Genomic DNA, 42,112 nt, shown 5'->3' with positions numbered 1-42,112 from the left:
CTTTTTGGGTTTTTAGTATCCAAAAATCTCTTCTAGCGATACTTCATGGTAAGTTCCCATTTTAGAAATAGCGTCTATATTTAGGTTTTCTCTTTTACCAATAATAGCGGTATTGAAATGAATCGGTTTTATTTGATGGGCATAAAATTCTTTAATATCTTCAAAGGTCAAACCTTGTATTTGCTTGTATACTTCCTGACGATAATCGAAGTCAACACCCAATTTTTTAAGTTTAAGCGTATTAAAGAAAATATTGGTTCTCGTAATTCTAGTAGATGCAATTTGCTTTAATGCAGAACTCTTAGCATTCTCGAATTGTGCAGGAACTTCCGGCAATTGACCCATCAACTCCGTCAAAGTATCTACCGCAATTTCTAGCTTATCTGGTTGTGTTCCGATGTAAGTAGTAATATAATCGGGATTTCCCAACTCCACATTTGGGGAATACGAAACATAAGCAGAATATGCCAAACTCTTACTTTCTCTCATCTCTTGGAAGACAATAGATGATAATCCTCTACCAAAATATTCATTAAAGACATTGATCTTACCAGAATTTAAAGGATTTACATTTTTACCCTTTCCTACTTTGCTCATTTCCATCTGTACCATATCATAGTTGGTAAAATAGATTTCACCTGTAGTTTCTGGTCTAATGTAAACTTTAGGTTCAGCAATAGTTCTCGTTTCTTGTTCTACAAAATTTTCTAGCTTGGATAGGAAAGTTTTAAAAACTTTTCCATAATAAAACACTTGATAAGGAAAGCTGAATAAGTTTTTCATCCTATCCGTAAACTCTTCTACCTTGGCATTTTGTAGTTCATCTTTAGACATGAAATCCAAAAATCTAGATTCTTTACCCAACTTAGCATAGTTGGTAAGAGCCGTCATAATACGATTTTTATCTTGTTTTGCTGCTTCTCTATTTTCCAAAACGGTATCTACAAACTGAAGATAAATATCCTGATCTGGAAGTGCATTTTGCATCCAATGTTGCAGCAATTCTATCCCTTTGTCTATATTTTCTTCTAGTCCACTTAATGAGATTAAAAGTTGATCTGAGGTAGTTTTGAAATCATTAGTAATTCCTCTTTTGAAAAATTCTTCTTTCAGCTCTTCAGGGGAAAATTGATCAGTACCTAGGTACTGCAATATCTGGGTAGAAAGTCCAAGTTCTCTATCATTATCACTCCCAAAGGGGAAAATAAAAAATACTTGTGCTACATCATTGTATTTATTTTTTACGAAACTTACCTTCTTATCTTTTACATAATCTGTGGTAATTTCTTTTTTATAATCGATATATACAGGAGTAATTTCTGGAGTTTGTTGTGCTTCTATTTCTTGCAAAAACTCAGATTGTGCTTCTCTATTTATTTTAATTGGAGTAATTCCAGGATTATCTACTCTCAGTAATTTTTCATTGACCCCTTTTTCTTTATAGATAATCACGTAGTTATCTTTGAAGAATTCATTGGCAAAGTTGACAACATCTTCTTTGGTGAAAAGTGAATACTGATCCATCTCATTCAGTTCATCTTCCCATGAAATATCTTTAATAAAAGTGTCATAAAGATTGTTTGCAAGACCATCTGCAGTTTCTAGACCTTTCATCCTTTGAAGCTTAAAATCGCTGATAATTGCAGGCAATAACCAATCTGGGAATTCTCCTTTTTTGATGTGCTCTATCTGCTCCATCATCATATCTCTTGCTTCCGCCAAAGTTTGATTTTCTTTAGGAACTGCAACCAAAGAGAAATAACCATAATTTTTCAAACCTAAAGAATAAGCTTGTGCCCAAAGCATTTTTTGAGTTTGATTGATATTAAGATCTAGCAAACCAGCTTCCCCTCTATTGCTAAGAATATTGGCAACAATATCAGCCAACATAGCCTCTCTAGAAGCATAGCAGTCTGTACGCCAAGCCATCTGTACACGAGGTGTAGTAGGACTTTTTACTGTGCGTTCTACAATTCCTGTAAGGGGTAGCTCTATTATCGGTTCTTTTTTGGGTAATTCTCTATACGGAAGATCGCCAAAATATTGATCTACAGCAAGTATAGTTTCCTCAAAATCTAAATCTCCCACCAAAACAATTGCATAATTGTTTGGCACATAATACTCATCAAAATATTTGTGTATTGCCTTCATAGAAGGGTTTTTGAGATGATTTGGATCTCCAAGCGTGGTTTGCTGACCATTTGGATGTGTAGGAAAAAGTGCATCCATCAATTCGTAGTTTACCAGACGAGAATCGTTGTCTTGCGCACGGTTGAACTCTTCATATACAGATTCTAGTTCGGTATGGAAAAGCCTTAAAACCAATTCAGAAAAACGCTCTTTCTCAATCTTTAGCCATTTCTCGAGTTCATTATTCGGAATATTATTTTTATAAACCGTTTCATCAAACCAAGTATGTGCGTTAGTTCCTGTTGCACCTAAAGAAGAAATAATTTTATCATATTCATTAGCGATAGCATATTGGCTTGCTTCCTGAGAAACCTCATCTATTTGCTTGTAAATTTCTTTCTTTTTATCTGAATTTTGCTCCGCTTTATGTTGTTCATAAAGATCTGAAATTTTATCTAAAAGTACTTTCTCGGCACTCCAGTTCAGCGTACCAATTTTAGAAGTTCCTTTGAACATCATGTGTTCTAGATAATGTGCTAAACCTGTATTATCCGAAGGATCGTTATTACTTCCCGTTTTTACAGGAATATAGGTTTGAATTCTAGGTGAATCTAAATTTTGAGCCAAATAGACTTTCAAACCATTTTTCAGGGTGTAGATTCTTACCTTATTTTCATCATGGGTTACAGTGGTATATTGGTAATTGTTGGGATCGGTATGTGTTTGTTCTTTATATCTTTTATCAATCATAATAACGTACATTTTCATCTTGCATAAAGATGGAATACAAATGTAAGGATTAGAAAAGGAAGAAATCGATATTTTACGATCATTACATCTATCAGCACGATTTATAATAACCACTTCGACTACACTCTGGGACTTTCTACCGTATTAACAAATAAAAATCACCAATCCGATGGCTGAGCGGAGCCGAAGCCACATTGTTTAATTTAAATATAAATAAACTACTTCTTTGCGCGGTCACCGTATAAAAACAGATAACGCACGGCAATCATCAATCCAATAAACGTCATACCAACACCTACCAACGAAGGATAGTTGTAAGATAAACCATACAACAATGGGATTCCACCAAGGAAAGCTCCCATAGCATTAGCAATATTAAATGCGGCTTGCATAAAGGATGCTGCCATCATTTCACTTTTCGGGGCAGCCTTCATCATCATAATATTAATAGGAGCAGATACAGCCATAGACAAGGCACCACATACGAAGGTAAGAATAAGAGCAATGATAGTATTTTCAGCAAATAGAAAAACACAACCTAAAGCCAACATCATAGAAGTAATAAGGAAAATACACGTTTTTTCTGGGTTGAAACGATCTGATAAATATCCACCGCCAAGATTTCCTACAAACATTCCGGCGCCAGCCAATATCATTACATATGCCATATATTCGGTGTCTACCTTTGCTACCAATGTCATTAGTGGAGTGATATAACTAAACCAAGTAAATAGTCCTCCAAAACCAATTCCCGTAATAAGAAGCACCATCCATGTTCTTTTTGATTTAAGAATTTTAAGCTCATCCAAAAATGCACCGCCCTCTTTTTGTTCCAAATTTGGCAACCACAATTTTATAGCGCCAAGCGTAAAAAAACCAATAATAGTAACGATTACAAAGTACCATCGCCAATGGAAAACATGCCCAACATACGTCACCAAAGGAACCATTGCCAAGTTGGCAAAAGTAAGCCCTGTAAACATCAGCGAAATATAAAAAGCTTCTTTTCCTTTGCTTGCAAGCCTTGTAGCCACTACAGTTCCCACTCCGAAAAAGGCTCCATGAGGCAGACCTGCCAAAAATCTCACCACCATCATAGAACTATAGTTGGGAGCAATAGCTGATAATCCATTGAAGAGCGTGAATATAATGATTAATACAAATAATACTTTCTTAGGAGGGAATTTTACCGAGTAGCCGATAAGAATTGGTGCTCCTATTACTACTCCCATTGCATAAGCAGAAATAAGATGACCCGCTTCTGGTATGGTAATTTCCAATGTTTTTGCAATATCAGGAAGAAGTCCCATAATGGCAAACTCTGTGGTTCCTATCCCTAATCCTCCTATTGCTAGAGGCAACATTCTTTTGTCAATCTTCATTGTTTGGTTCTAATTTAAAAGAAAAATCTTAGATTTAAAATAATTTAAATCTAAGATCTTTATAAGGTTTATCGTCTGAATTTTAGTGTATATGCTTTTCTGCATGGTAAGAACTTCTTACAAGCGGAGAACTTTCAACATGACGGAAGCCAAGGCTTCTGGCAAAATCTCCAAGCTCTTCGAACTCTTCAGGACTTACAAATCTTTTTACAGGAAGATGTTTTTTGGTTGGTTGCAAATATTGCCCCATTGTAATGACATCTACATTTGCATTTCTGATATCTTCAATGGTTTGAAAAAGCTCGTCTTTTGTTTCTCCCAACCCAAGCATCAATCCTGTTTTGGTTCTATTTTGTCCTGCTTCTTTTAGATATCTTAAGACTTCCAAGCTTCTTTCGTATTTAGCCTGAATTCTCACTTCTCTTGTCAAACGTTTTACGGTTTCCATATTGTGTGAGATAACTTCTGGCGCTACATCCACCATTCTGTCTAAGTGTTTGGTAATACCTTGAAAATCTGGAATTAGAGTTTCCATCGTAGTTCCGGGAGATATTCTTCTCACCGCATTTACTGTTTCTCCCCAAAGGATAGATCCCATATCTTTCAAATCGTCACGGTCTACAGAAGTAAGTACCGCGTGTTTTATTTTCATTAATTTGATTGATCTAGCTACTTTCTCGGGTTCGTCCCAGTTTACATCCATTGGTTTTCCGGTTTTCACTCCGCAAAATCCGCAGCTACGTGTACATATATTTCCCAAAATCATGAAAGTTGCGGTTCCTTCGCCCCAACATTCTCCCATATTTGGGCAGCTTCCACTTTGGCAAATTGTATTTAATTTATATTTATCCACCAAAGTTCTCAGTTCGCGGTAGTTTTTCCCTGTAGGAAGTTTCACACGAATCCATTTTGGCTTTTGAACGGTAGTATCTTGAACTAAATTCTCCATTTATTTCTAAAATTGACTCCAAAGTTAAGGATTTTTTCATGGAAACCATCTAAGAACAGCATCGATAGAGCTAATAATTACCGATAGTTTCTAACAATTATGAGCAGAGATTATCTATTGTTCCTCAAAATCATTATTCTTAAGCAGCTCTGCCAAAACCTTTTTTGCGCGCATCACTCTTACTTTGGTATTGGCAACAGAAATCCCCAATTCTTCAGCAATTTCTTTAATGCTTTTCTCCTCAAAGAACCTCAACTTTATTATATCCTGATAGTTGGCATCCAAAGACTCTATAATTTTGATGATATTTTTTTGCTCCTCATCCGAAATCATGAGTTCCTCTGGAGATTTGGCAAATTGATTTTTCACTTCCTCTAGATTCTCTGTAGGATCTTGGTTTTCTCTGCTTTTTTTTCGCCAAAAATCAATCATCGTATTCTGTGCGATTGTTAGAATCCAGGTTTTAAACTGAAAATGCGGATCAAACATTTCCAATTTGGATAAAACTTTAGAAAAAACATTCACCGTAATTTCATCAGCATCATTTTCGTCTCTTACTTTCTTCATCACAAAAGAAAACACATCTACCCAATACACATTGATGAGTTTGGTTTGGGCCTTTTGGTCTTTATCTTTGGCCTTTTGGATGAGTAAAAATAGCTGTTCGTCGTTCATGAATAACAAATGTAATTATTTAAATCATACAAATCAAAAATCAGCATTATTCCATTTAAATATAATTAAAAAGCCCAGTTTTATTTCTTGAAAAATAACAATCGTATCTTTGTACTTTAACTATTTAAACCAAATTTGGCGCATCATCCATGAGTAGTCTTCCTTTTGAATCCGATTATATAAAAACTGTAAATTCATTTTCTGAGCTTACCACTACTCTATTCGAAGGTAAAAATAATGCTTTGTGTTGGCAAAGAAATTTGGATGGCGATTTTGAAGAAATTGTTTCTCAACTTATTCTAGAAAACGATATTACGGAGGTTTCTGCAGAAGATTTGGAATTTCTAAACCTTTCTGAGAATGGTAATAAAGCAAGGCAAATTATCCTAAATGATATGAAACTTCTTACCGAATTTGGCGCTTTGCCTTCGCTCAACCTTTTGAAATGCTACGAAAGAGATGATGAATTGGGTTTTATCTCTACCGATGTTTATTCTTGGCATGTAGATCGTTCGCCCATAGGCACAGATACGTATTTGTGTACTTATCACGGTGCATCTAGCGATATTTTACCCAACGATGAAGCAGTGCAAAAAATTGTAGTTCCAGAAATCCGTGAAGCCTTAAAAAAACTTCATGTTGGAGCAGAAAACGAATTTGAAACCTTTTTGGTAGATCATTTTTTCGATTTGCATTATCAAGAAAAACCTCATGCAAAATCCATTAATCTAGGAAAACATTCACTTTGGAGATTGGCGGTAGATCATCCAGACCAAGCAGTACTTCCTAGCATTCATCGTGCTCCAAAAGAGAATCAAGGAGAATACAGATTGATGTTAATTTGTTGATATTTAAAATAAAAGAAAATCAGATTCTATTTTATCGATAGCTTTGATAGGAATTTCTTGTTGTTCACCAAGTATTCTAAAGCGTTCTGTAGCTTCTACTACTTCTGAAATAATACCTTTTGGATTTTTGATTGTAAACTGATCGGCAATTTTCAAAAGATCCTCTTTGGTAATTTTATTTCTTTTTCCGTTGATAGAAAGTGCACGCGCCACTCTTGTGTAGTTGATAAAAGCGTCTAAGGGATACGTAAGATCGTAAGCTGGCGCCAAATTCCAATGGTCTTTTTCTTTGTTGTAAATGAATGAGAAATTCTTCAAATGATCATCAATATTAGCAAATACAAGATTGAAAACCATCCTTTTGTACAACTGAATGATCTTTTTGTGAGGAACTTTAAGATCGAGAGCCAGCTTGAATAGATTTTCGTAAGAAGAATGTTCTGGTTTTTTGAAGTCCCAACCTGTCATCCCCGAAGCAGTAAGAATATGTTGTTTCTCGCCCTTTTGTCGATCAAAACGGATGGTTGCAAAATGTTTATCGTCTACCAAATGAGAAGGCATCATTTCTATACCCAATTCGGTAGCAATTTGGTAATAAATAAATTCTACTTTTTCTTTAGAATATCCCTGTGCATCGTCTATAGATAATTTTATAATATAATGGTTGTAGTCTTCCGAAGTTACCAAATCTCCAGGAACAAGATCTTTGGTTTCCTTATGCTCGGAAATAAGGATTTTCGGCCTTGCGCCTCCTGCAGAAGTACCAATTTTAAAAATGTTTAGCAAAGCCATATCCGATAAACCTTTTTCTGCCACCGATTTTTTGAGGTCTAAAACTTTTTTTACCACCTCAGTAATTTCGTTGACATCTACCGAACTATTAGACATAATATCTTTGTGAGGCGAAAATTCTAGCGCGCCCATCCCTCTTCTCCCAACGTAAGTAAGCTGCTCTAATGGAGAAATATTGGTAAAATCTTTATGACTTGCTTCTAGCCATTCTTTGAAAATAACATTCCCAAAATAATCTGGTAAAGAATCTGCAATCATGGGTGGCAAACCACGAAAAGTTTCGCCTTCAAATTCTGAAAAAACTTGTACACTAGAGCTTCTTCTGATGACGTAAGGAAATATTTTTTTGAAAATATCCATCTCCAAAAATGCTGGATTGTATTGAAAAGATGATTTCTTCTGATTTTCATCATATCCAATTTTCCCTATTTCAATCCCTTGAAAATGAACTGATATTATCTGATTTTTAGCCATAATTAGTACATCGTAGATTGATCATCGGTTAGATTTTCTATTTTAGAAGCTACAAACTCGTTTAGAGAAGACAACTCATCAAAGTATTGCAAGACTTTGAGTAAAGTTTCTATCGTAGGGTTTTCGCCCTTTTCCAAATTGGCAATGGTTAGCGGAGACAACGCCAACTCTTCTGCCAACTGCAGCTGAGTAAGCTTTTCAGCCTTGCGAAGTTTTCTGCACCATCTTCCCAACTGATACTTAAGATCCTTAATAGTTGTAAAATCTAACATAAATCTATATTATAATATGCAAAATTAATGAAAATATCTAAAATCTATAGTTTAATAAAGATTTTAACGTATTAAAATTTGATTGTTACATATTCTTGTTGATACCTACTTCTATCCTAGAAATGGAATTTTTTTCTTATTTTAGAGTCAATTAATATTAAAAATTTCTTTAATATTTAATAGATACACCGAACTCACCACTCAAAATATAGAAATAAGAAAAAACACTAATGGGATTATTTGATATTTTAAAGACCAAAAAGAGTCCTGAATGTAAAAATGATTTGGGTACACGACAACCTACAGACAGCAGTGCTCTATTGCTACAACGTCTAGAAGAAAAGATAATCACCGCTGGATATACCGTTACCAAACATCCTCAATATACCTCTTTGATTATTGAAAACGAAATTGAAATAGCAACTTTCATCATAGAAAATCCAGACTATCATCCAAGCCTTATGCATCTGATGATTGTCACCATCCATAACACTTATTTTCCATCTGGGATCGAAGAAAATATTGTGGGAGTTGGGCAAACAATTGACGAAAAAATAGAATCTGTTCTCAACAATTACATCTACACCACTTTCACACCCATCATAGAAAGCTTTACAGAATTTCATCATCCCGAATTAGACTTTCAAAGTGATGATGTTCTTTGGCATCCAAATCTTGGAAATGTAATGATACAAGGAAACTCTGATATTCAAATTGAAATAGATCAATTGTATTTACTGCTAAAAGATGAATTGAAGAAGAAATGCAGTGCGGATAAAAAGTTTCATTGGCTGAAAATTTATATTTCGAAACAAGCAAATAAAGAAAGTATGGGCGAATGCTTATTGGATAATGAACCTTGGGAAGCTGGAATTGATATTTTGTATGATTTTGCTGAAACTTGGCATTACAAAACCGATTTTGTAGGCGTAAAACAATTTATCATGATTAAAAAATGTGATCTTTACGATACAAACCCCCAAGGTTAGGATATTTTCCAATCCTACAATTTGGATTTCAAAATAGAATTAGGTAAGAATAAGTTTTCAAAGTATATTTAAAATAAAAAGATGACATTAAAAGAATTAGAAATAAAAGAAAATACTTCTATTAATAACAAAATCAAAAAAATTCATGCTCAATTTTCTACGTTAATCGCAGAATTAAAAGACAGAAAATTGTCCCAAAACATAGAAAAATTAGCGAAAGAAAGCATCAATACAATTAACGAAACTGCTCTTACTGGCTCTTCTTTGTTTAAACTGATAAAAGAAAAACAAACGCAATTGATAAGGGAGCTTGAAAAAGAAATGAAAATAGTTCCGAAAAATTATTATAGAAATCTCTGGATGCTCTTAGGTATGAGCGGAATTGGGCTTCCTTTGGGTGTTGCGTTCGGGCTAAGCATTGGAAATATAGGACTTTTAGGTTTAGGATTGCCTTTTGGTATGGCTATTGGCGCTGGCATTGGAACTTCTATGGATAAGAAAGCACAGAAGGAAGGGAGACAACTCCAAGTTGAAATAAAAGTTTGATTAGTTTTAATTTAAATAAAAAAGAGAAGCAACTTTCGATGCTTCTCTTTTTTATTCTGAAAGGGTTTCTATTTTAAAACCTTTGCTTTTCACAATTTCTAAGACCTCATTTTCACTGATCCCTTTAGATGAAACTGTTAGAATTTTATCCACGTTATCGGTATCTACATTCCATTCAGCTATGCCTTCTGCGCTGTCGAAAGCGGGTTGTACTTTAGAAACACAATTACCACAATTTAAGTTGGTTTTAAATTTCAATTCTTTATTTTCCATTGTTCTTTATTTAATCTAATTGTTGAATTTAATTCTATTCAAATTTACAAAATAAACACGAAAATGATGGTTTACTTTTTCCATTTTAGTCGCAAACTATTGCTCACCACACTTACGCTACTCAGTGCCATGGCTGCACCTGCCAACATCGGATTGAGTAGAAAACCATTGATAGGATATAAAATTCCTGCTGCTATTGGAATTCCAATAATATTGTAAATAAATGCCCAAAATAAGTTTTGTCTAATGGTAGCTACCGTTTGCTGAGACAACCTTATGGCTTTCGAAATTTTGCTTAAATCTGACGAAATAATGGTCATCTTTGCTACATCCATCGCAATATCAGATCCTTTACCCATCGCAATACTTACATCAGCAGTCGCCAAAGCTGTACTATCATTGATGCCGTCACCCACCATCGCTACTATTTTGCCTTGTTGTTGTAAAGTTTTTACAAAATCAGCTTTATCTTGGGGCAACACATCGGCTTTATAGTTTTTAATTCCTGTTTGTTCTGCAATCGCTTTTGCCGTTTGTTGGTTGTCACCCGTCAGCATATACACCTCGATTCCTTGATCTTGCAATGTTTTTATTGCTTTAATTGATGTAGGTTTTATTTGGTCTGAAATTGCCATCACCGCCAAAGCTTCTTTATTATTTGCAAACCAAACCACAGTCTTACTTTGAGACAACCAAATTTCTGATTTTGATTTTAAATCTTCCGAAATAAAAACATTTTGTTCCAAAAGCCATTTTATATTGCCTACAAAATAGGTTTCGTCTTGGTACTTTGCTTTTGCACCTTTTCCCGTAATGCTTTCGAATTGATCTAATTGAACAGATTTCGTGTCCGACAATAACTTTACCACTGCTTCAGCTAAAGGATGTTCTGATTTTTTTTCTAAACTGAATAATATAGATGGATGCGTTTCATTTTCATTTAACCAAAACAAATCGCTTACTTGTGGGCGACCTTCCGTAATGGTTCCCGTCTTATCGAGGATAATAGCGTTTACTTTTTTTGCTAATTCTAGGCTTTCGGCATCTTTTATTAATATTCCGTTTTCAGCACCTTTTCCAACACCTACCATAATCGCTGTAGGTGTCGCCAATCCTAATGCACACGGACAAGCAATTACCAACACCGTTACCGATGCCATTAGCGCTTGTACCGTTGCGTGTTCGCCGCCAAAAATCGACCATACAATAAAAGTAATAACAGCTATCGCAATCACAGTCGGAACGAAGATACCCGCTATTTTATCTACTAATTTTTGTACGGGCGCTTTGCTTCCTTGCGCATCTTGCACCATTTTGATGATTTGTGAAAGCATCGTTTCCTTCCCTACTTTTAATGCTTGAAATTGGAAACTCCCTTTTTGATTAATGGTTCCTGCAAATACTTTATCGCCTTTTTCTTTATGCAGAGCAATGGGTTCGCCACTCAGCATACTTTCGTCCACATAAGAATCTCCAGCTACTACTACTCCATCTACCGCAATTTTCTCACCAGGCTTCACCAATAGTTGATCGCCAATTTTTACATTTTCTATAGGTAAAACAACTTCAGCTCCGTTTTCCTGAACTACAATTACCGTTTTAGGTTGCAGCCCTATTAGTTTTTTAAGCGCAGTTGAGGTATTTCCTTTGGCTTTTGCTTCTAATAGTTTACCGATTAATATAAAAGTAATAATCACTGATGCTGCCTCAAAATAAACATGAGCATGAATTCCTCTTTTCATCCAAAAATCCATAAAAAACATATTGAAAACACTGAAAACATAAGCAATCCCAGTACTCAACGCCACCAATGTATCCATATTTACCATTTTATTTCTGGCTTGTTTCCATGCACCAAGGAAGAAATCTCGCCCCAACCACACCACTACTGGCGTAGAAAAAACAAACATGATTGGGTTGGCGAAAGGCATATTCATAAAGAACATCCCAATAATCACCACTGGTAACGAAAGGATAACTGCCCAAATGGTTTTAAATTGAAGTTGCTTAAAATAATCCTCCTGAATTGCTTCTAAAGTTTCTTGTTGATGCGATTCATCCTCCAAAAGCAAATCGAAACCCGCCGATTGTAAAGCTTGCTGCAATTTTTCAGTTGAAGTAATTTTGGATTGATAAGTTACGGTCAGATTTCCGGTGCCATAATTCACTGAAGCCTCTTGTACACCTTCTTGTTGCTGAATTATACTTTCGGCGCTTCCCGCACAAGACGCACAAGACATCCCCAATACGGGATAGGTTTCTTTGAAGATATTTTTGTCTTGTTTTGCCATAATTCATTTACATTGTATGTTGCAAAGTTCGTGATTATCGGCGAGTTTTATGGAATTGTGAGGAAAGAATTGTATGGCTTGGATTCGGCTGTGCTCAACCATTGAAAATATACCTTCAGTAAAATTGAAGGGGTGCCACCAAAACTTTATAAAAAAACTAAAGTGCGGACGTTGAGAAGAGTAAAAAGGATATTTATTATACCCCCAACGATTCTCTTAGCATCTGCTGGCAACAACAACTCGTGATTCGCCTAAATAGTTTTCTTTGTTTTTCTAAAGCATAGCAATAATCTATTAATTTATCCAATTTTGAACATTGCGTTCTTAAATTACAAAATGAGAAAGGGGGAATGCCAATAATTCTAATTTATTTTGTGGAAATCTTACTCGACCTTCAACCGGACTTGATGAAAATATTAATGTTGGAAAATATGGTGATAAAAAAATAATAATTGATTGAATTTAGATAAGCTTTTTACACCGCTAATAGTACACACGTGTTGACTAAAATGATGCTGCTAAATCAGCCTAGTCTTATATCAAGTTTTCTTGCTAGCAAAAGATCAACAAATACACGATACCAACATACTCTCATAAATAAAAAGAGAAGATTAACCACTCATTATTTTCAAAATTAGCTCGTTTTCATAATTTGAAAGCAGATATTTTTTTGCTTGCAACTTATTGTTTTAATTTAAAAATCTTTTTATCCATAAAACATAATAAGAAATTATTAACTTTAATCTTGTTATCTTTAAATTTATGAGGATGTAAAATATTGATTTAAATTTTATTACAACCTAATTAGATGTTGCCTATTCAGGATTAAGATAAGTTGGATGAGTTGAATAATGTATACAAATACTAATACTATAAGACGCTCTTTTTCAGACTATTGGAATTAAAAAAAATTGGAACTATGTTATATAATATATACTTTACAGAATCATGACTTCAACTAACAAATCCAAACTTAGCCAAACCTTATTCGGGAGCAGATTTTCCGCATTATTCAGTGTTTTGAGCCTTTATTTGGTATTATCATTTATTTTAAGAATCGCTTTTCTGCTGGTTTCTCACAGCGATGCTGACCTCAACTTTTTATACATCGCGAGAGCATTTTTTACAGGATTTCTGTTTGATCTTTGCTCAGGACTTTTATTTTTATTTTTATACGGACTTTATCTTTGGGTTTTACCGAGAAAATTAATAGGTTCTCTGTTTGATAAATGCTTCACTTATTTTTACATTACGCTTATTCTAATCATAATTTACTTCAGTTTGTTGGCTGAAATTCCTTTTTGGGACGAATTTGGGGTGAGATTTAATTTCATTGCGGTAGATTATCTTATTTACACGTATGAAGTAGTAGAAAACATCAATCAGTCTTATCCTTTACCCTTGATAATTGCTGTTTTGATTGGTCTAATTGTGATTACTTTTTATATTTTAAAAAAGAAAAAAGTATTCAGCAACACGTTTAATTCTAAAATTACTTTTAATAAGCGTACTTTTTATGCAATTCCTACCCTTGGTATTGCGGTATTTTTAGGTTTAGTTTTAAAAAACAAACAAGCAGATTTTAGTAATAATTTGGTTATGAATGAAGTAGGAAAAAACGGAGCATTTGCTTTTATTTCCGCTTTCAAATCTAATGAGCTCGATTATTTGACCTTCTATCCTACAAGACCAGAAAGGGAAGCCTATCAGACTTTAAAAGGCAATTTAATACAAAATAACCAAACGTATGCAACTTCCAATTGGGACAATATTTCTAGAAATACTAGAGGTGATAGTCTACAACAAACCCCAAATATCATACTGATTGTGATAGAAAGCTTCAGTGCAGATTTTCTTGCTGAATTTGGAAACAAAAGCAACATCACTCCAAACTATGACAAACTAGCCAACGAAAGTATTTTCCTTACCAACCTTTATGCTACCGGAACTCGTACGGTAAGAGGGATGGAAGCACTTACCTTGTCTGTACCTCCAACGCCTGGAAACAGTATTGTAAGAAGAGAAAATAACCAGAATTTGTTTTCTGCGGCTACAGTGATTAAGTCTAAACAATACCACCCTTATTTTATCTACGGTGGAGATGGATATTTCGATAATATGAATACTTTTTTTGGTGGACAAGGTTTTGATATTGTAGATAGATATCGTGGAAATCCCTTGTCCGATCATATTAAAACAGAACGTTTCCCGATACAAAATAATGAAGTTAGCTTTGAGAATGCTTGGGGAATTTGCGACGAAGATATTTACAAACAATCTATAAAATACGCGGATAAAAATGATCAGTTGAAAAAGCCATTTTTTCAGTTCGTGATGACGACCTCCAACCACAAACCCTACACTTTCCCCGCTGGTAAAATAGATTTACCACAAGGAGAAAGAGATGCAGCCGTGAAATATACCGACTATGCATTAGGAAAATTCATTAATGATGCTAAGAAAAAACCTTGGTTCAAGAATACTGTTTTTGTGATCGTTGCAGACCATTGTGCGAGCAGTGCTGGAAAATGGGAAATCAATATAGCCAAACATCACATCCCTGCAATCATCTATAACCTCAACCAAAAACCAGAGAAAATAGACCGATTAATGTCTCAGATAGATGTAATGCCTACACTATTTGGTTACCTCAATTGGGATTACAAAACAAGTCTTTATGGTAAAGACATCAACCAAACTGAGGTTGGAAAAGAAAGAGCATTTATTGGAAATTACAGAACTTTGGGTATCCTGAAAGGTAATGTTTTCACTCAGATTGATGATAGAAAAAGAATCAAACAATTTGAAGTATCAGGAGAAGACAAATCTTTGAAAGAATTGACAACAAGTAATAATCCTCTTATTAATGAGACCATTTCTTATTACCAAATAGCAAGTGAAAGATTTAAAAATGGTAAGATGAAAGCACAATAAAATATATTCTTATATCAGATTAAGATGTATCAAATAATAATCTTAACACCTCTATAATATATCCACTAGAAGAAATATCATCCGAATATTTACCAAAAATAAGTATCTTCGCTTCTAAATTTATATTTAAAATGAAAAAAATCTTCTCTGGATTATTTATTTTGGCCACTGTGCTTACTTTAGCACAAGATGAAATAAAGTTTCAAGATATTCCTTTTAAAGATTTAATAGCGAAGGCAAAAAAAGAAAACAAAATAGTGTTTGTAGATGCCTATGCATCTTGGTGTGGACCTTGTAAAATGATGGAAAAAAATATTTTCTCTCAAAAAGCGGTGGGTGATTATTACAACAAAAATTTTGTGAATGCCAGAATTGATATGGAGAAGGGGGAAGGCAGGGAAATTGCCCAAAAATATGGCGTAAGATCTTATCCAACTTATTTATTCTTAAATGGTGATGGCGAACTTATTTCGCAAAATTATGGCTATATGGAAGAGAATATATTTTTGGCAATGGCACAAGATATCAACTCACCAAACAATAAAAAAGGCTCTCTGAAAGATCGTTTTGCTGCAGGAGAAAAAGATCCAGAATTCTTGATAAACATAATGAAGCTTAATGCAAGTTCTGATTACGAACTAGCGAAGAAAGCCTCAGAAAGATATTTTGAAAACATCAAAAAAGATCAACCCTTATCAAAGGATGATGTAGGATTACTCCTTTATTTTGTAAAATCTAGTGAAGATGCCAATTATAAAATTTTTACTACAAGAAAATCTGAGATAATACAATTCTTACCAGAGCAAAATTATAATGACTTTAATAACCAAATTGTGTTATCCAATATTGTTTCAGAATCTATCGATAATAATAAAAAAACGATTGATGATGCTTATTTTCTAGGAAAAGCAACTCCATTAGTGGGTAAAGAAGCGGCTGATGCAAAACTAAATCAGATTAAATTGACCTTTTACGAACAAAATGCCAATTTTGCTGAATATGAGAAAACAGCTCTTGCCTATTATAAAAATGCAGATGCTTTTGAACCCAATGAATTATTAAAAGCGGCTTGGATTTTTGCCGACAATGTGAAGGATAAAACTTCTTTAAAAAAAGCGGCAGAATGGACAGAAAAATCAGTAATGAGAGGTGAAACATCAGAGAATACTTATATTTTAGCTAAAATATATTTTGGGATTGGGAACAAAGATTTGGCTAAAAATTTTGCAGAATTATCACAAAATATAGCTACTCAATCAGGAAAAGATGCTACATTGGCTAAAAATTTATTAATGCAAATCCAATAATGTGAATTATAAAATCCTAATTGCAGCTCTATCGTTAGTCTTTTTTGTAAAAGTAAACGCACAGACTGAAAAAAATCTTGATCATAAGCTTTATGTAAAAGTAAACGCTCTGTTCTTACCAGTTGGTATTATTAATGCGGGATTAGAATATCAAGTCAGTAAAAAATATACTTTACAGGGTGATGTATTTGTTTCTCCTTGGAAATCATTCTCTGGCCACGAATTACAATACTATTCTGCATCAGTAGAAGGTAGATATTACTTTAATGAAGCCTTTAACCATTGGTATGTTGGTGCAAACATTGGCGTATCCTCTTTCGTGCTACAAAAATGGAATTATTGGAAAGATGAACCCTATTTCAACGATAAAAATGAAGAATTTGTAAAGTCCAATCTTTATCAAAAAGGATATTCTATACTGCTTGGTGTTACGCTAGGATATCAGTTTAAACTAGCGGATAGATGGAATATGGATATCTACGGAACATTAGGTACTTCACAGGATTTCTACAAAGGCTACGATCGTAGCACTGGAAAAAGATACGACACGGCATTAGATTATAACAAGAGCGGCGAAATAATGCCTTATAGAGGTGGCGTTATGATTTCTTATCAAATAAAATAAAAAAATGAAACTTTTCGGAAGAAACCACATCATCATTTCAATCATTACTTTTGCAATATTGTTTTTGATGAATTACCTTGGAAATGACCAACCAGACAAACTAGAACGAGCTTTGATGACTGCTTTTGCAGGAATTATCGGATTAACCATAGGACTATTTATTTTGAACAAAGGAAAAAATGATAATAGTCCACCTCAAAATTTTGACTAATTAGGATATATAACATATTTGGATCTAAGGATCTCAAATTGAGCTAAGTCTTTCTTCCAGGAAGACTTAATTTCTTTTTCGGACTTTCCTGCAACTATTTGTTTTCTCAGCTCATCGGTACCTGCCAAACTATCAAAAAACAGATTTTTCAGAAAGAAATTTTGGTTGGAATTTTTATAATTTTTGTACGCCTTTAGTAGCCAATCTAGATGCAACTCTCTGATTTCTGGAGAATAGGTAGAAAGGTCTTCTCCATAGCACAAACTACCATTCAGGAAAGGATCTTTTGCACCCGCACTCGGTTTTGGTGTAAACTGATAAGGTAAGCTTTTGGTAAATGGAGAACCATAAATTTGAAACGGCAAATCTGTACCTCTTCCTACAGAAACTTGTGTTCCTTCAAAAAAACATAAACTTGGATATAATTTTATAGATTGCTCGTTGGGCAAGTTGGGAGAAGGTTTATCAAGCAATTGATACCTTTTATTTTTATGATAATTTTGCATAGGAATCAACGTATATTTTGCCTGGACACCATTTTTTAACCACTTCTCACCGTTTATCATTTTTCCATATTCCCCAATGGTAAGCCCATAAATTACGGGTACTTCATGCATCCCAACAAAGGTAGTCCATTTCTTTTTCAAAACAGGTCCATCAATATAGCCGTCATGTGGATTTGGGCGATCTAATACCAATATTTCCACATTATTTTCCGCTCCTGCTTCCATCACGTAGGTAAGAGTAGAAATATAAGTATAAAACCTAACTCCAACATCTTGGATATCAAAAAGGATAGCATCAAGACCTTTTACTTGTTCGGGTTTTGGTTTTTTGTTGCTTCCATAGAGTGAAATAATAGAAATCCCTGTTTTGGCATCTACTCCATTTTTCACGTGTTCACCAGCATCAGCAGTTCCTCTAAAACCGTGTTCTGGAGCAAAAATTGTTTTTATAGTCACTCCATTTTTTACTAAATAATCGACGAGGTGAGTTCTGTCTTGCATCAATCCTGTTTGGTTGGTTACAATACCTATTTTTTTTCCCTTCAGCATCGGTAAATACAAATCTGGACGATCTGCCCCTGTCTTGAAGATCTCAGTTTCTCTTGTTTGAGAAGAATACGGGCTGAATACTCCTAAAAAAATTAGGCAAATAAGAACTAAATATTTAATTTTGAAATCTAAATTCATAAGTTTGAAATTTCCTATATATTTTTCTAGAAAAATTGCATTTTCCAAAGATAATAAAAATAACCTTTCTAGGGTCATCATCTTTATCGGTAGGTTATCAGTGGCATTGGGGATTATTGTATCCCTTATCACCATTGCTACTGGTTTCGGATCTAAAAAAGCCATCAAAGAAAGATTGGCAGATTTTAGTGGACATATCACGGTCAAATCTACAAAGTCTAATTCTTCTTATAATACTTCTATCTTGGATAATGAAGGGTTGAACATCAAAAAAATAGCGAGTTTGGAAGATGTAGCAAGTGTACAAAAATATGCTACTGTAACAGGAATAATGAGAAACGAGCATAGTTTCGCTGGTATTATCTTTAAAGGTGTTGGGAAGGATTTCGATAGCCTTAGATTTAAAAAGTTTTTGGTGGCAGGAACTACTCCCAAGATGACCGAAGTTGGATACAATAACGATATTACGATTTCTCAAAAAATTGCTACAGATCTACATCTAAAGGTAAATGATAGTATTGTAACTGTATTTTCTAAAGAGAACCAAAAACAAATTTATAGAAAGTTCCATGTGGTAGGAATCTACAAAACAGACATCAAAATGATCGATGAGCAGTTTGTGATTGGAGATGTAAACCAAGTAAGAAAAATACAAGATATGTCGCCAAATGATGTTGGTGGATTGGATATTTTCTTGAAGAATGTAAATAATATAGATAAAGATTATCCAGATATTGAAAAACTAATTGGTTATAAAAACTACGCAGAAAAAGCTACAGATAAGTTTCCACAAATAACCGATTGGATGAGCATCTATGACGTGAATATTGCTCTTATTATTACGATTATGCTGATTGTAGTGATCATTAACATCATCATGGTATTGCTGATTCTTATTATAGAGCGTACCAACTCTATTGGGTTACTAAAAACATTGGGAGCTACCAACTCTCAGATAAGAATGACGTTCATTAATTATACCTTGATTATTATGATTCCTGGTTTGGTATGTGGAAACCTCATCGGGCTTGGGCTGCTATTGCTACAAAAGTATTTCGGAATTATCAAGTTGAATCCAGAAAATTACTATGTAAGTACGGTGCCTGTAGATCTCAATCCGCTTGCGATACTTGCGGTATCTGCCGGTATTTTATTTATATCTGGTTTGGCATTGATTGTCCCAAGTTATTTGATAAGTAAAATATCCCCTGTAAAATCTATAAAATATAACTAATTATCAATTGATTTTAGGTATTATAGCCCCGATAGAAACGGCTACCCCAAAGCAAGCGTGGGGAAAATGACTAATGCCAGAAGCAAAGCTAAAGCGCGAGGAGTAATAGTGGATAGCGGGAAATAGCTTCCCAAAAAATATGTTGTATAAATTATGTAAAAACCGACTTCTTAAGTAATTTCATTAAAAAATAATATTAAAGCCTTATCTTTGCACCGCTTAAAAAACATTTATGAAATACGCAGAAAATATTCTAGAAACTATTGGTAATACACCATTGGTGAAGATAAATAAAGTTTTGGGAGACGATTTTCCGGCTTTGGTTTTGGCTAAAGTAGAAACATTTAATCCTGGAAACTCTGTAAAAGACAGAATGGCTCTTAAAATGATAGAAGACGCCGAAAAAGATGGAAGATTGAAACCAGGTGGAACCATCATTGAAGGAACTTCTGGAAATACTGGGATGGGATTGGCTTTGGCAGCTATTATAAAAGGATACAAATGTATTTTTGTAACCAACGCAAAACAATCTAAAGAAAAATGTGATATCTTACGTGCAGTAGGTGCTGAAGTAATTGTATGTCCTACGGATGTAAAACCTACAGATCCGCGTTCTTATTATTCGGTTTCTAAGAGATTGGCTCAGGAAACAGAAAATGGTTGGTACGTAAACCAATATGATAATTTGTCTAACAGAACTGCACATTATGAGTCTACGGCTCCAGAAATTTGGGAACAAACGGAAGGTAAGCTTACCCACTTCTTGGTAGGCGCTGGTACTGGTGGTACAATCACAGGTTGTGGTATGTTCTTCAAGGAGAAAAATGCTAACATCAAAGTAATTGGTGTAGATACTTACGGATCTATCTTGAAAGAATATCATGAGACAGGTGAACTTCACCCAGATCACGCGTATACTTACATTACAGAAGGTATTGGCGAAGATATTATCCCAGAAAACTTTGATATGAGCGTTATCGATCATTTCGAAAAAGTAACGGATAAAGACGGTGCTATCTATGCTAGAAAATTGGCTAAGGAGGAAGGTATTTTCTGTGGTTATTCTGCAGGAAGCGCAATGTCTGCTTTGGTACAAATGAAAGACCAGTTCACGAAAGATGATGTAATTGTAGTATTGCTGCACGACCACGGTTCTAGATACATTGGAAAAATCTACAATGACGATTGGATGCAAGAAATGGGTTGGCTAGACTAATTTTATTTTTGATTTATAAATAATAATCAGAGCTTTTGGGCTCTGATTTTTTTTATTGATCTATGTTTTTCTTTATCGTTTGTTTCAGCAAAGTATAATTTTTCTCCGTCATGGATTTTTTGGGAAACATATAGTTGTAATTTCCTTCTAGAGAAATAAAATCGTTTGTAATTTCGTAATATTTAAAATCTCTCCACTCGCTTATTTCTTCTTCATTATTAAGATTTACTTTGAAATGCTCATCATTAATTTTAAGTTCATATCGATGTGCATTTTCTAAAGTTTTCAGATAACTATTCACTTGTTTTTTCCAACGAGATACTTTGTTGATCCCTAAAGATAAATATACTGCACAAAGCAAAAACAAGAAACTAATGAAATACAAGATACCAACATTCTTCTCGCTAAGTTGATTTTTGAATGCTAAAACTGCAAAAAACACAACAATAACAATAAGTGTAGTGATGGTTTTGCTCTTTGTGGTTGGTGAGAAAAACAAACTTCCTTGTTTATTGCTAAAATATATTTCTTCGAAATTTTTTCTATCGACATTCAGTGGTATTACTTTTTCTTCGGTCATTATTCGGGATTTTGAAGTCACAAAACTAAGATAATTATGAATAATCAAGGACTTTTTTTCAAAAAAACGATGTTGAAATTTTTACCAATCTTAATTTGTTTAAAATAAAAACATCATCTAGGCTCTATAAAAATTAAATCTATCTTTGAAAAAAATTGCAATATGAATGAAGTGTTAAAAAACTACTCTGGAATTATTTTCCTGCTCCTAGGGATAACTGTTGGTAGTTTCGTAGGAATATTTGCACCACAGACTGTAACTTATATAAAACCTTTGGGAGATATTTATCTTAATCTTTTGTTTGTCAGTGTAGTGCCTTTGGTTTTTTTTGCGGTTGCCAATTCTATTTCTTCATTAGAACAACAATCCAAATTTGGGAAAATTATTCTCACCATGTCGTTCACTTTTCTACTATTCATCCTTATTGCTGCTCTATTTACCATTTTTGTAGTTTATTTGTTTCCTTTAAATTCTATCACAGGAAGTACAGCAATGATAGTTGAGGAAAGTAGCAAAGAAAATTGGGGAGATCGTATCGTTAGCTTTTTTACGGTAGGAGAATTTACAGAGCTATTTTCCAGAAAAAATATGCTCGCCTTACTCATTTTCGCATTCCTAACGGGCTCGGCAACAAGAAAAGCAGGAGAAATTGGAAAACCTTTCAAACTATTTATCGCTTCAGGATACGAAGTGATGAAAGAATTACTCCTGATGATCATGAAAATTGCACCTATTGGTTTGGGAGCCTATTTTGCGTATCAGGTTTCTACGTTAGGTCCACAACTTTTTGGTTTTTATGCTAAACCTTTGGGTCTCTATTATATTGCCGGAATTGTCTATTTCTTTGTATTCTTTTCGCTTTATGCCTTTTTGTCGAATGGTAAAACTGGATTTAGTAGCTTTTGGAAAAATGCTGTCTACCCTAGCCTTACCGCTATCAGTACTTGCAGCAGTTTTGCTACGATGCCAGCCAATTTAGTGGCTGCATCCAAAATAGGAATTCCTAGCTCTATCGCCAATTTGGTGATCCCTATAGGAACTACACTTCATAAAAATGGATCTTCTATGTCTTCTATTATTAAAATCTACGTGGCATTTCAGATTATTGGTAGAGATTTTTTCGAACCCTCCAATCTGCTATTGGCATTAGCAATTACTGTTTTTGTAAGTATCGTTGCTGGTGGAATTCCAAATGGTGGATATATAGGAGAAATGTTGATGATTTCTGTGTATCAATTACCACAAGAAGCTATACCAGCCGTTATTATTATCGGTACATTGGTAGATCCCTTGGCAACTGTACTTAATGCTGTTGGGGACATTGTTGCTGCCATGTTCGTGAATAAATTTGTGAAGGTGGAATAAAAGAACTTCGACTTCGCTCAGTGCCAATATATTTGAGTGCGAATTTGGGCATCTGAGCGGAACGGAGTGTAAGGTGGCTGAGCCGAGGCCACAATTTAATATCAAATATTAAGTTTTACATCTTCCAAGTTTTCTAATTCTTCTGGTGTAAATAATCTGTAATGAATCTTAAAAGTCTTACCTAATGGTGTTTCCAAAGAAAACCCTCCTGGGCCAAAGCCCTCCAGAACGTCCATTGTAAAGTGCGAAAACTTCCAATACTCAAACAAATCATGATCCACCCAAAATTCATGACCACGGATGGTTCCTATCATTACATCATTCATCCTAAGGTAATATCCACCTTTTTCGAAACATTGAGGTTGTGTCCCCTCGCAACAACCTCCAGCTTGGTAAAACATCAATTCGCCATGGTTTTCCTCTAGTTTTTCAATAAGATCTAGAGCATCTTGTGTAGCAGATAGTCGTGATATTTGGGTTGTGTCCATTATTTTTTTAATTTTATACATTAAGGTGAGGCTATAGGAACTTCATTCTATATACCCTAAAGATACGGAATTGTTATTTCATACGTTACTAACTGATGATAAGCAAATGTTGAATTTTTTCACTTATCATGATAAATTACCATTACAATTCCGAAATAATACAAATATCTTTGTCGATTATTCCAATTTACTTTGAAAGATTATAAACTTATTTTTGCAATTATTACAGTCGCCCTCGTTTGGGGAACCACCTTTATGGCTATCAGAGTCGCTGTAGAGACTATACCAGGTTGGTTTGTGGCAGGTATTCGTCAGTTTATGGCCTCCATCATAATGCTCGTTATTTTACTTATCAAAAAGGAACTGAAGTGGATTGGCTGGAAAAACCTTGGTCATCAATTGATATTTTCCACGCTTATGCTCATCATAGCCAATGGATTGATGACTTTGGCGGAAGAAAGAGTGACCAGTAGTTTGGCATCGCTCATCAGTGCATGTTCACCCATATTGGTTTTTATCGGCAGTTTGGCATTAGGAATAGAAAAATTTTCATTCAAAGCGTTATTAGGAGTAATAGCTTGTTTCAGCGGAATATTATTTATTTTTTGGGATGGGATCAGTGATCTCGGAAATCCCGATTATCGTATAGGAATTTCTCTTCTCTTTATCGCGATTACAGGTTGGGCAGCGGGAACTATTTTCACCAAAAAGATGAGGATTGAAAGCAAGAACATTTCACTCAACCTCTTTTATCAATTTGCCTTTGCGGGAATTATGCAACTTATGTTTGCTTTGGTATTTTTAAAGGATTATCACTTTGATGAATGGAGCCTAAAAAGTATATCAGCAATGGTTTATCTAGCAATTTTTGGGTCTGTAGCTGCATTTTTTGCGTTTCACTACGCACTTACAAAGATATCGCCCGTTCAGGTTTCCATCCTTTCTTATGTAAATACCATTATTTCCATATTTTTAAGTTGGCTTATCCTTAGCGAAAAAATTAGTGTAAAATTTGTCCTCGCAGCAGCTCTAATTATTTTGGGAGTATTTATTATCAATTACAAACCCAATAAATTGGGGCATTCCAAAACCATAAAAGAATAAAATACAATGACTGCCTTAAAAGCAGTCTTCTTTTTGTTAAAAAAAATCAACTTAATCCAAAAAGATATTTATAAAAACTTTTCTCTACATTTACTGCCATTCAAATTCTTATTTTTTAGTATGAAAAAACTAATTACTTTTACGTTTCTATGCCTTGCATCATTGGTATATTGTCAAGATAAAACCTATTCTGATTCTGAATTAAAGCAAAAACTAGATTCAATTTTGGTAGAGGGAAATTTGCTGTATTCATTAGAAAATGCAGCCTGGCACTCATCAGATTTATTTAGAGAAAACAGAGAATTAAGTAATCTTTCTAGCTTTTATCTGACGTATAAAAAAGAAAATTCTGTAAGCGTGGTTTACCTCAACAAAGCTGCTGATAAAGTTTTAGCTGACTATCTATTTATAAATGATGATCAAAAACCAAATCGTGTTCTTACAAACGAGAGACCACTGACAGAATTGGAAAATGATTTGAAAAAAGTTCGACTAAAAGTGATTGAGCAATTGCAAGATCCCAAATATCAGGTGGGAAATTACGATGGATATAGCCTTAATATAATTACTTTACCCGCAAATAACGAGCAGTACAAAACTTATCTTATCAGCGGAACCTCTAAAATTGGTGTGATACCTTTTGGAAATGATTATTTGTTTATATCAGACAAAGAAGGGATTATTACAGAGTATAAAAAGTTTCATTCTAGAATTATCCCAACTCTATCTCCAGAAGATGGAGCTACGCTAAATATGACAACGCATAGTCATCTAAGAAACAATCCGTTTATTTCTTCGACAGATATTTGTACCTTCAGACTTTACGCTCCATTTTTTCCTAGTCTAAAAGAATTTTCTGTTTACTCCCCTGCTATCAACGCTTATATGATCTATAATCTTAAGGATCAAAAAATTTCGGTAGATAAAAAGAAATAATTTTATGTTATCACATTTATGAAGATAGTAGTAATTGCATTTGTATCTATAATTTTATTGATTATTATTTCAATAGGAATCTATTGGAAATTACCAATAGAAATTACGAGGAAAAATGATATTGCGTATGGAAATCTACTGATCAAAAATATCGAACTCTATCAAAAAAATAACCATAGATTACCTGAAAATAATGACTGGGAAACATTATCAAAAATAGGATTCAATAAAAATGATAATGAGAATCCTGTTTATACTGTTGATGATTTTGGAAACTATGAGATCGTTTATATGGAAGGTTTTGATGGTCCCTATTTAATCTGGAGCTCTAAAGAGAAAAAATGGACTATTGATTTCCCAAAAATATTTCAGCCATAAAAAAAAGACTGCCAATAAAAGCAGTCTTTATATTTTTAAAAAATATTGAAATCTAAGCAATCACTTTTACCATTGCTTTTACTTGAATTAATTTTTCCATTAGTTCTTCTCTAGAATCCGCCAAAACATTGATGTGTCCCATTTTTCTTCCAGGTTTGGTTACTGTTTTCCCGTAAAGATGAATATAGGTTTTCGGTAATTTCAACACGTCATCCATGCCTTCGTACACTACTTGTCCGGTGTATCCTTCTGCTCCTACAAGATTTAGCATTCCACTGTACATCAATGCATCTGTATCTGCCAACGGAAGATTTTTCACCACTCTGTACATTTGTTCAAACTGAGAGTTAGCATTGCCCTCCTGACTTTGATGACCAGAATTGTGCAATCTTGGTGCTGTTTCGTTCACCCAAACTTTGCCTTCTTTATCCAAAAATAATTCGATCGCGAATAATCCTGGCGAATCTACCACTGCCAAAAATTGAGATGTAATGGCTTCTATTTGATTTTCTATTTCTTTAGACAAATTCACAGGACAAATATTGAAATCCAAAAGATTCAATTTTGGGTCTGCTACCATTTCCGTTACAGGAAAAGTTTTAGTTTCGCCATTTTCATTGATGGCAACAATTACAGAAAGTTCCTTGTCGATATCTACCAATTTTTCTAATACAGAATCCGCAATCCACAAGTTTTTTAGGTCTTCTGCATTTCGGATAACTTGTACTCCTTTCCCATCATATCCTCCAGTATTTAGTTTTTGAACGAAAGGAAAATCCATTTTTATCTCGTCTGAAGAACCATCCATAATTTCAAATTCTGGACTAGAAATATTATTCGCTTGATAAAATTCTTTTTGAAGTATTTTTTGCTGAATGGTTTTAATAATTTTTGAATTCGGAACTACCTTTACGCCTTGGTTTTCCAACTCTGCCAATGCATCAGCATTTACATGTTCTATTTCTATGGTAACAACATCTTTGCCCTTCCCGAATTCTAAAACGGTTTCATAATCATTGAAATTACCTTGGGTAAAGTGAGAAATCGAACTGCAGGGTGCGTCTAGTGCAGGATCTAATGTATAAAACTCATCATCATATTTCAAAGCTTCTTGTATCAGCATTCTTCCCAATTGTCCTCCTCCTAAAATTCCTATTTTCATTTTAATTTTTTATTAGATTTATTTTTTATTGATTTTAATATACCCCACTTTAGAAAAGTTAATTTGGTCTTTCGTATCCGTTGGCTCCAAAATTATGGAATATTTCTCTTTCATCGCAAGTGGTAAAATATCATCTACTGCAAAAACATCATCAATATCCACCCCATATTTTTCATCAATATGACTCACCGCTTTCGGAAATCCCATCGTTTTATAAAAAGTAGAAGCTTTGGCTTTCTTCACAATCTCTGCCATCGAAAATCCTACCAAAAGAGATTGCTGATGAAATTCTTCAAAATATCCTTTTTTATAACCTCCAAGATTAACGAAGTAGAGTTGCTTCAGAAGAGGATTTTTCTCCCTAGGGACAATTTTTACCTCGTATCCATCTGCATATTTTACTTCTTGGTATCCATCCATATGATAGGTTTGGCCCGCTTCTTTCCAAAATTCTCTAATGGCAGGATAAAGTTCTTTAATAGTTTCAGCTATCCCGAAAAAGACATCGTGTTGCTCTACATTTCTACCTTGTGGAGTTGCGCCCAATAGGATATAAAATAGCTTCATATTAAATTATTTTTGTAAAAATACGGCAAAAAATAATCTTTCTTTAAAGTTTGCTTAAAAACAGCAATAGTTTTATATTTGTAACATGTCAGAAATCATCATTCTCTTTCTTGGCGCAATCTCAGCGGGTCTCCTTGGTTCCCTTACAGGATTGGGAGGAGGAGTCATTATTATTCCCTTACTTACGCTTGGATTTGGGGTCCCTATGCACTATGCCATTGGCGCATCGCTTATCTCCGTTATCGGTACTTCTTCTGGAGCAGCTGTAGCATTTGTAAAAGAAGGATTCACCAATATGAGAATTGGGATGTTCTTAGAAATTGCTACTACCGTAGGTGCTATTGGAGGTGCACTTCTTTCTGGTATGCTAAATCCAAATACCATCGGAATCATCTTTGCAAGCATATTACTTTTAACGGTGATTCTTAATCTAAAAGGTAAGCCTGATCACCAAGAACCATTAATAAAAGGAAGTTTGGAAGAAAAGCTCAAACTGTACGGAACGTTTCCCGATAAAGGCGTCTTGAAAAGTTATGCCGCTAGAAATACAATTCCAGGATTTTTTATGATGTTGTTTGCAGGGGCTATGTCGGGATTGCTTGGCATTGGCTCTGGAGCTTTGAAGGTTTTAGCAATGGATAATATGATGAAATTACCCTTCAAGGTGTCTACTACCACTAGTAATTTTATGATTGGAGTTACCGCAGTGGCAAGTTCACTTATTTATTTCCAAAGAGGTGAAATAATCCCTGTAATAGTAGCGCCTGTACTTGTAGGTGTGGTGGTAGGAAGCTTTATAGGATCCAAAACTCTTATGAATTCTAAAACTAAAAAACTAAAAACCTTTTTCGCAATAGTCATCACTATTTTGTCTGTATATATGATGTATAATGGTATAAGAAACAATTTCTCATGAGAAAAAATTTCACTGATGTAGATCTTAATCGTTCTGTCGGAAATCTTCTTCGTCTAGGGGTAGTTTTAGCCGTAATCATATCTATTATTGGCTTTGTAAAGTTATTTTTGGAAGGTTTTAAAATGCCTAAAAAATATTCTATGCTAGATCTCGGAGAAACTTCCGAGCAGGTATGGACGAAATTTTGGGAATCTCTGATGAAAGGCGAAGGGATGGCAATCATTCAGCTGGGGATATTAATATTAATATTTACCCCTTTGATGCGTATTATATTTGCTTTAATTGGTTATCTAAAAGAGAAAGACTACATCTACGTTATTATTTCCTCTATTGTTTTAGCCATTATGACAATAAGTTTCTTTGCAGGGTATGCCCACTAAAAATCATATTTCATAGAATTCTATAGGAAGTGCGTCTGGATCTTGGGTGAAGAAAATTTGTTTTTCTGTAAACTCATCTACTCGGATCTCCTCACATGCTAGCCCTTTTGCTATAAGCTCTTGCCTTTTTATATAGACATCTTCTACAGAAAATGTAAGATGTCTTAGTCCACAAGATTCTGGTCTTGATGGTCTTGTGGGAGGATTCGGGAAAGAAAATAATTCTATTACATAATCTTCTCCTATTGCCAAATCGCACTTGTAAGATTCCCTTTCCTTTCGGTAGACTTCTCTTACGATCCTTAAACCTAAAGTTTCTGTATAAAAGTGTTTAGAAATCTCGTACACAGAACAAATAATAGCGATATGATGTATTTTCACAATGTTTACATTTAGATCATGTACAAAATTAATATAAATAAAAAATATCCCTTATTTTAGTTAAATTTTAATTTTAGGAAATTCTGGATGTTATTTAAAATAAATCTAAAATTTTTACCATCTCATTTGTGCAAAAAGCCTATTTTTATACTTATACTGTTATTTTTATGTGGGAATTATACCTTATCTTATCAAGCTTATTACTTATTTTATCTTTTCTACCCAAGATTCCAAGTTCATATTGGGTTTTTCGTGTTCCCGATTTTGGGAAGATACAAATTACCTATCTTCTGCTATTAACCCTATGTATAGGCTTCTTTTGCACGCAAAAACCTTACTTATGGTACATTCAAGTGGGATTACTTTTACTTATTGTCTATCATGGTATCACGTTAATAAAATACACACCACTGTTTAAAGTAAACAAACATCAGAAGAATGAAAAATCTTCAGAAAATTGCCATTTTATTTCTGCCAATGTTTATCAATTCAATACAGAATACAGCAGATTTATCCAATTAATAGAGGAAAATAAGCCAGAAATCTTCCTTACGATGGAGAGTAATGGCGATTGGGAAAAAGCCATGCGTGTACTAGAAAAGGACTATCCTTTTCAGCACAAAGTTACCTTAGAAAATACATATGGGATGCATTTGTATTCTAAAATTGAGATTGAAAAAGCAACCACACATTATTTTGTTGCTGATGATATTCCAAGTATAGAGGCGCATATGAAAACCAAAGATGGATATCAATTTGTGTTTTTCGGTGTGCATCCACCGCCGCCAAGTCCCACAGAAGAAGAAACCTCGAAAGAGCGCGATGGCGACATTCTAAGTGTAGCAAAAAGAGTACACGATGGCATTGATAAACCTGTAATTGTTGTAGGCGATTTTAATAATGTAGCTTGGTCCAAATCTTCCATATTATTCAGAAAAACCAGTCATCTTATAGATCCAAGAATAGGGCGAGCGTTTATCTCTACTTTTCATGCAAAATATAGATTTTTGAGATTCCCAATAGACCTTATGTTTCATAGTGAAGATATCTTTATCAAAGACCTTAAAACTTTAGAAAACTTTGGGTCAGATCATCTCCCTGTTTATTGCGAGTTTTTTATCGATCATTATAATGACGAACAAGAAGATAAAGTAGAAACAGCAAATAAAGAAGAAAAGGCTGAAGCTGCAGAGATGATACAAGAAGGTAAGGAAGAAGATGGAGAAAGAGATGCAGTAGTTACCGAAGACTAATAAAGAAAGCGAGTAAGAATACTCGCTTTTTGTTTATCTTTTTTAGAATGAATTTACCATTTCATGGTGTCCTTTACTACTCCATTTTTCTGAGTATGTTGTAATAATTCTGATTCTATAAATGCTTTAATAGCATCTTCTGAACCATTATTTGGGAAAAGCAAATGTACGTTTGCTCCTGCATCTAATGTGAAAAACAAAGGCAAACTTGTATCTTTCCTAAAATCCCAAATTGCGTTGATTACCGCTAACGTCCCTGTTTTCATCAGAATAAATGCAGGATCACTTATCATCATCATGGCGTGAAGGGTAAGTGCTTCATGTTCTACCAATTTTATAAAACCATCCAGATCACCACTTTTTAAGATTTGTGTCAAAGGAATAAAATTTTCTCTTGCTTCCGAAAAACGTCTTTCAGCATATGGATTGGTATTCATCAATCCATGTCCTACGGTTGAAGAAACGGATTTTTGACCTTCATGTATCAACAAAACCCAATCGTTAAAATCTTTAAACAAAGGATGAATTTCAGTATCTTCATATGGAGTTGCAAACAAATCTGAACTACCCAATACTTCTGGAGTTTCGCCCCAAACTACAAGTCCATTGTAAAGACTTCTACAAGCACTACCACTTCCTAGTCTAGCTAAAAAAGAAGCTTTAGTCTTGCTATCCTGTTTAGAAGGAGAAGATGAGAACTGTGCGTCTAGACTCATTAGACATTTGGCGATAGCACCAAAACCTGATGCCGAACTTGCAATTCCCGAACTATGAGGAAAAGTGTTTTCTGTACGTATAATGTATTTCCCCTTCAAAATCCAGGGAAGGTAAGTTTCTATATGGTTGAAGTATTTTTCAATTTTCTCCGCAAATTGTTTTTCTTCCTTACCCGACAAAAAAGTTTGTACTGAAAAAGGTTCATTTGCCAAAAATTCTATTTCAGTATTGGTTTTACAGTGATTTAAGGTATAACTAATACTAGGGTTGGCAGGAATTTGATTTTTATATTTTCCCCAGTATTTAATTAGGGCAATATTGGAGGGGCAACTTTCTGAAACTTGAGCGTTTTGTACGCTAAAATCAGGATTTCCTAAAAATTCTTTTGTTGTCATAATTAAATTTAAACTAAAATAAATAGTTATACTCAGTACATTTTTTCTACAAGATCTGCATATTTCTTGAGAACAACATTTCTCTTTACCTTCAAGGTAGGCGTTATTTCACCTGTAGCAATTTCGAACTCTGCGGGCATTAAAGTAAATTTTTTCACCTTCTCAAAATCCGCTAATTGCGTTTGCAATTCTCCAATTTTCTTTTTGTAGAAATCATGGATTTCTTTCTTTTGTACAATTTCTTCCCAGGATGAGAAAGGGATATTACTTTTTTTGAGATAGTCTTTAAGAAATTCAAAATTAGGAACAATTAGCGCAGACACAAACTGTCTCCCATCTGCAATGAGAACAATCTGCTGAATGTAGTTATTATTGGTAAGAATATTCTCTATCTGCTGGGGAGCAATATATTTTCCGTTTGAGGTTTTCAATAAATCCTTTATTCTATCTGTGATATATAGATTTCCCTTAGCATCAAATTTTCCTGCATCGCCAGTTTTAAACCAGCCATCTTCTGTAAAAACAGCTTTTGTTTCCTCTGGAAGTTTGTAATACCCCAGCATGATGCCATTTCCCTTCGCCTGTATTTCGTCATTCTCTCCAATACGAATATCTACTCCGTACAATGGTTTTCCACAACTTCCATGTTCAAAATTGGTCAATGGGAATGCAGCTAAAGTTGCCGTAGTTTCGGTAAGTCCATATCCTACTGTAACGTGAATGCCAATAGACTCGAAAAACTGGGTAACCTCTGGCGACACAGAGGCACCACCGCATGGTAAAAACCACAGTCTACCTCCCATTTTCTGCTTTATCTTGTCGAATACCAGCAATTCTGCGATGGTTTGTTTTATTATCAAACCCAAAGGAAGAAGCGTTTGTTTTCTTCTATACTCTGCGGTTTGTGTACCTACTTCCAAAGCCCAACGCAAAATCTTTTGTTTTGTTGGCGAAGCCTCTTTAGCCATATCTTGTACACCAGCGTATATTTTCTGGAAAAATCTAGGCACTGCGCACATCAAAGTAGGTTTTACTTCTACCAAGGCTTTTGCAATATCTTTGGGGTCTTCTAGAAAATATACTTTTGCGCCACCGTATAAGCAAAGCAAAGTCCAACATCTTTCGAAGACGTGCGTTAATGGAAGAAAAGCTAGTGATAGCTCCTCCTCGAAATTTTTAAATTTAAAATAATCAAAATGAGCATCAAAAGCTTTGATAAAATTACCGTGTGATAGCATTACCCCTTTTGGAGATCCTGTGGTACCAGAAGTGTAAATAATGGTGACCAAATCTTCATATTCTTTCTTTACAAATTCGAATTTTGATGAACTTTTAACAATAAAATCTTCTAGATAGTATGTCTGTTCTTTCTTTACCCAAACCGCTTTTTTGGTTACAATAATGGTTTGGATAGAATTGTCTTTGCCCAAAAGATTAAAACAATTATCATACTGTGCTTGGTTTCCTACCATAATTACTTTAGCCTCAGAATCTTTAATGATGTATTCTGCTTGTTGGGCATTATTGGTAGAATAAATAGGCACCGTAATAGCTCCAATGGCAATGGTAGCAAGATCAAATATCATCCATTCTGCAGAGTTGTCTGCATAGATGGCAATTTTATCGCCCTCTTGTACACCAGAATCGCGAAGTGCATTGGCAGTTTTAAACACCATTTCACTGAACTTCTGCCAACTGAGTTCCTTCCACCCTTCTTTTTTCTTATAACCTATAGCAGGTTTCAGGGGATGTTTTTCAACATTTTTTATAATTATAGCTTCAGCTAGATTCATTATATTTTATTATGCTTTTTATCGTTAATATAATTAGAAAGGTGAAAATCTATGCTGTCCTCTACCTTTATAAAAGTATAAGATAAAGTATCTACTACTTTTTGGTTGGTAATAATAGACATAGAATTTACCGAATCTATATTAGCTCTTGTCAACAATTTTAGTTTAGGGAATAGAAATGAAAATGGAAAATTCAGCAGAAAGGCAAAATTCATCACAGCTTTGGATAAAATCTTGGCCGGCTTTAATCCTAATTTCTGTCTAATGAAATTCCCTACATCTTTGTACTTTCTATTTTCTGAGATCACAATATATCGTTCCCCAAATTTATTCTCAGCCATTAGTTGTATTGCAATCCTGGCAACATCCCGAACGTCTACATAGGAAGTGCCTCCAGAAAAGGTAAAATTATTTTTTTCGAAGGTAGAGAATAATTCTCCACTACTTTGAGACCAATTTCCCGTACCAATGATAATTCCTGGATTGATAATAATAGTATTCAATCCTTCTGCAGAGGCACGCCAAACTTCCATCTCCGACAGGTGTTTGGATATTGCGTATCTAGGATGATCTATCTTTGGATTAAAATCTGATTCTTCATCCAATTTTCCTTCGTCATTTTTGCCATCCAAAACCGCTATCGAGCTAACATGCAAAAACTTTTCTACGCTAGAATTTTCGCAAGCAAAAACCAGATTTTCGGTTCCTTTGATGTTGGTTTTATACATTTCCTTTTCATCTTTTGGATGAAAACTTACTTTAGCCGCGCAATGATATACGTGTGTAATACCTTCTAATGCCTTCTGCAGAGAATGTATGTCTTCAAAATCTATATCTATCCATTCAATTTGTTCAAAATAAAATTTTGGGGTTTCTACAAAGTATTGATAAGAATGCTCTACATCTTTTGTATCACTGTTTGGTCTTTTGCCAGCACGCACCTTTTCACCCTTTTTCAAAAGCTCTAAAATGATCATTCTTCCTAAAATTCCTGTTGCACCTGTTACAAAAACCATTGATTTTATACTTGTAGTTTTACGATTTTATTTAATTAATGAAAGATAACAAACACTTCCAAATATTAAGAGATAAATTTCTGCAAATTTGCAAATTTTAAGCGGTATACGAGTTAATATTTGGTTATAATTATAGTTATTTAACTCTATTTTCTAAAATTTAACTTGATATAAATTTGGAAATTACAATTCATAAAAAAAGAAGCTCAAAATTGAGCCTCCTCTTCCAATTATCTGTTAAATTATGAATGTTTTCTACCGAACTGTCTTTCATTAACGTGAAATTCAGTTTTAAAATTAGAAATTGAAAAACAATGCATTACGTTGTTTTTCATAGTAAATTTACAACAAAAAACAATTCTATGCATAGATTATATAATTTTAATAAAACTTTAACGCTTCTTGTAAACAATTTCAGTCAATGTTCAAGAACTCTTTCACGTTATGTGCAAAATCTATAGGATTATCCGCTTGTACCCAATGAGATGCGTTTTTTACGATCACAATCTGAGCTTTTGGGAATTGCTGCTTAATACCGAATGAATCTTGAGGCAAAATATAGTTGGAATTTTCGCCCGATATAAACAGTGCATCTCCATTGAACACGCCAAACTTTATAGCGTTGGAAACAAAATCATTATATTTTTCGGAAAGAGTTTTAAGATTAAATCTCCAATTCAGCTTTTTATCTTCTGTCCAATATAGATTTTTAGTCAGAAATTGAATCACAGATTTCTCTGGTATGTATTGAGAAAGCACCTCTTCTACTTCACCTCTAGATTTTACTGTAGCAAAATCCACGGTTTGCAAAGCTTTAATAATCCCTTGATGATGCGGAGGATATGCTTTTGGAGAAATATCTACCACAATCAGTTTTTCTACCTTTTCGGGATAATTGATAGCGAATTGCATTACAGCTTTGCCACCTAGTGAATGACCCAAAATGTGAGCTTTCTCTATCCCATAATGAGCCATGTAGTTGGCGATATCTTGTGCCAGATCATCATGAGACATACTTTCTGAATGGAAACTTCTGCCGTGATTTCTAAGATCAATAAGGTGAACGGGTAAAAACTCACCCAAATCTTTACCAAAACTTCCCCAATTATCTAGCATCCCAAACAATCCGTGGAATACCAAAAGTGGTGTCGCTATTACCTCTTCACCAAATATTTTTGAATGTAAAATTTCCATTTTTTTAATTTTTAAGAGTAAAAAATAAAATTATTTCTTACATGTTTTACCATTTTGCCAATCTTTTCAGATACGCTTGTACTGTATTTTCTAATCCCATATACAATGCTTCAGAGATTAATGCATGACCAATAGAAACTTCTAATAAATTAGGGATTTCGGTTGCAAAATATTTTAAATTTTCTAAGCTTAGATCATGTCCTGCATTTACACCTAAACCGAATTCTTTTGCCATTAAAGCAGTGTCAAAGTAAGGCTTTATTGCCAATTCTTTGTTGATAAGATAGTTTTTTGCATAGGCCTCTGTATACAATTCTATTCTGTCTGCTCCAGCTAGCGCAGCATATTCTACCAATTCTGGCGTTGGATCTAAAAATAAAGAAGTTCTAATACCTGCATTTTTAAACTCTGCAACAATTTCCTTCAAGAAATCCAATTCTTTTTTAGTATCCCAACCAGCATTAGAAGTAATGGCATCATCAGCATCCGGAACTAAAGTGACTTGCTCTGGCTTTACTTCCAGTACCATATCGATAAATGAGCGATGAGGATTTCCTTCTATATTATATTCTGTGGTCACTAGTGGCTTTAGATCATAGACATCTTTCCTTGTAATATGCCTCTCATCTGGTCTTGGGTGGATGGTGATTCCGTGTGCCCCAAACTCCTGAATTTTTATTGCTGCCTCTGTTACGCTAGGCGTTTCTCCTCCTCTAGCATTTCTGATTGTTGCAATTTTATTAATATTTACGCTTAATTTTGTCATCTTATCTAAATATTTAATTCAAATTAAAAAACTGCAGCTTTTACTTAAATACAGCACAATTCATAATTTAATTTCTTTTTAATTCTAAACTTTTACACTTACCTGCATCACTTGCAAATCGAACTCCTTGGAAGCTACCAACAAATGATCAAAAATATCTGCTTGTATTTGCTCGAAACGTGCCCATTTGGAATCGTTTGCGAAACAATATATCTCTAAAGGTAAACCTTGCGGAGTAATTTCTAGCTGACGTACCATGATGGGATTTTCTTTAGCTACATCGGGATCGTTTTCTAAATATTTTTGGGCATAATACCTGAAAACTCCAATATTGGTAAGCTGTCTACCATTGATGATTTTACCACTATTGGCAATTTGTTCTTTTTCTTTTGCAATCTCTGCATCTTTTTCTTCAAGATAATCCGAAATAAGATTAATCTCCTTTAAACGTAGAATATCCTCTTCAGCTAAAAATTTAAAAGAATTGATATTAAAGAAAATTGATTTTTTTATTCTTCGGGTATTGGATTCCGACATGACTTGCAGATTCTTAATCTCAGTAGTAAGGAGATCATAGGTAGGTATTGATGAAATGGTTTTATCAAAATTGACAATCTTTGTCGTCAATAAACTGATATCCAAAATATTTCCTTCAATATTATATTTCGGTATGCCAATCCAGTCGCCCACTTTCAAACTTTTGGACGTTGCTACATGTATACCTGTAACAAATCCTAAAATTGTATCACGAAAAACCAAGACCAACACCGCAGTAATTGCCCCGAGACTCCCCAAAACCGTCGTACTTTTTATTCCGAAGATGACGCATATTCCCAAAATGGAGAAAATAAAAATCCCTAAAATCTTTACGGTTTCCGATATAGCGTTAATAGCCATTATTTTGTAAAAATCCTGCTTTATGGTAAAGTAGTTTCGGAATGCTGTGAGCGCTCTATAGAACATACCTGCTAACACTAAAACTATAGCCAAATCTATCATTCTATCTAGAAAAGCCGGACTTTTTGTATGCCTCCAAAAAATAGAATCCATTGCACTACTCCCAATATACAATGCTAGGAGATGACTAAAGGAATTGGTGATTTTAGATAGGTAAATAGATTTTAGAACAGGGTACTTTTCTTTATTAAAAAAAAGTTTGAAAGACCCATTAATTATTATTTTAGCAAGAAGATCAATCACATAGATGATGCCCGCCAAAAAAAGAAATTTCAGGAATATCTGTGCACTAAGAGCAAAATCTGAGCTTACATTATCCTTTACAAAATAATGGATATAGTCGCTAAGACTTTCTAAAAAATTTTTGGTATCTTGAATTTCGTCTTTCATTAAAGCAAATTTAAGGAATTTAGGAATGATTTTGGCTTCTCTTATTCAATAATATTATAATCAAACTTTAAAATAGCATTCGAATAAAATTATTGTTTCCACTTTTATAACAACTTATCTATGGACATTTATCTACTCAATATTGTGTGTATCGTTCTCCTTATCCTTGGAATCATAGGAACGGTACTTCCTGTTTTGCCTGGTCTCGTGCTTAGTATAGCAGGAGTCCTTATTTATAAATTTGGTACAGATGCAGATTTATCTATGGTTTATATTTATATATTTGCACTGCTTACCATTGCATCTGTTGTTCTGAACTATACGATCCCTGCTAAGACTACCAAAAAATATGGAGGCACTACTTGGGGAAGCATAGGATCTGTAATTGGGACTATAGTAGGGTTTTTCATCCCCATACCTCTAGGATTCCTGATTGGAATGTTTGCAGGCGTTTTGGTGGGCGAACTTTTACATGATCGTAATGATATGAAAAAAGCAATCAATTCTACAAAAGGTGCGTTGATAGGATTTATCTACGGAACGGGTTTCAGTATCATGGTAGGGATTGCTATGTTGACTGTGGTTGTTCTAAATATGATGAATATAATTTAAAGAAAAAATTATGTATAAAATAATCATCTCAAGTTGTGTTTTGCTATCAATGTTAAATTGTCAAGCACAAAAAGAAGTAAGTAAAACAGAAACTAAGGTGGCATCTGTAGAAAATGTCAATACGAATAGTATTACACTTGTTGAAGGTGAAAGTAAATTTTTAAAAGAGTATGATTTTAGTATCACTTTTAATAATATAATGGAAGATAGCCGTTGTCCAGAAGGCAGTACGTGTATTTGGCAAGGCGCCGCGGTAGCTAATATACAAGTAATGGGAGTTGCAACTAGACCCTACACTTTACAATTGGCAACGATAGACCACGAAGGAAAAGGATATCACAAAAGTGAAAATTTCAATGGATACACCATTACTTTGAAAAATGCTACTCCTTATCCCTCTTTAAAGGAAAATTCGAAATCGGGTTCAGAAAAAAATAAAATAGAATTGATTATTAAAAAAGAATCATTGAATGCAGATGCTACCAAGAAATAGGTTTATTACCTTTAGATTCTAAAAATTCATTTATTTTCGAGAAAGGCTTGCTTCCAAAAAAACCTCGGTAGGATGAAAATGGTGATGGATGGGCAGATTCTATAATGTAATGTTTTTTGGTATCTATAAATTCTATTTTTTTCTGAGCAAATGCACCCCAAAGCACGAAAACTACATTTTCTTTTTTATCTGAAATTTCTTTGATAATAAAATTAGTGAATGTTTCCCACCCCAGATTTTTGTGAGAATTGGGAGTATGCGCTTTTACCGTAAGCGTAGCATTGAGGAGTAAAACACCTTGCTGTGCCCAATCTTCTAGCTCCTTGTTGGTACGGTCTATATTGAGATCCGATTTTAGCTCTGCAAAGATATTCTTCAAAGATGGCGGCGTTGACACTTCTCTAGAAACAGAAAAAGACAAACCATTTGCCTGGAAATCATTATGATAAGGATCTTGCCCAATAATCACCACTTTGATATTTTCAAAAGGCGTAAGCTCTAGGGCGCGGAAAATCTGTTTTTTTGGCGGAAAAACAGGACCGTTAGCATATTCTTCTTTTACCTTTAACCAGAGTTGTTTGAAATAATCTGATTCTTTGATGGGTGCTAATACTTCAGTCCAAGTCACGATGTAATGAATTTTATTAAAAATAAATGAGAATTCTTGTAATGGGAGCTTAATTATTCAAATGAAAATAAATTTCAGTTCCACATTAATGGTATAAAAATACAAAATTTTTCACCATTTCCATTATAGCTTTTAATAAGCATCTAAAAGGATACATTTGAACTTAACGTTGTATTGACCCTATCGAAGTTTTCAACGGGCTTTCATTTGCCTACGGCGAACCTTCGGTTTCGTGCCCTGCGGGCAAGACGAAAGCTTAGTTATTAGCTGCAGGTTTTTTTAGAAACCATACGTTACAAATCGTTCCAAATATTTCCCTTTTACAATTTTCCAAATTACTAAATATCCACCTGCTCCGTCACTATTCATTGCTGAAATATAGATTGTGTCATTATCTTTATCAAAATTTACTTTAGTTGATGAAAGATTAGGCTCATAAAGATTTTCTAAAGCTTCTTTTGGCAATTGTAATTTTGAATTATTAAATATTATGGTGATACTTCTATATTCGGTTTTAGGCATTTCACCATCAGTTCCCCAATAATCATTACCATCGATTTTTAAAATTTGATTCGGATAATTTTTTACATAATTGAAACTATGATTATTCTTGTCAAATTTACTTTCCACGACTTTGACTTCAATGATTTTGTTACTAAAAATTATTTCTTTATCCTTTTCTTCTAAATTAGGAATTTCATCATATTCCGAAATTAGTTTAATACGGTCTTTATAAGCATATCCAACTTTTATTTCATTCTTATTTAAAGCATAGTCAATGTTCAACCAATTTCCTTCTGGATTCATTACACAAATTAAATGACCATTATTCAATTTGTCTAATATTTTTGAGTTCCTATTACTTTCACTTCGAACATTAGTATATCCATCAATATCATTAATTACTGCAAATTCTTGAGCAAAAATGCAATTTAATGAGAATAGAAATATTAAAATAAGATACTTTGATTTCATACGTAATGTTGGTAAAATTCTGACTAACGTTAAATTTAATTATTGATAATCAGTTTATTGTGAATTCGATATCTTTGTCAGTCAGACCAAATTTAGTGATTTGTTTTTGAATTCTGTTGACCATTTTTTGTTTTCTTTTTGCATCTAAGAATAGATACTGAGTTGGAGGAGTATAATTTTGACGCTTCACAAGCATATTCCAGATGATGACAGCGAGTTTTCTTGCGAGTGCTGTAACGGCTGTAGCTCTTCCTTTTTTGTAGTTGAGTCGTTTGAAAAAATCCACCAACCATCCTTCTTTGAGGTTTCCGTTAGCATTGGCTGTATTTCGGAATGCAATTTTGAATCTGAACCCCAAAAAAAAGCAGTCCTACTAAAAAACTGCTATCTCAATTCTAAAACCAAAACTCCATAAAGAACTATTACACCGCTGGAAAGTTCCCGAAGATGTGCCTATGCTGAGCCTATCGAAGTATTCAACGGGCTTTCATTTGCCTTCGGCGAACCTTCGGTTTCGTGCTCTGCGGGAAGGACGAAAGCTTAGTTATTAGCTGTAGTTTTTTATTTAAAAATTTCTGTTAAATCAACGAGTTCAAAGTTTTTATCAATCTTAAAGAAATCTTTAATAATAGCAGCATGTCCACTGCCTACCAAAACAAAAATATTCTTCGTGTCGGGTTTTATTTGATTTTGAATGTTGGAGTACATAATTAAATTTCTTTTATACCAATCTGCAACTAGATTAGATCCAAAATATTCTTTATCTATCATAATTTTGTTAGCAAAGTTTATATAAAAACCAAGGTTATTGTCTAATTTTGATTCGTCATTCATGCATAAAAAAACGTTCATTAAATTATTTTGCTCTAAACAATTATCTTTCATCGATAGATTTACTTTATCAAATTCTTTTTTTAATGTAGGATTATTGTTTACCTTTTTTAACAAAATGTCAAATCTCATTTCTATTAGACTATCAATAGGGTATAACTCTTGATGTTTCAGTTTTTTTGCTAATCGAAATCCTAACTGAAAAGTTTCTCCTTCAATATAATATCTTTTCCATCGTTCTTGTTTTATAGTATCGGTAAATTTATTGTACTCATTTTTTAAATATAATTGGTAGTTTGTATTCAATTCTTTCTTTGCGTTGAAATTACTTTCAACAAATATTTGATCTGGTTTATATGATGATTTATAAATTTTATTTACTACTTCATCTAAATCTTGCTGATTTTCTTTAGTTAGGATATTTCGTTCTTTTACCTTCATCATATCATTTCCAGGATTATTGAAATGATAAGTTGCTAGTAAAATGACTTTAACTTTTTCTTGAGCCGATGCAAAAGAAATTTGAATAAAAATTGAGAGAAACGCTAAGACAATTTTTGCTAAGTTTTGTTTTTTCATATTGTTGTTGTTCAAAATTACAGTTAACATTTGTATTCACGCATTGCGCAAATCCCAGTTATGTAGAGTTTCGCTTTACATAAATTTTATTTCTTCGTCGGTATCGTTTTTTGAGACTCATATGATTGATGTGGATTTAATAGTAAAGATTTTAGAACAAAATTT

The 42,112-nt window shown here is 34.0% G+C and carries 42 protein-coding genes; 18 read left to right on the top strand and 24 right to left on the bottom strand.

Translation table 11 applies throughout. The annotated features are described in order from the left end of the window. Nucleotides 1-12: 12 nt before the first annotated feature. From ACKI42_RS02550 to ACKI42_RS02535, 4 genes are all read right to left on the bottom strand, one after another. Entirely contained in the window at nucleotides 13-2,880 is a 2,868-nt protein-coding gene (locus ACKI42_RS02550) for a M16 family metallopeptidase (protein ID WP_407402134.1), read from the bottom strand. A 218-nt stretch (nucleotides 2,881-3,098) separates the two neighbouring features. Then, nucleotides 3,099-4,262, bottom strand: coding sequence for an MFS transporter (locus ACKI42_RS02545; protein WP_407402132.1), 1,164 nt, complete (start codon nucleotides 4,260-4,262; stop codon nucleotides 3,099-3,101). 82 nt (nucleotides 4,263-4,344) lie between these two features. Further along, a complete protein-coding gene (gene lipA / locus ACKI42_RS02540) occupies nucleotides 4,345-5,211 on the bottom strand; it encodes a lipoyl synthase (protein ID WP_407402130.1) in 867 nt (288 codons plus the stop codon). A gap of 114 nt (nucleotides 5,212-5,325) precedes the next feature. After that, nucleotides 5,326-5,886, bottom strand: coding sequence for an RNA polymerase sigma factor (locus ACKI42_RS02535; RefSeq protein WP_407402129.1), 561 nt, complete (start codon nucleotides 5,884-5,886; stop codon nucleotides 5,326-5,328). Between the two features lie 149 nt (nucleotides 5,887-6,035). Between ACKI42_RS02535 and ACKI42_RS02530 the strand changes: the two genes are divergently transcribed. Next, on the top strand, nucleotides 6,036-6,734 hold the full coding sequence (locus ACKI42_RS02530) for a DUF1826 domain-containing protein (RefSeq protein WP_407402127.1): 699 nt from the start codon (nucleotides 6,036-6,038) through the stop codon (nucleotides 6,732-6,734). 3 nt (nucleotides 6,735-6,737) lie between these two features. Here the strand turns inward: ACKI42_RS02530 and ACKI42_RS02525 are convergent, their stop codons facing one another. Together ACKI42_RS02525 and ACKI42_RS02520 are read right to left on the bottom strand one after the other, a co-directional pair. Beyond that, nucleotides 6,738-8,000 carry a type II toxin-antitoxin system HipA family toxin gene (locus tag ACKI42_RS02525; RefSeq protein ID WP_407402125.1) on the bottom strand — a complete coding sequence of 421 codons (1,263 nt, stop codon included), beginning with the start codon at nucleotides 7,998-8,000 and terminating at the stop codon, nucleotides 6,738-6,740. A 2-nt stretch (nucleotides 8,001-8,002) separates the two neighbouring features. Beyond that, nucleotides 8,003-8,272, bottom strand: a complete 270-nt coding sequence (locus ACKI42_RS02520; protein WP_407402123.1) for a helix-turn-helix transcriptional regulator — start codon at nucleotides 8,270-8,272, stop codon at nucleotides 8,003-8,005. 230 nt (nucleotides 8,273-8,502) lie between these two features. On the opposite strand from ACKI42_RS02520, the gene ACKI42_RS02515 reads away from it, so the two are divergent. Then, nucleotides 8,503-9,261 (top strand): DUF6348 family protein, encoded by a 759-nt coding sequence (locus tag ACKI42_RS02515; RefSeq protein WP_407402121.1) that lies wholly within the window; start codon nucleotides 8,503-8,505, stop codon nucleotides 9,259-9,261. 81 nt (nucleotides 9,262-9,342) lie between these two features. Then, nucleotides 9,343-9,807 (top strand): hypothetical protein, encoded by a 465-nt coding sequence (locus ACKI42_RS02510; protein WP_407402119.1) that lies wholly within the window; start codon nucleotides 9,343-9,345, stop codon nucleotides 9,805-9,807. Nucleotides 9,808-9,858: 51 nt separating this feature from the next. On the opposite strand, the gene ACKI42_RS02505 is transcribed toward ACKI42_RS02510, so the two are convergent. Both ACKI42_RS02505 and ACKI42_RS02500 read right to left on the bottom strand, forming a co-directional pair. Further along, the gene (locus tag ACKI42_RS02505) at nucleotides 9,859-10,080 is read right to left on the bottom strand and encodes a heavy-metal-associated domain-containing protein (RefSeq protein WP_407402117.1); all 222 of its coding nucleotides are present in this window, start codon (nucleotides 10,078-10,080) and stop codon (nucleotides 9,859-9,861) included. Nucleotides 10,081-10,151: 71 nt separating this feature from the next. Then, on the bottom strand, nucleotides 10,152-12,371 hold the full coding sequence (locus ACKI42_RS02500) for a heavy metal translocating P-type ATPase (protein ID WP_407402115.1): 2,220 nt from the start codon (nucleotides 12,369-12,371) through the stop codon (nucleotides 10,152-10,154). Between the two features lie 948 nt (nucleotides 12,372-13,319). On the opposite strand from ACKI42_RS02500, the gene ACKI42_RS02495 reads away from it, so the two are divergent. The 4 genes from ACKI42_RS02495 (at nucleotide 13,320) to ACKI42_RS02480 (ending at nucleotide 17,448) form a co-directional block, all read left to right on the top strand. Next, nucleotides 13,320-15,305 carry an LTA synthase family protein gene (locus tag ACKI42_RS02495; protein ID WP_407402113.1) on the top strand — a complete coding sequence of 662 codons (1,986 nt, stop codon included), beginning with the start codon at nucleotides 13,320-13,322 and terminating at the stop codon, nucleotides 15,303-15,305. 131 nt (nucleotides 15,306-15,436) lie between these two features. Further along, nucleotides 15,437-16,612 (top strand): thioredoxin family protein, encoded by a 1,176-nt coding sequence (locus ACKI42_RS02490; RefSeq protein ID WP_407402111.1) that lies wholly within the window; start codon nucleotides 15,437-15,439, stop codon nucleotides 16,610-16,612. 1 nt (nucleotide 16,613) lies between these two features. Next, the gene (locus ACKI42_RS02485) at nucleotides 16,614-17,237 is read left to right on the top strand and encodes a DUF3575 domain-containing protein (protein ID WP_407402109.1); all 624 of its coding nucleotides are present in this window, start codon (nucleotides 16,614-16,616) and stop codon (nucleotides 17,235-17,237) included. Between the two features lie 4 nt (nucleotides 17,238-17,241). After that, complete coding sequence (locus ACKI42_RS02480) at nucleotides 17,242-17,448, top strand: hypothetical protein (RefSeq protein WP_407402107.1); 207 nt, start codon at nucleotides 17,242-17,244, stop codon at nucleotides 17,446-17,448. On the opposite strand, the gene ACKI42_RS02475 is transcribed toward ACKI42_RS02480, so the two are convergent. Next, on the bottom strand, nucleotides 17,445-18,641 hold the full coding sequence (locus tag ACKI42_RS02475; RefSeq protein WP_407402105.1) for an exo-beta-N-acetylmuramidase NamZ domain-containing protein: 1,197 nt from the start codon (nucleotides 18,639-18,641) through the stop codon (nucleotides 17,445-17,447). The two genes, ACKI42_RS02480 and ACKI42_RS02475, sit on opposite strands and share 4 nt — an antisense overlap. Nucleotides 18,642-18,645: 4 nt before the next feature. On the opposite strand from ACKI42_RS02475, the gene ACKI42_RS02470 reads away from it, so the two are divergent. Both ACKI42_RS02470 and ACKI42_RS02465 read left to right on the top strand, forming a co-directional pair. Beyond that, nucleotides 18,646-19,875 carry an ABC transporter permease gene (locus ACKI42_RS02470; RefSeq protein WP_407402103.1) on the top strand — a complete coding sequence of 410 codons (1,230 nt, stop codon included), beginning with the start codon at nucleotides 18,646-18,648 and terminating at the stop codon, nucleotides 19,873-19,875. Between the two features lie 232 nt (nucleotides 19,876-20,107). Continuing rightward, nucleotides 20,108-21,091, top strand: coding sequence for a PLP-dependent cysteine synthase family protein (locus ACKI42_RS02465; protein WP_407402101.1), 984 nt, complete (start codon nucleotides 20,108-20,110; stop codon nucleotides 21,089-21,091). A 52-nt stretch (nucleotides 21,092-21,143) separates the two neighbouring features. Here the strand turns inward: ACKI42_RS02465 and ACKI42_RS02460 are convergent, their stop codons facing one another. Beyond that, entirely contained in the window at nucleotides 21,144-21,671 is a 528-nt protein-coding gene (locus tag ACKI42_RS02460; protein ID WP_407402099.1) for a YcxB family protein, read from the bottom strand. A 162-nt stretch (nucleotides 21,672-21,833) separates the two neighbouring features. On the opposite strand from ACKI42_RS02460, the gene ACKI42_RS02455 reads away from it, so the two are divergent. Further along, nucleotides 21,834-23,036 (top strand): dicarboxylate/amino acid:cation symporter, encoded by a 1,203-nt coding sequence (locus ACKI42_RS02455; RefSeq protein ID WP_407402097.1) that lies wholly within the window; start codon nucleotides 21,834-21,836, stop codon nucleotides 23,034-23,036. Between the two features lie 101 nt (nucleotides 23,037-23,137). Here the strand turns inward: ACKI42_RS02455 and ACKI42_RS02450 are convergent, their stop codons facing one another. Then, the gene (locus tag ACKI42_RS02450; protein ID WP_407402095.1) at nucleotides 23,138-23,524 is read right to left on the bottom strand and encodes a DUF779 domain-containing protein; all 387 of its coding nucleotides are present in this window, start codon (nucleotides 23,522-23,524) and stop codon (nucleotides 23,138-23,140) included. A gap of 192 nt (nucleotides 23,525-23,716) precedes the next feature. Between ACKI42_RS02450 and ACKI42_RS02445 the strand changes: the two genes are divergently transcribed. The 3 genes from ACKI42_RS02445 (at nucleotide 23,717) to ACKI42_RS02435 (ending at nucleotide 25,942) form a co-directional block, all read left to right on the top strand. Then, a complete protein-coding gene (locus ACKI42_RS02445; protein WP_407402093.1) occupies nucleotides 23,717-24,628 on the top strand; it encodes a DMT family transporter in 912 nt (303 codons plus the stop codon). 120 nt (nucleotides 24,629-24,748) lie between these two features. Next, a complete protein-coding gene (locus ACKI42_RS02440; protein WP_407402091.1) occupies nucleotides 24,749-25,564 on the top strand; it encodes a hypothetical protein in 816 nt (271 codons plus the stop codon). Nucleotides 25,565-25,582: 18 nt separating this feature from the next. Then, nucleotides 25,583-25,942: a hypothetical protein gene (locus ACKI42_RS02435; protein ID WP_407402089.1), complete on the top strand. Its 360-nt coding sequence runs from the start codon at nucleotides 25,583-25,585 to the stop codon at nucleotides 25,940-25,942. 52 nt (nucleotides 25,943-25,994) lie between these two features. Here ACKI42_RS02435 and ACKI42_RS02430 read toward each other — a convergent pair whose 3' ends face one another. Then, complete coding sequence (locus ACKI42_RS02430; RefSeq protein WP_407402087.1) at nucleotides 25,995-27,104, bottom strand: 5-(carboxyamino)imidazole ribonucleotide synthase; 1,110 nt, start codon at nucleotides 27,102-27,104, stop codon at nucleotides 25,995-25,997. Nucleotides 27,105-27,122: 18 nt separating this feature from the next. Beyond that, nucleotides 27,123-27,671: a DUF1543 domain-containing protein gene (locus ACKI42_RS02425; RefSeq protein WP_407402085.1), complete on the bottom strand. Its 549-nt coding sequence runs from the start codon at nucleotides 27,669-27,671 to the stop codon at nucleotides 27,123-27,125. 85 nt (nucleotides 27,672-27,756) lie between these two features. Between ACKI42_RS02425 and ACKI42_RS02420 the strand changes: the two genes are divergently transcribed. Together ACKI42_RS02420 and ACKI42_RS02415 are read left to right on the top strand one after the other, a co-directional pair. Further along, the gene (locus tag ACKI42_RS02420; RefSeq protein WP_407402083.1) at nucleotides 27,757-28,587 is read left to right on the top strand and encodes a sulfite exporter TauE/SafE family protein; all 831 of its coding nucleotides are present in this window, start codon (nucleotides 27,757-27,759) and stop codon (nucleotides 28,585-28,587) included. After that, nucleotides 28,584-28,967, top strand: a complete 384-nt coding sequence (locus ACKI42_RS02415) for a DUF1634 domain-containing protein (RefSeq protein ID WP_407402081.1) — start codon at nucleotides 28,584-28,586, stop codon at nucleotides 28,965-28,967. Before ACKI42_RS02420 ends, ACKI42_RS02415 begins: the two co-directional genes overlap by 4 nt. A gap of 3 nt (nucleotides 28,968-28,970) precedes the next feature. On the opposite strand, the gene ACKI42_RS02410 is transcribed toward ACKI42_RS02415, so the two are convergent. Next, nucleotides 28,971-29,348, bottom strand: a complete 378-nt coding sequence (locus tag ACKI42_RS02410; protein ID WP_407402079.1) for a VOC family protein — start codon at nucleotides 29,346-29,348, stop codon at nucleotides 28,971-28,973. Between the two features lie 167 nt (nucleotides 29,349-29,515). Here ACKI42_RS02410 and ACKI42_RS02405 point away from each other — a divergent pair, with 167 nt between their 5' ends. Further along, nucleotides 29,516-30,601 (top strand): endonuclease/exonuclease/phosphatase family protein, encoded by a 1,086-nt coding sequence (locus ACKI42_RS02405; protein WP_407402077.1) that lies wholly within the window; start codon nucleotides 29,516-29,518, stop codon nucleotides 30,599-30,601. Nucleotides 30,602-30,654: 53 nt separating this feature from the next. Here ACKI42_RS02405 and ACKI42_RS02400 read toward each other — a convergent pair whose 3' ends face one another. From ACKI42_RS02400 to ACKI42_RS02375, 6 genes are all read right to left on the bottom strand, one after another. After that, nucleotides 30,655-31,713: a diphosphomevalonate/mevalonate 3,5-bisphosphate decarboxylase family protein gene (locus tag ACKI42_RS02400; RefSeq protein WP_407402075.1), complete on the bottom strand. Its 1,059-nt coding sequence runs from the start codon at nucleotides 31,711-31,713 to the stop codon at nucleotides 30,655-30,657. Nucleotides 31,714-31,745: 32 nt separating this feature from the next. Beyond that, complete coding sequence (locus ACKI42_RS02395) at nucleotides 31,746-33,506, bottom strand: AMP-dependent synthetase/ligase (protein WP_407402073.1); 1,761 nt, start codon at nucleotides 33,504-33,506, stop codon at nucleotides 31,746-31,748. Beyond that, complete coding sequence (locus tag ACKI42_RS02390; RefSeq protein ID WP_407402071.1) at nucleotides 33,506-34,522, bottom strand: NAD-dependent epimerase/dehydratase family protein; 1,017 nt, start codon at nucleotides 34,520-34,522, stop codon at nucleotides 33,506-33,508. Before ACKI42_RS02390 ends, ACKI42_RS02395 begins: the two co-directional genes overlap by 1 nt. 414 nt (nucleotides 34,523-34,936) lie before the next feature. Then, entirely contained in the window at nucleotides 34,937-35,716 is a 780-nt protein-coding gene (locus ACKI42_RS02385; RefSeq protein ID WP_407402069.1) for an alpha/beta fold hydrolase, read from the bottom strand. Between the two features lie 46 nt (nucleotides 35,717-35,762). After that, nucleotides 35,763-36,482 carry a pyridoxine 5'-phosphate synthase gene (locus tag ACKI42_RS02380; RefSeq protein WP_407402067.1) on the bottom strand — a complete coding sequence of 240 codons (720 nt, stop codon included), beginning with the start codon at nucleotides 36,480-36,482 and terminating at the stop codon, nucleotides 35,763-35,765. Nucleotides 36,483-36,566: 84 nt separating this feature from the next. Next, nucleotides 36,567-37,829, bottom strand: coding sequence for a mechanosensitive ion channel family protein (locus ACKI42_RS02375; RefSeq protein WP_407402065.1), 1,263 nt, complete (start codon nucleotides 37,827-37,829; stop codon nucleotides 36,567-36,569). Nucleotides 37,830-37,949: 120 nt separating this feature from the next. On the opposite strand from ACKI42_RS02375, the gene ACKI42_RS02370 reads away from it, so the two are divergent. Both ACKI42_RS02370 and ACKI42_RS02365 read left to right on the top strand, forming a co-directional pair. Next, nucleotides 37,950-38,441, top strand: coding sequence for a DUF456 domain-containing protein (locus tag ACKI42_RS02370; RefSeq protein ID WP_407402063.1), 492 nt, complete (start codon nucleotides 37,950-37,952; stop codon nucleotides 38,439-38,441). A 49-nt stretch (nucleotides 38,442-38,490) separates the two neighbouring features. Then, complete coding sequence (locus tag ACKI42_RS02365) at nucleotides 38,491-38,934, top strand: hypothetical protein (RefSeq protein WP_407402061.1); 444 nt, start codon at nucleotides 38,491-38,493, stop codon at nucleotides 38,932-38,934. Here ACKI42_RS02365 and ACKI42_RS02360 read toward each other — a convergent pair. From ACKI42_RS02360 to ACKI42_RS02345, 4 genes are all read right to left on the bottom strand, one after another. Next, nucleotides 38,921-39,562 carry a uracil-DNA glycosylase gene (locus ACKI42_RS02360; protein WP_407402059.1) on the bottom strand — a complete coding sequence of 214 codons (642 nt, stop codon included), beginning with the start codon at nucleotides 39,560-39,562 and terminating at the stop codon, nucleotides 38,921-38,923. The two genes, ACKI42_RS02365 and ACKI42_RS02360, sit on opposite strands and share 14 nt — an antisense overlap. 279 nt (nucleotides 39,563-39,841) lie before the next feature. Further along, nucleotides 39,842-40,537 (bottom strand): hypothetical protein, encoded by a 696-nt coding sequence (locus tag ACKI42_RS02355; protein WP_407402057.1) that lies wholly within the window; start codon nucleotides 40,535-40,537, stop codon nucleotides 39,842-39,844. 49 nt (nucleotides 40,538-40,586) lie between these two features. After that, on the bottom strand, nucleotides 40,587-40,895 hold the full coding sequence (locus ACKI42_RS02350) for a hypothetical protein (protein ID WP_407402055.1): 309 nt from the start codon (nucleotides 40,893-40,895) through the stop codon (nucleotides 40,587-40,589). Nucleotides 40,896-41,098: 203 nt separating this feature from the next. Beyond that, nucleotides 41,099-41,947 (bottom strand): DUF5694 domain-containing protein, encoded by an 849-nt coding sequence (locus ACKI42_RS02345; RefSeq protein ID WP_407402053.1) that lies wholly within the window; start codon nucleotides 41,945-41,947, stop codon nucleotides 41,099-41,101. Between the last annotated feature and the right edge of the window lie 165 nt (nucleotides 41,948-42,112).

It is taken from the genome of Chryseobacterium sp., from assembly GCF_045629545.1.
In the GTDB taxonomy this organism is placed as follows: Bacteria; Bacteroidota; Bacteroidia; order Flavobacteriales; family Weeksellaceae; genus Chryseobacterium.
Note: the sequence above shows the minus strand (reverse complement) of the source record. Positions and strands in the feature narration are given on the sequence as shown.

Bases quoted from the DNA above. Each gene is read 5' to 3' on its own strand.
- ACKI42_RS02370 (WP_407402063.1), top strand. From the start codon at position 37,950: ATGGACATTTATCTACTCAATATTGTGTGTATCGTTCTCCTTATCCTT.
- ACKI42_RS02355 (WP_407402057.1), bottom strand. From the start codon at position 40,537: ATGAAATCAAAGTATCTTATTTTAATATTTCTATTCTCATTAAATTGC.
- ACKI42_RS02400 (WP_407402075.1), bottom strand. From the start codon at position 31,713: ATGACAACAAAAGAATTTTTAGGAAATCCTGATTTTAGCGTACAAAAC.
- ACKI42_RS02515 (WP_407402121.1), top strand. From the start codon at position 8,503: ATGGGATTATTTGATATTTTAAAGACCAAAAAGAGTCCTGAATGTAAA.
- ACKI42_RS02390 (WP_407402071.1), bottom strand. From the start codon at position 34,522: ATGGTTTTTGTAACAGGTGCAACAGGAATTTTAGGAAGAATGATCATT.
- ACKI42_RS02380 (WP_407402067.1), bottom strand. From the start codon at position 36,482: ATGACAAAATTAAGCGTAAATATTAATAAAATTGCAACAATCAGAAAT.
- ACKI42_RS02520 (WP_407402123.1), bottom strand. From the start codon at position 8,272: ATGTTAGATTTTACAACTATTAAGGATCTTAAGTATCAGTTGGGAAGA.
- ACKI42_RS02415 (WP_407402081.1), top strand. From the start codon at position 28,584: ATGAGAAAAAATTTCACTGATGTAGATCTTAATCGTTCTGTCGGAAAT.
- ACKI42_RS02535 (WP_407402129.1), bottom strand. From the start codon at position 5,886: ATGAACGACGAACAGCTATTTTTACTCATCCAAAAGGCCAAAGATAAA.
- ACKI42_RS02420 (WP_407402083.1), top strand. From the start codon at position 27,757: ATGTCAGAAATCATCATTCTCTTTCTTGGCGCAATCTCAGCGGGTCTC.
- ACKI42_RS02395 (WP_407402073.1), bottom strand. From the start codon at position 33,506: ATGAATCTAGCTGAAGCTATAATTATAAAAAATGTTGAAAAACATCCC.
- ACKI42_RS02505 (WP_407402117.1), bottom strand. From the start codon at position 10,080: ATGGAAAATAAAGAATTGAAATTTAAAACCAACTTAAATTGTGGTAAT.
- ACKI42_RS02510 (WP_407402119.1), top strand. From the start codon at position 9,343: ATGACATTAAAAGAATTAGAAATAAAAGAAAATACTTCTATTAATAAC.
- ACKI42_RS02425 (WP_407402085.1), bottom strand. From the start codon at position 27,671: ATGAAGCTATTTTATATCCTATTGGGCGCAACTCCACAAGGTAGAAAT.
- ACKI42_RS02475 (WP_407402105.1), bottom strand. From the start codon at position 18,641: ATGAATTTAGATTTCAAAATTAAATATTTAGTTCTTATTTGCCTAATT.
- ACKI42_RS02480 (WP_407402107.1), top strand. From the start codon at position 17,242: ATGAAACTTTTCGGAAGAAACCACATCATCATTTCAATCATTACTTTT.
- ACKI42_RS02525 (WP_407402125.1), bottom strand. From the start codon at position 8,000: ATGGCTAAAAATCAGATAATATCAGTTCATTTTCAAGGGATTGAAATA.
- ACKI42_RS02435 (WP_407402089.1), top strand. From the start codon at position 25,583: ATGAAGATAGTAGTAATTGCATTTGTATCTATAATTTTATTGATTATT.
- ACKI42_RS02375 (WP_407402065.1), bottom strand. From the start codon at position 37,829: ATGAAAGACGAAATTCAAGATACCAAAAATTTTTTAGAAAGTCTTAGC.
- ACKI42_RS02385 (WP_407402069.1), bottom strand. From the start codon at position 35,716: ATGGAAATTTTACATTCAAAAATATTTGGTGAAGAGGTAATAGCGACA.
- ACKI42_RS02490 (WP_407402111.1), top strand. From the start codon at position 15,437: ATGAAAAAAATCTTCTCTGGATTATTTATTTTGGCCACTGTGCTTACT.
- ACKI42_RS02500 (WP_407402115.1), bottom strand. From the start codon at position 12,371: ATGGCAAAACAAGACAAAAATATCTTCAAAGAAACCTATCCCGTATTG.
- ACKI42_RS02495 (WP_407402113.1), top strand. From the start codon at position 13,320: ATGACTTCAACTAACAAATCCAAACTTAGCCAAACCTTATTCGGGAGC.
- ACKI42_RS02455 (WP_407402097.1), top strand. From the start codon at position 21,834: ATGAATGAAGTGTTAAAAAACTACTCTGGAATTATTTTCCTGCTCCTA.
- ACKI42_RS02545 (WP_407402132.1), bottom strand. From the start codon at position 4,262: ATGAAGATTGACAAAAGAATGTTGCCTCTAGCAATAGGAGGATTAGGG.
- ACKI42_RS02365 (WP_407402061.1), top strand. From the start codon at position 38,491: ATGTTAAATTGTCAAGCACAAAAAGAAGTAAGTAAAACAGAAACTAAG.
- ACKI42_RS02550 (WP_407402134.1), bottom strand. From the start codon at position 2,880: ATGATTGATAAAAGATATAAAGAACAAACACATACCGATCCCAACAAT.
- lipA (WP_407402130.1), bottom strand. From the start codon at position 5,211: ATGGAGAATTTAGTTCAAGATACTACCGTTCAAAAGCCAAAATGGATT.
- ACKI42_RS02465 (WP_407402101.1), top strand. From the start codon at position 20,108: ATGAAATACGCAGAAAATATTCTAGAAACTATTGGTAATACACCATTG.
- ACKI42_RS02440 (WP_407402091.1), top strand. From the start codon at position 24,749: ATGAAAAAACTAATTACTTTTACGTTTCTATGCCTTGCATCATTGGTA.
- ACKI42_RS02345 (WP_407402053.1), bottom strand. From the start codon at position 41,947: ATGAAAAAACAAAACTTAGCAAAAATTGTCTTAGCGTTTCTCTCAATT.
- ACKI42_RS02450 (WP_407402095.1), bottom strand. From the start codon at position 23,524: ATGGACACAACCCAAATATCACGACTATCTGCTACACAAGATGCTCTA.
- ACKI42_RS02530 (WP_407402127.1), top strand. From the start codon at position 6,036: ATGAGTAGTCTTCCTTTTGAATCCGATTATATAAAAACTGTAAATTCA.
- ACKI42_RS02405 (WP_407402077.1), top strand. From the start codon at position 29,516: ATGTGGGAATTATACCTTATCTTATCAAGCTTATTACTTATTTTATCT.
- ACKI42_RS02430 (WP_407402087.1), bottom strand. From the start codon at position 27,104: ATGAAAATAGGAATTTTAGGAGGAGGACAATTGGGAAGAATGCTGATA.
- ACKI42_RS02460 (WP_407402099.1), bottom strand. From the start codon at position 21,671: ATGACCGAAGAAAAAGTAATACCACTGAATGTCGATAGAAAAAATTTC.